The 57,671-nt window shown below is 55.4% G+C and carries 52 protein-coding genes, 1 other RNA gene, 2 pseudogenes, 1 CRISPR repeat array and 1 riboswitch (1 of these 57 running past the window's edge); of the genes and pseudogenes, 39 read left to right on the plus strand and 16 right to left on the minus strand.

The features are described 5' to 3' along the window. The 7 genes from I6E42_RS02280 to I6E42_RS02310 all read left to right on the plus strand — a co-directional run. A partial coding sequence (locus tag I6E42_RS02280) for a hypothetical protein (RefSeq protein WP_412761278.1) occupies positions 1-196 on the plus strand: 196 nt, incomplete at its 5' end. Between the two features lie 15 nt (positions 197-211). Continuing rightward, complete coding sequence (locus tag I6E42_RS02285; protein WP_235370221.1) at positions 212-628, plus strand: hypothetical protein; 417 nt, start codon at positions 212-214, stop codon at positions 626-628. Continuing rightward, a complete protein-coding gene (locus I6E42_RS02290; RefSeq protein WP_235370222.1) occupies positions 625-1,257 on the plus strand; it encodes a hypothetical protein in 633 nt (210 codons plus the stop codon). Before I6E42_RS02285 ends, I6E42_RS02290 begins: the two co-directional genes overlap by 4 nt. A 14-nt stretch (positions 1,258-1,271) precedes the next feature. Continuing rightward, entirely contained in the window at positions 1,272-2,258 is a 987-nt protein-coding gene (locus tag I6E42_RS02295; RefSeq protein ID WP_235370223.1) for a hypothetical protein, read from the plus strand. 18 nt (positions 2,259-2,276) lie between these two features. Next, on the plus strand, positions 2,277-3,245 hold the full coding sequence (locus I6E42_RS02300) for a tetratricopeptide repeat protein (protein ID WP_235370224.1): 969 nt from the start codon (positions 2,277-2,279) through the stop codon (positions 3,243-3,245). 12 nt (positions 3,246-3,257) lie between these two features. Next, complete coding sequence (locus I6E42_RS02305) at positions 3,258-5,867, plus strand: ATP-binding protein (RefSeq protein ID WP_235370225.1); 2,610 nt, start codon at positions 3,258-3,260, stop codon at positions 5,865-5,867. 3 nt (positions 5,868-5,870) lie between these two features. Beyond that, positions 5,871-6,344: a hypothetical protein gene (locus tag I6E42_RS02310; protein WP_235370226.1), complete on the plus strand. Its 474-nt coding sequence runs from the start codon at positions 5,871-5,873 to the stop codon at positions 6,342-6,344. A 67-nt stretch (positions 6,345-6,411) separates the two neighbouring features. Here I6E42_RS02310 and I6E42_RS02315 read toward each other — a convergent pair. Continuing rightward, positions 6,412-6,582: pseudogene (locus I6E42_RS02315) on the minus strand (manganese catalase family protein); the annotation flags it as partial. Between the two features lie 325 nt (positions 6,583-6,907). Here I6E42_RS02315 and I6E42_RS02320 point away from each other — a divergent pair. The 5 genes from I6E42_RS02320 to I6E42_RS12795 all read left to right on the plus strand — a co-directional run bounded on the left by I6E42_RS02320 (position 6,908) and on the right by I6E42_RS12795 (position 10,794). Continuing rightward, a complete protein-coding gene (locus I6E42_RS02320) occupies positions 6,908-7,603 on the plus strand; it encodes a hypothetical protein (protein ID WP_235370227.1) in 696 nt (231 codons plus the stop codon). A gap of 74 nt (positions 7,604-7,677) precedes the next feature. Continuing rightward, positions 7,678-8,010, plus strand: coding sequence for a hypothetical protein (locus I6E42_RS02325; protein ID WP_235370228.1), 333 nt, complete (start codon positions 7,678-7,680; stop codon positions 8,008-8,010). Further along, the gene (locus I6E42_RS02330) at positions 8,007-8,615 is read left to right on the plus strand and encodes a winged helix-turn-helix transcriptional regulator (RefSeq protein WP_235370229.1); all 609 of its coding nucleotides are present in this window, start codon (positions 8,007-8,009) and stop codon (positions 8,613-8,615) included. The genes I6E42_RS02325 and I6E42_RS02330 overlap by 4 nt, the downstream gene beginning before the upstream one ends. After that, positions 8,606-9,796, plus strand: a complete 1,191-nt coding sequence (locus I6E42_RS02335) for an MBL fold metallo-hydrolase (RefSeq protein WP_235370230.1) — start codon at positions 8,606-8,608, stop codon at positions 9,794-9,796. Before I6E42_RS02330 ends, I6E42_RS02335 begins: the two co-directional genes overlap by 10 nt. Beyond that, entirely contained in the window at positions 9,793-10,794 is a 1,002-nt protein-coding gene (locus tag I6E42_RS12795; RefSeq protein WP_235370231.1) for an exonuclease domain-containing protein, read from the plus strand. Before I6E42_RS02335 ends, I6E42_RS12795 begins: the two co-directional genes overlap by 4 nt. A 54-nt stretch (positions 10,795-10,848) precedes the next feature. Here the strand turns inward: I6E42_RS12795 and I6E42_RS02345 are convergent, their stop codons facing one another. The 3 genes from I6E42_RS02345 to I6E42_RS02355 all read right to left on the minus strand — a co-directional run bounded on the left by I6E42_RS02345 (position 10,849) and on the right by I6E42_RS02355 (position 13,774). After that, positions 10,849-12,405 carry a recombinase family protein gene (locus I6E42_RS02345; RefSeq protein WP_235370232.1) on the minus strand — a complete coding sequence of 519 codons (1,557 nt, stop codon included), beginning with the start codon at positions 12,403-12,405 and terminating at the stop codon, positions 10,849-10,851. Between the two features lie 88 nt (positions 12,406-12,493). Further along, positions 12,494-12,631, minus strand: a complete 138-nt coding sequence (locus I6E42_RS02350; protein WP_235229234.1) for a hypothetical protein — start codon at positions 12,629-12,631, stop codon at positions 12,494-12,496. Positions 12,632-12,727: 96 nt separating this feature from the next. After that, entirely contained in the window at positions 12,728-13,774 is a 1,047-nt protein-coding gene (locus tag I6E42_RS02355; RefSeq protein WP_235370233.1) for a hypothetical protein, read from the minus strand. A 570-nt stretch (positions 13,775-14,344) separates the two neighbouring features. Here I6E42_RS02355 and I6E42_RS02360 point away from each other — a divergent pair. Next, positions 14,345-16,720 (plus strand): hypothetical protein, encoded by a 2,376-nt coding sequence (locus tag I6E42_RS02360; protein WP_235370234.1) that lies wholly within the window; start codon positions 14,345-14,347, stop codon positions 16,718-16,720. 1 nt (position 16,721) lies between these two features. Here I6E42_RS02360 and I6E42_RS02365 read toward each other — a convergent pair whose 3' ends face one another. After that, a complete protein-coding gene (locus I6E42_RS02365) occupies positions 16,722-16,940 on the minus strand; it encodes a helix-turn-helix domain-containing protein (protein WP_235370235.1) in 219 nt (72 codons plus the stop codon). Positions 16,941-17,409: 469 nt separating this feature from the next. Between I6E42_RS02365 and I6E42_RS02370 the strand changes: the two genes are divergently transcribed. The 6 genes from I6E42_RS02370 (at position 17,410) to I6E42_RS02395 (ending at position 22,291) form a co-directional block, all read left to right on the plus strand. Beyond that, a complete protein-coding gene (locus I6E42_RS02370) occupies positions 17,410-18,522 on the plus strand; it encodes an amidoligase family protein (protein WP_235370236.1) in 1,113 nt (370 codons plus the stop codon). Continuing rightward, on the plus strand, positions 18,522-19,454 hold the full coding sequence (locus I6E42_RS02375) for a class II glutamine amidotransferase (protein ID WP_235370237.1): 933 nt from the start codon (positions 18,522-18,524) through the stop codon (positions 19,452-19,454). The genes I6E42_RS02370 and I6E42_RS02375 overlap by 1 nt, the downstream gene beginning before the upstream one ends. Then, positions 19,454-19,729, plus strand: coding sequence for a hypothetical protein (locus I6E42_RS02380; protein WP_235370021.1), 276 nt, complete (start codon positions 19,454-19,456; stop codon positions 19,727-19,729). Before I6E42_RS02375 ends, I6E42_RS02380 begins: the two co-directional genes overlap by 1 nt. Positions 19,730-19,741: 12 nt before the next feature. Beyond that, complete coding sequence (locus tag I6E42_RS02385; RefSeq protein ID WP_235370238.1) at positions 19,742-20,110, plus strand: DUF3846 domain-containing protein; 369 nt, start codon at positions 19,742-19,744, stop codon at positions 20,108-20,110. A gap of 132 nt (positions 20,111-20,242) precedes the next feature. Beyond that, positions 20,243-20,791, plus strand: coding sequence for a recombinase family protein (locus I6E42_RS02390; protein WP_235370239.1), 549 nt, complete (start codon positions 20,243-20,245; stop codon positions 20,789-20,791). A 63-nt stretch (positions 20,792-20,854) separates the two neighbouring features. After that, positions 20,855-22,291: a serine/threonine protein kinase gene (locus I6E42_RS02395; protein ID WP_235370240.1), complete on the plus strand. Its 1,437-nt coding sequence runs from the start codon at positions 20,855-20,857 to the stop codon at positions 22,289-22,291. 41 nt (positions 22,292-22,332) lie between these two features. On the opposite strand, the gene I6E42_RS02400 is transcribed toward I6E42_RS02395, so the two are convergent. Beyond that, complete coding sequence (locus tag I6E42_RS02400; protein ID WP_235370241.1) at positions 22,333-22,752, minus strand: XRE family transcriptional regulator; 420 nt, start codon at positions 22,750-22,752, stop codon at positions 22,333-22,335. A 134-nt stretch (positions 22,753-22,886) separates the two neighbouring features. Between I6E42_RS02400 and I6E42_RS02405 the strand changes: the two genes are divergently transcribed. Further along, a complete protein-coding gene (locus tag I6E42_RS02405) occupies positions 22,887-23,042 on the plus strand; it encodes a hypothetical protein (protein ID WP_235370242.1) in 156 nt (51 codons plus the stop codon). Positions 23,043-23,077: 35 nt separating this feature from the next. On the opposite strand, the gene I6E42_RS02410 is transcribed toward I6E42_RS02405, so the two are convergent. Beyond that, a complete protein-coding gene (locus I6E42_RS02410) occupies positions 23,078-23,368 on the minus strand; it encodes a helix-turn-helix domain-containing protein (RefSeq protein ID WP_268841855.1) in 291 nt (96 codons plus the stop codon). Positions 23,369-23,464: 96 nt separating this feature from the next. Here I6E42_RS02410 and I6E42_RS02415 point away from each other — a divergent pair, with 96 nt between their 5' ends. Further along, complete coding sequence (locus I6E42_RS02415; protein ID WP_235370244.1) at positions 23,465-25,486, plus strand: DUF5067 domain-containing protein; 2,022 nt, start codon at positions 23,465-23,467, stop codon at positions 25,484-25,486. A 399-nt stretch (positions 25,487-25,885) separates the two neighbouring features. Here the strand turns inward: I6E42_RS02415 and I6E42_RS02420 are convergent, their stop codons facing one another. Next, the gene (locus tag I6E42_RS02420) at positions 25,886-29,095 is read right to left on the minus strand and encodes a UvrD-helicase domain-containing protein (RefSeq protein ID WP_235370245.1); all 3,210 of its coding nucleotides are present in this window, start codon (positions 29,093-29,095) and stop codon (positions 25,886-25,888) included. Between the two features lie 667 nt (positions 29,096-29,762). Here I6E42_RS02420 and cas9 point away from each other — a divergent pair. From cas9 to cas2, 3 genes are read left to right on the plus strand one after another with little or no spacing between them, the layout of a single operon-like run. Beyond that, positions 29,763-33,068, plus strand: coding sequence for a type II CRISPR RNA-guided endonuclease Cas9 (cas9, locus tag I6E42_RS02425; RefSeq protein ID WP_235370246.1), 3,306 nt, complete (start codon positions 29,763-29,765; stop codon positions 33,066-33,068). Between the two features lies 1 nt (position 33,069). After that, the gene (gene cas1, locus I6E42_RS02430) at positions 33,070-33,969 is read left to right on the plus strand and encodes a type II CRISPR-associated endonuclease Cas1 (RefSeq protein WP_235370247.1); all 900 of its coding nucleotides are present in this window, start codon (positions 33,070-33,072) and stop codon (positions 33,967-33,969) included. 16 nt (positions 33,970-33,985) lie between these two features. Further along, positions 33,986-34,282 (plus strand): CRISPR-associated endonuclease Cas2, encoded by a 297-nt coding sequence (gene cas2, locus I6E42_RS02435; RefSeq protein WP_328284071.1) that lies wholly within the window; start codon positions 33,986-33,988, stop codon positions 34,280-34,282. Between the two features lie 111 nt (positions 34,283-34,393). Further along, a CRISPR array of direct repeats spans positions 34,394-34,894; the repeat unit is 36 nt; unit sequence ATTATACCACTACAAGAGAAAAAGGGGAACTACGAC. Between the two features lie 138 nt (positions 34,895-35,032). Here the strand turns inward: cas2 and I6E42_RS02440 are convergent. Next, positions 35,033-35,443, minus strand: a pseudogene (locus I6E42_RS02440) (manganese catalase family protein); the annotation flags it as partial. Position 35,444: 1 nt separating this feature from the next. Next, positions 35,445-35,909, minus strand: a complete 465-nt coding sequence (locus I6E42_RS02445; RefSeq protein WP_235370248.1) for a spore coat protein CotJB — start codon at positions 35,907-35,909, stop codon at positions 35,445-35,447. A gap of 134 nt (positions 35,910-36,043) precedes the next feature. On the opposite strand from I6E42_RS02445, the gene I6E42_RS02450 reads away from it, so the two are divergent. From I6E42_RS02450 to I6E42_RS02485, 8 genes are all read left to right on the plus strand, one after another. Next, positions 36,044-36,760 carry an N-acetylmuramoyl-L-alanine amidase gene (locus tag I6E42_RS02450; protein ID WP_235370249.1) on the plus strand — a complete coding sequence of 239 codons (717 nt, stop codon included), beginning with the start codon at positions 36,044-36,046 and terminating at the stop codon, positions 36,758-36,760. 181 nt (positions 36,761-36,941) lie between these two features. Next, entirely contained in the window at positions 36,942-38,780 is a 1,839-nt protein-coding gene (locus I6E42_RS02455; protein ID WP_235370250.1) for a TIGR03960 family B12-binding radical SAM protein, read from the plus strand. Continuing rightward, positions 38,773-39,438 carry a TIGR03936 family radical SAM-associated protein gene (locus I6E42_RS02460; protein ID WP_235370251.1) on the plus strand — a complete coding sequence of 222 codons (666 nt, stop codon included), beginning with the start codon at positions 38,773-38,775 and terminating at the stop codon, positions 39,436-39,438. The genes I6E42_RS02455 and I6E42_RS02460 overlap by 8 nt, the downstream gene beginning before the upstream one ends. Before the next feature lie 45 nt (positions 39,439-39,483). Continuing rightward, a complete protein-coding gene (locus tag I6E42_RS02465; RefSeq protein ID WP_235370252.1) occupies positions 39,484-39,855 on the plus strand; it encodes a thioesterase family protein in 372 nt (123 codons plus the stop codon). Between the two features lie 122 nt (positions 39,856-39,977). Then, a complete protein-coding gene (locus I6E42_RS02470; protein ID WP_235370253.1) occupies positions 39,978-40,706 on the plus strand; it encodes a YebC/PmpR family DNA-binding transcriptional regulator in 729 nt (242 codons plus the stop codon). A gap of 233 nt (positions 40,707-40,939) precedes the next feature. Further along, complete coding sequence (locus tag I6E42_RS02475) at positions 40,940-42,358, plus strand: MBOAT family O-acyltransferase (protein WP_235370254.1); 1,419 nt, start codon at positions 40,940-40,942, stop codon at positions 42,356-42,358. Positions 42,359-42,370: 12 nt separating this feature from the next. Beyond that, positions 42,371-43,549 carry an alginate O-acetyltransferase AlgX-related protein gene (locus I6E42_RS02480; RefSeq protein ID WP_235370255.1) on the plus strand — a complete coding sequence of 393 codons (1,179 nt, stop codon included), beginning with the start codon at positions 42,371-42,373 and terminating at the stop codon, positions 43,547-43,549. A gap of 223 nt (positions 43,550-43,772) precedes the next feature. Beyond that, a complete protein-coding gene (locus I6E42_RS02485; protein WP_235370256.1) occupies positions 43,773-44,183 on the plus strand; it encodes a DUF6291 domain-containing protein in 411 nt (136 codons plus the stop codon). A gap of 46 nt (positions 44,184-44,229) precedes the next feature. On the opposite strand, the gene rnpB is transcribed toward I6E42_RS02485, so the two are convergent. Beyond that, positions 44,230-44,586, minus strand: an RNA gene (rnpB, locus tag I6E42_RS02490) — RNase P RNA component class A. Between the two features lie 32 nt (positions 44,587-44,618). Further along, entirely contained in the window at positions 44,619-45,278 is a 660-nt protein-coding gene (locus I6E42_RS02495; protein WP_235370258.1) for a trimeric intracellular cation channel family protein, read from the minus strand. A 504-nt stretch (positions 45,279-45,782) separates the two neighbouring features. On the opposite strand from I6E42_RS02495, the gene I6E42_RS02500 reads away from it, so the two are divergent. From I6E42_RS02500 to I6E42_RS02510, 3 genes are read left to right on the plus strand one after another with little or no spacing between them, the layout of a single operon-like run. Then, positions 45,783-46,631, plus strand: a complete 849-nt coding sequence (locus tag I6E42_RS02500) for a DMT family transporter (protein WP_235370259.1) — start codon at positions 45,783-45,785, stop codon at positions 46,629-46,631. Positions 46,632-46,676: 45 nt separating this feature from the next. Next, positions 46,677-47,900: a tyrosine--tRNA ligase gene (tyrS, locus tag I6E42_RS02505; protein ID WP_235370260.1), complete on the plus strand. Its 1,224-nt coding sequence runs from the start codon at positions 46,677-46,679 to the stop codon at positions 47,898-47,900. Between the two features lie 60 nt (positions 47,901-47,960). Next, entirely contained in the window at positions 47,961-49,121 is a 1,161-nt protein-coding gene (locus I6E42_RS02510; RefSeq protein ID WP_235370266.1) for a pyridoxal phosphate-dependent aminotransferase, read from the plus strand. Between the two features lie 46 nt (positions 49,122-49,167). Here the strand turns inward: I6E42_RS02510 and I6E42_RS02515 are convergent, their stop codons facing one another. From I6E42_RS02515 to asd, 4 genes are all read right to left on the minus strand, one after another. Beyond that, the gene (locus tag I6E42_RS02515; RefSeq protein WP_235370267.1) at positions 49,168-49,911 is read right to left on the minus strand and encodes a tRNA threonylcarbamoyladenosine dehydratase; all 744 of its coding nucleotides are present in this window, start codon (positions 49,909-49,911) and stop codon (positions 49,168-49,170) included. 132 nt (positions 49,912-50,043) lie between these two features. Beyond that, complete coding sequence (gene dapB, locus I6E42_RS02520; RefSeq protein ID WP_235370268.1) at positions 50,044-50,799, minus strand: 4-hydroxy-tetrahydrodipicolinate reductase; 756 nt, start codon at positions 50,797-50,799, stop codon at positions 50,044-50,046. A gap of 49 nt (positions 50,800-50,848) precedes the next feature. Further along, complete coding sequence (gene dapA, locus I6E42_RS02525; protein ID WP_235370269.1) at positions 50,849-51,739, minus strand: 4-hydroxy-tetrahydrodipicolinate synthase; 891 nt, start codon at positions 51,737-51,739, stop codon at positions 50,849-50,851. A gap of 38 nt (positions 51,740-51,777) precedes the next feature. Then, complete coding sequence (asd, locus tag I6E42_RS02530) at positions 51,778-52,866, minus strand: aspartate-semialdehyde dehydrogenase (protein ID WP_235370271.1); 1,089 nt, start codon at positions 52,864-52,866, stop codon at positions 51,778-51,780. 240 nt (positions 52,867-53,106) lie between these two features. Further along, positions 53,107-53,288: riboswitch (Lysine riboswitch) on the minus strand. Positions 53,289-53,368: 80 nt separating this feature from the next. Here asd and I6E42_RS02535 point away from each other — a divergent pair. The 4 genes in view from I6E42_RS02535 to tgt are tightly spaced (at most 30 nt apart) and all read left to right on the plus strand, a layout consistent with a single transcriptional unit that may run on beyond the window. Beyond that, positions 53,369-55,168 (plus strand): SpoIID/LytB domain-containing protein, encoded by a 1,800-nt coding sequence (locus I6E42_RS02535; RefSeq protein WP_235370273.1) that lies wholly within the window; start codon positions 53,369-53,371, stop codon positions 55,166-55,168. Between the two features lie 30 nt (positions 55,169-55,198). After that, positions 55,199-56,248, plus strand: a complete 1,050-nt coding sequence (gene queA, locus I6E42_RS02540; protein ID WP_235370274.1) for a tRNA preQ1(34) S-adenosylmethionine ribosyltransferase-isomerase QueA — start codon at positions 55,199-55,201, stop codon at positions 56,246-56,248. Continuing rightward, the gene (locus tag I6E42_RS02545; protein WP_235370276.1) at positions 56,245-56,517 is read left to right on the plus strand and encodes a TfoX/Sxy family protein; all 273 of its coding nucleotides are present in this window, start codon (positions 56,245-56,247) and stop codon (positions 56,515-56,517) included. The genes queA and I6E42_RS02545 overlap by 4 nt, the downstream gene beginning before the upstream one ends. A 12-nt stretch (positions 56,518-56,529) precedes the next feature. Then, a protein-coding gene (tgt, locus tag I6E42_RS02550; protein ID WP_235370279.1) for a tRNA guanosine(34) transglycosylase Tgt crosses the window boundary here: on the plus strand, positions 56,530-57,671 show its 5' portion. 1 nt of this gene lie beyond the right edge of the window; the window shows 1,142 of its 1,143 coding nt (coding positions 1-1,142); it begins with the start codon at positions 56,530-56,532; only part of the stop codon is in view: it crosses the right edge, with 2 bases visible at positions 57,670-57,671.

A 57,671-nucleotide genomic window follows, 5' to 3' on the forward strand; every position in this document is an offset into this window, starting at 1 on the left:
CCCTCCCTTCGGTGCGGCCCCCAGCCCGCTGAAAGCCAAGGCGGCGGAGCCTGCTCCCGCGCCTGCGGCGGCCGCAGCCCCTGCCCAGGAGGACCCGGTGGCCGTGCTGCAAAAGCTGAAGACCATGCTGGACGCGGGACTGATCCCTCAGGAGGTCTACGACAAGAAAATGCAGGAAGTGCTCAGCCGGATGTGAGGAAAGGAGCGGGATATGGGATATAAGATTGGATTTTCCATCGGGTATGGGATCGTATTTCTGGCCTGCGAGGCCATTCTGTTTTTGCTGACAGGCTTCGCTCAGCCGGGGGCGTGGCTGGGACTGATTTGCACGGTTCTGGTGCTGGGACTGTGTCTCGCCGCTGTGTGGAAGGACGCCTTCCGGGCCGGGATCGCCCATCTGCCAATGGCCCTGGGTACGGTATTGACCATCTTTTTTGTGCTCCAGCTGGCGGCGGGTGTCATCGTCACCTTCCTGCCGCTCAAATGGGGCGCTATTGTGGAGATCGTGCTGGTGGCGGCCTGTCTGCTCTGCGGCGGCGGGACGGTGCTGGGCGGCAGAATGATCGCGGAACGGGAGCGGGAAAACCGTGACAAGCGGGCCGCGCGAAATGAGGAGGAAGAAGCATGAAGTGTAAAGCTTGCGGATACGAGGGAGAGACCTTTCCCCGTACCCCCATGGGAAAATACTGCTGCCCCCAATGCGGGGCAGGAAAAGAGGAGGCGGTCGGCCAGCCGGTGGACCAAAGCGTGGCGGATTACGCCGCCATGCTGGAAAAGCTGGCGACAGCGCCGGTGGAGGTCACAAGATATGAGGACACCCAAGAGTTTGCCCGTCTGGATGCCTGGGGAAGGAAAAACGCGGCCTTTTTGAACCAGTTTAACGTGGAGGAGATCTCCGAAGCCCTTTGGGCTGACAAAAAATACTACCGCCCGGAGGGATGGTCCGACCAGCTGTGGCGGCAGGACATCCTGCGCTGTATGCAAACACGGTACCAATACAGCGGTCCATACAACCTATACAGCCGCCAGGTGGACGAGAACGATCGGGGCTTTGAGGTTCTCTACGCCGCAGGGGGCGTGATGGAATTTCGCCTGAGAATGAAAAATACGGGGTTTGGTTTAAACGATGGGCGCTGGCACACCTATTATGTGCCCTGCCGCTTTATCGACGGGGATGTGCGCCCCCTGATGGATGGCTGCAGGATGAAGCCCTCGGGCCTGCTGAAGACAGAGAAAATCTATCGGTTTAAGGGTTAAAGGAGAGAGTGTAAATGGAAAAATTACAGTGCAGTGTGTGCGGCGGCGCCCTGGTGATGAGCGATGACGGTGAAAAAGCCATCTGCGAAAGCTGCGGCATGAGCTTCAAAAAGGAAACTGTCAAGAAAATGATCATGGAGCTGTCCGGCCCGGTAAAGGTGGAGGGCATACAGAACAGCGACTCTCTGGCCGACCGGGCGGAGACCTTCCTGCGCATGGGAGAGACGGGAAAGGCCCAGGCCGCTTTCCGGCAGATGGCTGACGAGTATCCCGCCGATTACCGGGGCTGGTGGGGCCTGACCCGTACCATGGACTGGGAGAAACACTTCTACGATGGCGGACTGGACGAAGCGGCTATGCCGCAGGCGTGCCAGCGGGCGCTGGACTTCGCGCCGGAGGAAACAAAAGGGGAGATCCGGGCCTATTTCGAGGAGCGTGTGCGCACCGTCAAGCCGGGGACGGATGAGAAACTGCGGCAGGAAGCCGCAGAGCGGGCGGAACAGGAGGCCGCAAAACGGGCAGAACAGGCACAGCAGGAGGCCAGGCAGCAGAAGATTGCCCTCTACCAGCAGGCAGTGAAGCAGGCCACCGCCCGGGAGGAAGAAGCCCGGCAGCGGGTGAATGATCTTTCCCACAGTATTTCGTATCTGCCAGGTCTGATCAAGGACGAGAAAAAACTGTTTGCCAACAATAAGCGAGACGGCGACCGCCGCCCTGTTACCATGGGCAACATCATCGCGCTGGTTTTCGGCGGTTGGCTCACCTTTGCCGCATGGATAGAGTTTCATCCCATCGGAACGCCTGTTGTTACGCTGTTGGGGCTTGGTCTGCCTCTGCTGTTCCTGTTTCGCCGTTTGAACCGGACAAAGAGCCATTTCGACCGCGCCGGGGAACTGGAGCGGCAGTTGAAGCAGGCGCAGCAGGAGCTGCCCGAAGCCCGGAAAGCGCTGGAAGAAGCCACAGCGGCCCGGCGGGCCGTTCAGGATGCCAGACCTGAGTGATAATGGAGGAAGATACATATGAAAAAATTACAATGTGAGATCTGCGGCGGAGCGCTGGTCATGCAGGACGGAATGGCCGTGTGCGAGAGCTGCGGCATGAAGTTTTCTAAAGAAGAAGTTAAGAAAATGGTGGTGGAGCTGTCCGGCCCCATCCAGATCGACGGCGAGGTCAAGGTCACCGGCATAGAGGACGCCGACGCTCTCTACCGGCGGGCCAAAGACTTCGAGCGCATTGGAGAATTAGAAGATGCGTATGATACCTACGAGGATGCCGCAGATAAATATCCCGGAGATGGCAGAATGTGGCTTGGTAAGGCAACTGTCCAGGTGAAGATCAACCTGGGAAAATGCGAAAAGGAACTTAAAGAAACTGATGATAATCATTATGATGATTATCGGCTCCGGTGGTCTTTTGAGAAATTGGAGTGGTGCGATGAAATAGAAAAATACTATGAGCGGGCACAATCTCTCGGGGGCGTTGACGATGAAGCGCAGCAGGGTCTGCTGTGGTTCCGGAATCAAAAGGAAACGATCATCCAGAAGTACAAGGACAAGAAAAGGAAGCGTGACATATATCGTGACACATTTGACTATTGGAAAAAAGCCAATGCAGAATTTCTGAATACCTTTCCCGGTTCTAAGGTTAAGGAGGAAATATTAGCCTTTCTCCTGAAGCAGGATGTGAGTGAGGTCTGCAAAGCGCTCAAGAAAACCTATTTGCATTACAGCAGTTACCATATTAAATCTTTTATAGATGCTCAGGGTCGTAGTATCTCGTTTAGATATTGGTATTATAATGACGTTTATAAATCTTACCCTACTATAGTTGGAAAGATTGATCTTCCGGAAGGCATGACCATTGAAGGCGATATCCGTCCCATGATGGACGGCTTCACCTATAAGGAAAAGGGCCTGTTCGGTGGTAAGAAGACATATTCTTACGCCAACGACCCTGACAAGGACAAAGGCCCCACATTTGACGAGTAAGGAGGCGGCGGTATGCCCCTGTTTCAAGGAACCGAGCTGGAGGACGGCCGCTATCTGGGGCTGACCGTCCGGGAGGTGACGGCCCTGCCCCATGTGGATGTGTTCGGCCCGGACACCGGGCGGATGGGGGAGATCTTTGAAGGTCTGCTGGGGGATCTGGCCCGGCTGTGCGGGGAGTCCGCGGCGCTGGAACTTCTCTGGCTGTCCCAGCCGGTGAGCGGCCAGAAGTTCCCCGCCCGGGCGCGGCTGTTCCTGCTGCTGCGGAAGCTGTCCGCCACGGCACAGCAGGCAGAGCGGGAGATGGACGCCTTCCTGTCCGCCATGGAGGCGGTGCTCACCCAGAAGGGCTGCTCCCTGTCCGGGGGAGAGCCGTTGACGGGTCTTCTGGAACAGGCGGAGGGACAGCTCCGCGCTCTTGTGCGGCAGGAGAAGGTGCCCATGAGCTTCTTCGCCCAGTTTCCCTATTACCACTATGACACCTGGCAGGGCTGCGCGGTGGACTTCGCATCCCTTCTGACGGCCCTGTGCGGCGCGCCGGGTGGGGCGCTGTCCGTGCAGGTCATCCCTGCGGCCCTGTCCCCGGAGGAACAGTTCGCCGCCGAGCAGATGCGCCAGATGCTTGCCCAGGCGGTCAGCGGAATGCCCGGGCAAACCCCCGCCATGGGGGACGACACCGCCCGCAGGCCGCTGGAAACCTACACCTATTACGCCCAGGACAGCGGCCCCCGGTTGCTGCTGAACCTGCTGGTGGGCGGGCCGCCCGCCGCCTGTGCCGCCCTGCTGGCCCGGGTCCAGAGCGCCCTGCGGGGGGTGTCCTTGACAGATACCGACCTGACGGGAGCCTTTTCCCTGGGGCGGGACCTGCTGTTCTCCCCCTGGAACATCAGCAGCGCTCTCATCTACCAGTACCGGGACGGGGCGCTGTGGCAGAATTTGCAGGGCATGGAGGCTCTCATGCGGCTGCCGTACCTCTACACGGAGGGGGAGACGGCGAAGCTGCTGCAGATCCCCGTGGATGACGGCAGCCTGCCCGGCATCGTCAGTAACCGTGTGGACCTGTCCGGGGCACTGTTTGACAAGGCGGTTCTGGCAGAGGACAATATCGTCTTCGGCCACCTGGCGGGAGATGAGCGGGTGCGCATCGGCGCGCCGTTGAAAGCCTTCACCCGCCACGGCCTCATCGTGGGCACCCCCGGCACCGGCAAGACCACCTTCTCCGTGGATATGCTTTTGCAGTTCTATGAGAAGGGCATCCCCTTCCTGGCCATCGAGCCGACGAAAACCGAGTACCGGGCCATGATCGACGCCATCCCGGATCTGCAGATCTTCACCCCCGGCAACAGCGGCGTGTCGCCCTTCCTCTGCAATCCCTTCCTGCCGCCCCGGAACATCACGGTGGAGAAGTACATCCCCAGTCTGGTCAGTGCTTTCCAGGCGGCGTTTTCCATGCCCTCGCCCCTGGATATGATCTTCCTGTCCGCCGTCCGGGCGGCCTATACGAAATACGGCTGGAAGAACAGCAGCAGGGCAGGGGACCCGGATGTACAGCCCTTCGGCCTATATGAGTTCATCCTCTGCTTCAAGGAGCTGGTGGCCAACTCCGGGTACAGCGGCGAGGTGCGGAGCAACCTCCAGTCCGGCGGCACCCTGCGGCTGATGAACCTGCTGGAGCAGAACGCCAGTATCTACGATACCATCCACACCATCCCGCTGGATGACCTGCTGTCCAAGCCCACGGTGCTGGAGCTGAACGCCATCGAGAATCAGGAGCAGAAAGCGCTGCTCATGGCCCTGCTGCTGATCTCCGTCTGCACCCACACCAAGCAGAACCAAAAGGGCGACGGAGAGCTGAAAAACATCATCCTCATCGACGAGGCCCATGTGCTGCTGGGGGGCAAGTCCCGCGCCGATGGGGCGGGCGGGCAGGACACCACGGTGCGGGCTCTGCAGAATATGATCGCGGAGATCCGCTCCTACGGCACCGGCATCCTCATCGCCGACCAGTCTCCCACGGCGGTCAGCCGTCCCATTGTGGCCAATACGGACATCAAGGTGTCCTTCCGTCTGGTGCAGGGGGAGGAGAAGGCGGCTCTGGCGGACAGTACCGGCATGGAGGAGACCCAGCGGCAGCATCTGGGCCGTCTGGGCGTGGGCGAGGCCTTCGTCTACTACAGCCGCCTGGACGCGCCCCAGTTGGTGAAGACCACCGACAGCCGGGCGGCCAAGGGTATCCGCCTGTCTGTCCCCGACGGGGAGATCGCCGGACGCATGACCTATTGGACGAATCATGGGGATCTGCTCAAGCCCTGCCGGGAATGCGGCCTCTGCCCCCAGTGCGCCGGCGGCTGCGATCTTGTGCTCCGGGACCGGGCGGACTACTACGCCGCCCGGGTGCTGCAGGAAAACGGCGTCAAAATGAAGGACCGCAGCACCGCGGCACAGTATGCGATCCTGCTGCACAAGCCCCTGGCCCTCTGGGAGGGGACGCCGGGAGCGGACTTTGAAAGGCTGTGCTTCTGCGCCCGTCTGCGGCTGCTGCGAAAGATTGCATTGGAAAAAGCCTTTGTATTTACCCCGCGGGAGATGGAGACCATTCTGCTCCCTCGGGAGAAGGGAGAATAACATATGTGTGACGAATTCGGAAGCAGCATGGATGTCTCCGGCGATGTGAGCACAGACAATGATGTTTCCTGCGAGGAGAGCGGCATCGATTTTGAATCGGAGGGCATCTTCGACGCGCCCCAGGACGATATTCAGGCGGATATCTCCGACGGAGCTGAGGATGACGTGTATGAAGCCAGCAGTCTGGATAAGATCGAGATCTTAGAGGAGAACGGCGACACCCACACCGTTGCGGAGCGGATGGAGGAGCTGTACGGAGAGAACCCTGTGGAGGAGCTGACCCCCGCCCAGGAGGGCCTGCGGGAGTTTGAGGAGAGTACATCCGAACGGCTGGATGAGATCCAGGAGCATAAAGAGGCTCTGGAGGATCTGAAGACAGCCTTGCTGGCGGGCGACGCAAACGCTCTGGAGATGTTCGGCCTGGAAACACCGGATACCTCCGAAGAGGAGGGGCACCAGAAGGTGCTGACCCGGTAAGCAGAGATATTCACTAAAAAAGAGTTCTGGCCTTTGCAACACGCAAAGTTCAGAACTCTTTTCAATGTCAGCAGCTCTTGCTTGTCCCATTCCATCTTGTACGCTTTGTTTCGCCGAAGCGCTGGAAGTGGACGATCTCCCGCTCCCGCAGGAAGCGGATGACGTTGTTCACGTCCGGGTCGTCGGACAGGCGGAGGATATTGTCGTAGGTCTTTCGTGCCTTCTGTTCTGCTGCGACCTTGTAAGGACAACATCTGATTTCTGGGCCGTATCTTTTCGATATGCTTGATTTTGTGCTATAATAATCCCAAAGCAAGAAGTTTGTCAATGAAGAACGACAGTTTGATCAATCTATCATAAAGGAGGGTCTTATTATGGGAGCTGCAGCGTACACAATCTGTCCGATAAGCTGCGGTGTGGCTCTCTGCGATATACCGAGGCTGTGAAGTCGCCTATGTGCTGGATATGACATCGTGTGGCAGAAAAGGCGAGATTTACGTTGAGATTTTTGCAGCTGAATCGTATAATAGAAGAAACCAGAAATATAAAAGGAGGATACAGCAATGCCCATACAATACGATAAAAATACGGTTCTTGAAATGTGCGATGAAGCGATGAAAAATCCAGCTTTGTTCTATGCGCAGAATCTTGTCAATTATCAGGGCATCTGTCCGGACGCGCAGGTTCCCTACACAGAGATCATCGCGAAGTATTTGATCGAGCATCTTGCGGAATTTACGGATGGGATTCCTAAAATCCGGCGAAGCGCTTCCTATCGCACATCTACACACAAGGGAGAGTTCGATCCGAACTCTAATCGTATTGAGGAACTCACGGCAATGAAGATGTTTAACCTTTGCCAAACGGGTGAGCGATATGCGAAGGTTGGAAAAATTCTTGATTACCAAGTTCCACTGAAAAACAAGCAGAGCGATCAGGCTGGAAAGATCGATCTTCTTGCCTACGACGGCAGCATCCTGCGCGTTCTTGAATTGAAGAAGCCGGACACGCAGGAAACGATGCTCCGCTGCGTTTTGGAGGGTTATACCTATTTGCGCACAGTAGACACGGTGAAATTGACTGAGGATTTCAATATTCCGGCAAATACTCCCGTAAAGGCAAGCCCGTTTGTGTTTGAAAATAGCTTGCCCCATCAAGAATATCTGGATCAACGTCCGAACTTAAAAAAGCTGATGGGTCTGCTGGACAGCGAGCCGTTCTTTATCCGTGAAGTTTCGGGAGGATACGAAGTTTTTTAATTTTCAAAATCAAACAACCACCCTGCTGTCGCGGCGGTTTGCTATACTGTCCTCAAAAACAGGAGGATGGTTTTATGGCAGAAGAACAATTCACACAGGGCAAAACCGTTCTGACGGGGGACGATGTGACCTGTCCGAACTGTGGCAGTCACAATGTGTACTGCGTTCCGTATCCAAAAGTAGAGTTTGGTATCTGGTTTTTTCTGTGGCTGATCGTTGTGTTCGGCGGTTATATGCTCTCAGTGCTTGTTGCGATAGTGGGTGTTGTTTTCTGGAGCGTTGCACTGGTGATCCGGCTGAAGCAGAACAAGCTGGCAAAGCAGTATCTCCGGATGCGGTGTGTCACCTGCGGGACAAACTTTGACGTGGCAAGAAGCGAACTCACAAAGGGAGACGGCAACAAATGAGTCGGGACTATCGTATCAATACCTTCGGTCTGACCGAAGAACAGAATGCACTCGTGGAAGATAATATCCCGACACGGGACTATGAGGTTTTTGACACCGATGCGCCGACCGACCTGATCGCAATCAACTGTGAGGTACTGATCATCTATGCCCCGGAGATGGACCAGGATTCCATCGGCATGATCTTCGATTACTATTCGCAGGTCAACGGCTGCACTGACGAAACCGTTATCTGGCTTGGAGAGCCCAAACCTCCAAAAGAGCTGCAAAAGTTTTTCAAATGCTACGATTCCTTTGATGCGATCACGGACAAGCTCAAATATCTGCTGCTCACGGCACACAGCAAGAGTAAAAAGGCGCACGAATACAGTGAAAAGCTGGTAAACGGGCTGAAAATCCTCGCCTTGATCCGGAGTCATCCTGGCATCTCTACGCAGAAACTGGCTGAGCTGACCGAACTGCCGATGCGCAGTGTGCAGCGCTATATCGCGGCTTTGCAGGCAGCGGGGGAGTGGATCGAATATGACCGGATAATCAAAGGATGGAAGCTGTTTCACGGCATTTCTGCTCTGTTCGGAGAGGTTTGGGACGGTGAATGGGATTGAAAATCTGCATTTACAGAGGTACGCATCAGATCGGTGGCATCGCCGCAGAAATTTCCACGGAGAAAACGCGTATCCTTATTGACATGGGCGATGAGTTGTCAGTTGATCCTGATTTTGTTCCTGCACCGTTGAATATCCCTGGTGTCACGGATACAAACGGGCACTGCGATGCGGTGCTGTTCACACACTATCACGGCGACCATATCGGGCAGATGGCGCGCATCCGGCCAGAGATCCCGCTTTATGCCGGAGCGTTGGCAAGGGACATCATGCTCCTGTCTGCACAGCACAGCAACCGGACAGACGAACCGCTTTTTCGCCGTATGGATAGCATCCGCACCTTTTCGCCCGGTGAAGCTTTCTCTGTCGGCGATATTCGAATCACGCCCTATTCTATCGACCATTCCGCCTGCGACAGCTATATGTTCCTGCTGGAGGCAGATGGAAAGCGCATCCTCTATACCGGCGATTTCCGGCTGCATGGTGTTCGCGGCAAGGCAATGCCCAGGATACTGGATAAGCTGGTGGGCAAGGTAGATGCCATCATTACGGAGGGAACATCGGTTTCCCGGCCCAGCGGTGCAGTTCCACGGGAGTGGGACTTACAGGCGCAGATCAAGGACTATCTGAAAAAATATAAATACGTCTTCGTCTTATGTGCAAGTACCAATCTTGACCGGATTTTTGCCTTTGCAAGGGTTGTACCAAGGGGGAAATATTGCATCTGTGACAAATATCAGTATACCCTTGCAGAGACTGTTTCCCGTCATTGGAAGCGTTATTCTTCTTTTTATGAAATACCGAAGCTGACTTGGTTTCAATACAAGCCCGCTGCTGGTTTTCAGGAACGCGGCGGTCTGATGTTCGTCCGGGCAAACCGGCAGTTTGAAACCATCATCCGGCAGTTTGATCCGACGCAAAGTATTCTGCTCTACTCCATGTGGGACGGCTACCGTACCAAACCCGGCAGTAATCTCCCGGCGTTTCTTGCACTGACCGGCACATGGGAAGCGCTGCATACCAGCGGCCATGCGTTGCCGGAAGATATTCGGCTTATAATCGACAAGGCAGACCCGGAACTGGTGATTCCAATGCACACGGACGCCCCGCAGCAGATGCAGAATATTTGCCCAAATCGTAAGGTTGTGCTTTTAAACGACGGAGAGGAGCTGAGACTGTGACGAACGATGTATATACCATAGGCCTCACACGTACAGAGCATCAGACATTGAAAGTTCTGCTTCCGATCACATTTCCCGTTATCCCATATGACACAGAGCAGCTCAACGAAACTGAGATCAAAAGAATCACTGGACAGGCACGCTGCATCGTGCTGAATCCCAAGCATCTTGATGCGGCGATTCTTGCGGAGTTTTTTTACGATCAGGACTACCTGTGCAATCACGGCCAACCGGTTCCGGTGATACTGCTGTCTGACCATCTGACCCGCGAGCAGCAGCACACAGTCCCCGCTCCAGAGTATCTTTCGGTAATCGACCTCCATAAACGAATTGACCGTAACAGAAGTTTTGCAGTCAAAACATTGCGCGAAGCGTCACTTCCGTGCTGGCAGAACCGGGTGGCAATGCGCAGTAATATGTTCAATGACGGATGGTATCTCATCGACATTGAAACCACTGGTGTTGAAGTCTGGGAGGACAGCATCATCTGTATCCGCCTTGCATATATGGCAAATTATAAAATTGTAGGCCAGCCGCAAACAATTTATATTCGCCAATCAAAGCCGCTGCCGGACGGAATTTCAAGAATAACCGGCATCATCGATGAAATGCTGGCGCAGGGCATATCGCTGGAAGAGGCAGTGGGACAGCTTGAAGGGCTTTCGCACAGCAATACACCTTTTGTCTTTACATCAGAGGAGTTCACAGCAGGTTTCCTGAAAGCGGCTTTCCTGCGCTGCGGCAAATCTTTCATACGCCCATATATCGCCATTGATAAGCTGGCGGCCATTCCATTCGGCTACCTGATGCAGCGTCGTGCGCTGAATATTCCATCGCTGATAGATCCCAGCCCATCCAGCAATCTGTTTTTTGACGATCAGCTTCAGGAACTTTATGAATTGACAAAGTGTGTCTTTGAAAACCTTGGTATCCGGTATGACGTTCGTTGTCCCGGGCAGTTTGATAAGCTGTATGCGGCAGAACTCTGCGAAGTCTGACACGTGAAAGCAAAGAAGGAAGCAAGCTTTTTCGCTTGCTTCCTTCTTTCTGTATCAGAAGTTCCAGTGAATCTCAATAGGTACCTCATGGGTTCCAGGAATTCGTTTCCCGACACTTATGTAGTCGATCAGGATTTCCACCATCTCACGGGTCAGATGCTCCACGTTGGTGTAGCGCTGAATCAGTTCCTTGCGCTGATCACCGGCCAGCATCTGCGCCTCTAACTCTTCCAGCCGGTGGTCCGCCTCTTTGATCTGCTGTTCCATGCGCTCACGGTCTGCTGCAAAGCTATCTGCCATAGAGATATAATCCTCTTCGCTGACGATGCCTTTGACCTTATCCATATACAGGGTGCGCAGGTAAGCCCGGTTATCTTCAAGCTGCTTCTGTAGCTTAGCCTTGGATTCTATCCAATTTGCTTTTTGCTGCTCCAGGTTCTGACTGAATTGGACATTGCGCTCCAGCTCATCCTGATCCAAATAGGTGCGGGAGAGGGCGTTCAACTCCTGAATCACCATTTTCTCCAGTTTCTCCACGGGGATGAAGGCACCGATGCAGGCGTCCTTTGACACATGACGGTTCGAACAGATCAAGTAGTGTCTTCCATGATTTTTCGAAGACCTCATCGTATATCCGCAGTTTGCGCAACGCGCCTTCCGGGCAAAAAGCCCAATGCTGCCCACATCAAACGGTTTGGCGCGGGATGCCACCATTGCCTGTACCCGATCCCATAGGTCACGTTCAATGATCGGCTCATGGGTTCCCTCAACACGATACCACGTTTCCTTGGGGCGGGGCTTATTCTGCTTGGTTTTATAAGAAATGCTGCCGTATTTGCCCTGGACCATGTTGCCGATATAAATCTCATTGACCAGCATATCCGAGATGGCAGAATACTTCCAGAGAGTACTGTTTTTTCGTTTCGGCTGCTGATAGCGCAGACCGTGTAATCGCTTGTACTCGGTCGGATTCGGAACGCCTCGGTCGTTGAGCGTCCGGGCAATGGCGGTTTTTCCATAGCCCTGAGAGAAGAGCGTAAATACCTCCCGGACAACGGCGGCGGCCTCTTCGTCAATAATCAGGTGGCCCTTTTGCTCCGGGTCCTTCTTGTATCCGTATAGGGCGAAGGCACCGATGTGAAATCCATTTTTCCGCCGGTTGGTCAGGACGCTGCGGATGTTTTCCGACATGTCCTCCAGATACCACTCATTGACCAGGCCGTTGATCTGCCGGGACTTTTTGTTGCCCTTGTTGGCCGTATCCGCATTATCAACCAAGCTGACAAAGCGGATGCCCCAGATAGGGAAGAGGCCGTTGATGTATCGTTCCACCAGTTCCAGCTCACGGGTGAAGCGGGACTGGCTCTTGCATAGAATGATGTCAAACTTGCGGGCTTCGGCATCCTGCAAAAGGCGTACAAACTCAGGACGGTTTCGGTCAGAACCCGTGTAATTATCATCGCTGTAAATGTTATATACTTCCCAGCCATGCTCTATGGAATATTCCAAAAGCATGGCCTTTTGATTCTGGATGCTGTTGCTGTCATCCGTTTCGAATTTCTTATTGCGGTCCTCTTCAGACAGACGGCAATAGATCGCAACTTTTTCCATTCGGATTGCCTCCTATCTATAAAAACACCCGCTTTCATCACAGCTTGAGCGTGATGAAAGCGGGTCATGTATTGCACCGATATTCAGTTTATCGAGCGCCGGACAGGATCGCCTTGGAGCGTTCCAATTGATTGATCAGCTGGATCCAGACGCTTGTATAAGCCTGTACGGTTGTGCAGGTCTCACCGCTTTTAAAATAGCTCTTGCAGAGAACAGAGTCATTCATAAATCAATTCCTCCTTACTCAAATTTATGCTGGTATCCGGCAGGGCAGAAGTAAAATGAAGCGCCCTTTATCGGGTGATTCTGCCGGTACGAAAATTTACTCAGCGGGATCATCCGCAGGCGGAACAAATCCAATTGAAACCAACTGGGGAAGAGAGGGGAGGTAGGAAATGCCCGCTCTGGCCTCGATGGTCACAGGGTTGATACCGATGCTGCGCAGCTGCTTGAGCCGCTTCTTGCCGTTTTTGAATTGGAGAATACTGTTCGTATCCACTTTGGCGTGCCGGTTGATTTTTTCGAGGAACTCAATGAGCTTCCATTTTTTCGATGAAGAGAAGTCGGTATCCCTAAGGATCCGCTCCTTTGCCTTGGCCAGCGTATAGTACGGTGCATCAGGTACCAACCGCTGAAAAAGCCGCAGCATAATTTCTTCGCCGTGGCAGCACAAAGCATCCATCAGGAGATACCAGGGGCGGTACCGATCCAGAGAAAACTGCTGCAGCTGCTGGTCGATTCCCTGGGAAAACAAGGATGCCTCCAGCCGCAGAAGCGAAAAGGGATTATCCCAGGATGTAGACAGGAGCTGATCGGTGATCTGATAGAGCTTGTCATAGACCGTCACCTGATACCGGTCATTCGCTCGCCGGAACGAATGGCTGGCGCGATGATCGGGGTAAGTCTCCGGCTTCCAACCTGTACAAGAGGCTCCTTTTTCCAGCAATCGGATGTACTCCAGGAGCACGGCATTATCCACAGGCGTATTTTTACATAAATCCAAGCGGTTCAATTTGAAATCGTGGATCGTCTGGCTGATCGGCATTTCCTGGACAATCGCATCCAGGGCCTGTACAAGAGCTTCCATATTGCTGCTTGTCGGGGCGAATATCGCGATTGCTTCCATATTCCCCAGCAGCCTCGAGGGGTTCACGCGCAGGAGCATTTTTCTGCAATAACCGTTCGTGTGCTTCTGGATCGAGACCTGGACCCCATGCTCAGACCAGCGGTTATAGTAAAGAATACCGGTCGTTTTATTTTTGTAGCAATAATGATTTTGCCCGGCGGCAGAAAGGTAGAATGCATTTCTGCATGCGCGGGTCTCTTCGGGAGAAATGTTCACATAGATCTCAAAAGTATGCACGTTCATAAAAACACCTCATTATTCAGAATGTTGGTCAGTGTATTTTTTTAGAATTCCGTACTGACCTTTCATGAAATTACCATCATGTTGGGGTGTAAATTTTTTTAAAACGGTTTTATATATGGTAATTTATGTAAGTGCTATTTTTTCTGTATCATGTCTGTATTCATGATAAATCCATCCAATCATCTTGAAATAATTGGAACCTTATGCATATACTTAAATAGATGCTGCTGCCGCAATATCACACTAAAATAATATTACGTAGAAATTTCGGACGATCCGGAAAATGATCTTCGCACAGCGGAGCAGCTGAGGCTGACAGCCTGCAAGCATTTCTTTTCTATAGAGCTGTTGGCAGCGATATAAAAATAAAAACAGTGTTCGGCCAGGGGAACATACAGGCGGAAACCGACGGAAAAGAGCGGTTCAGGTGCCTGTCCCGGAGTCAGAAAGACGCCTCCAGAAGGATCTTCTGGAGGCTGTTTTTTTTAATCCCGGAAACAAAAGTTTAGCGTTTGCATATTGATTTATTTTAATTAAAGTGGTATTTAGTGTATAAGGGGGTGCGGCTGTATGAGGACTTTTCTGGATCGGGAGCAGGTCGTCGATCTGATCTGTGAGCAGCAGGAACGGCTGTATTCGGTGATGGATGCGCGTCTGGATGACCGCGCACAGGAGACGCTTTTTCAGCAGAGCTTCCGGTGTTCGCTGGCGCCGGTTGAGAAGGGACGGATCGAAATTCATCTGCTTTTTCTGCGCTGTGTATTCGTTCCGGATGAATTGCCTGATCCGAAGCGGTTCCGGTTCTCGGTCCTTGATGTATCCTGGATGGCCAGCCAGAACATTCGTTTCCTAAAGAAAATCGAGCAGCAAGGGGAGATGCAAACGAGTCCTGAAGCTGACGCGATCTCCTTCCGGACGATCATCAAACGCGATGCACAGGCAAAGAAAAATTTCAAGAAATGGAGCGGCAGCATCCGCAAAATGATTCAGAAAGTGGTTCGGAGCAAACTGATAGAAAACCCGCAACGGATTGCGGAAATCATCACAAGAGATGCTTTCTGGGACTGCATCATCTCCCAAACCGGCCTTCATCCGGCCTACAATGATCAGGGCTATATGGACCAGGAGCTTGTTGCCCAGGAGCTTTTGGTGGATTGGCAGGGGAAAGTGGTGGGCAGAGATGTGCCGCGCCATCCGTTGGGGTGGGATCTGCGAAAACTCTGCCAGGGCTTTTCCAGATATCTGGTGCTTCCCCAGCTGCGGGAACGGTTTATGTGGCAGTTCATTCCCGAGGGAGAACGGCAAAAGCTGAACCACATGGCGACCGCTCCCTGGCATATTGGCTGGTATGAGCTGAACGGGATTCCGGTCATGTCCGGTATCCGCTCCGCGGAGACACGGCCTTCCGGCTACGGAAGCGCATTGCTGCGGGATTTATCCCAGCCCAACCGGTTGGAAGACTTATTGTCGGTGGCTCCCTATGAGATCACGGTCCCTCTTTTGTGCTATGGGATATTCTCCGTCATCAAACCGTTTCTGCCGGATTACCCAGCCAGAATTTCGGTGAATGATTCTTTTTCCAGCGTCATGAAACGACAGAAGGAAATGATATTCCTGTCACTCACCGGCCCTCATTCCCAAGCCCTCGCTAATTTGTTTTATGGTGCTTTTGTGGACTACGGAGAAGGGGAGAGAGCGGGCGAAAAGGAAGCGAAGAAAAGACTTCGCCAGCTCCAGAGCAGGGTACATGATGGCGTTGTCATCCTGGATGAGGAGTTTAAAAATTTACAGACATTCCGGAACCGGGCAATGCTCCGGGACGCCTGTATCGTGCTGACCAATTCCGCCTTTGAAGAAAACCAGTTTGAGATCCGTCTCAGTTCCGATGCATTTGACCCGCAGTGTTGCTCACCGGCCATGCAGCAGGTATTCCCAAGGGTTCTGATCGCGTTCGTTGATTGGTTCTGGGAGGAATATGTATGGCGACGGGAAGAAAAGGTTCAGGAAGCCCTGGGTTGTATCGCGGGCCAGGCCCATAAGCTCTATCAACGCTGGCGGCAATTATTTGCCGGAGAGAAAGAGTCCCAGATACCGAATAAACTGCGCAGACTTTCTGACAGTCCGGCAGGGAACTGGAGCGAATTAAACGATGTAATCAAGCTTTACACCGATCAACTGGAAGAAATTATTGAAAAAGATGCAGGTGATCAGCGTTGTAATACACGCAAAAAAGAAGCGGCATTGAAGTGGGTCTCCGATTTTTCCAAACAGGCAAGGGAGGAGGCAAAGGAGTACCGGCTGACAGCCGATACGTCCTTTGCAAATGATTTTTTCCACTTTAGCAGCATCCGAAAGCAATATTCCCGAAAATGGGCCAACCTGCAAATCGCCCTCTGCGTGTTCCTGAAATTCAGGGAAACCCATTCGGAATACGCCCGGATCTCGCTTCCGGAACCGTGGGAGGCGTATTTGCAGGAAGGATCAAAAGTATCGGAGAAGACGTATGAACAACTCTTTTTTGGTTATTTATCTCAGGAATTGGAAGCGGGACGGGTAATCTCATTCCGCACATACCGTACTGCTGACTGCTCGGGCTGGTATGACGGAGCAAAAGAGTTGTTCTATCTACCATATCCCGATTACTACAGTGACTTCCGGAACTGGGCCACGGAGCAGGGCTGGATGGACTTGCCCAGTCAGCGCGTTTTTCAGAAACAATTGGCAGAGAAAGGATTTCTGCTGCTTGCGGACAACCACAGCAAAAGCGGCTACAAGCGGGCCGATCACCGAATGGTCGTAGATCCTTATTCGGATACCAAACCGAAGGTCAGTGTGATCAAAGTCCGGCCCGATCTTACGGAGCTAAGTGTAGCGGCGCAGTCGATCATACAGAAATTAGGAGCTCAAAAGGTTCCGCGCCGCCGGGATGCTCTGAAGGAGAAATAGCTCAGAGTTCTTCCAGACGATCCCGCCGGACCCGCCACTGCCGCCCGATTCGGAACGCTGGCAGCTGCCCGGACTGGACCATCTTGTAGAACGTGTTTTTCCCAATGGCCAGCAGCTCCATGACCTCCCGGGGCGTCAGGAATTCATTGATCTGTTCCTCATAGTCATCGTCATCCCGCTCATAGCCAAATTCATCATATCGTTCATCAAATCTCATCATAAAATCTCCCTTCAATTTTTTGGCGTTGTGCCTTACATAGTTGTTATCCCTTCTGATCCCATTTTGCGTTATTCCGTCCCGGTCAACCGTATATTATTAACATGATAAAGAGTCAGAACCCGTAATTTTTCGACGATTGCGGACTCTGGCTCTTTTCCTGTTTTGCAGAGAAAACGGCGGTATTTTGACTCTGTAAACTGCAAATTTGGACGGAAATGATAAAAATCAGGAAGGGAGAGAAACCATATGCTGATCCATTTGCTGCGTCTTATCCGCACTGTTTTAGCAGAAGTCGTAGGCCTTCTGCTACGCAAAACTGTTCTCGCGTAACTGCCGCGAGGGAAAAGAAGGGACGAGATAACCAATGACAAATTGAACCTGGATTCCAAGGACATCTTTGGAATCCTGCTGGCTGCTGCCGCCGCGCTGGTATGTGCGGCAATTGACTATTTTATCAAGGAGAATGACGATGATGACTGAAACTTTTACCTGCTGTCACTGTGGACAGGATCACCCACTGGAGAACCGCATCATGGTGGGTGACGATGCGCTTTGCGAACGCTGTGCCAATGAGGAGACTGTGATCTGCTCCCGCTGTGGAGAGCGTGTTTACCAGGATGATAATGCCGGGGATGAAAACACTCCCCTCTGCCAGCCTTGCTATGATCGGCACTATACCAGCTGTGCGCGCTGCGGGCGTATCATCCATCTTGATGATGCCTACTATGAGGATGACGATGAAGATTGCCCGCTCTGCTATAACTGCCATACCCACGCACGTCGGAATAAAATGATTGAGGACTATTATTACAAGCCGGAGCCTCTGTTCCGTGGCGATGGCCCCCGCTATTTCGGTGTGGAGCTGGAAATCGATGAGGCCGGCGAGAATGACAAAAATGCACGGGAAGTCATGGAAATCGCCAACGGAAACGGCGTGGAGAACCTGTACTGCAAGCATGACGGTTCCCTGGATGACGGCTTCGAGATGGTGACGCATCCCATGACACTGGAGTATCACATGAAAGAAATGCCATGGGCTAAAATCCTCCAGGAAGCGATCCGCTTGGGCTATACCAGCCATCAGGCCAGAACATGTGGCCTCCACGTCCATGTGAACCGGAATACCTTTGGCGACACGGAGGAAGATCAGGATGCGGTGATTGCCCGTATCCTCTATTTCTTTGAAAAGAACTGGGAGGAGCTTCTGAAATTCAGCCGCAGAACACCCCGGCAGCTGGAACGCTGGGCCGCCCGGTACGGCTATAAGGAGCAGCCCAGGGACATTCTGGACCACGCCAAGAAAGGGTATGGGGCTGGTCGGTACACCTGCGTCAACCTGACCAACACGGACACCATCGAATTCCGCATCTTCCGGGGAACTCTCAAATACAACACCCTCATCGCCACGTTGCAGCTTCTTGACCGAATCTGTGATGTGGCGACTTGTTTGACCGATGACCAGATCAAGGCCATGTCCTGGACCACCTTTGCCTCTGGTTGCACACAGCCGGAGCTGGTGCGGTACTTAAAGGAACGGCGGCTGTATGTCAATGAGCCGGTGGAAAGCGAGGAGGAAGTCTGATGTGCTGTCTATTTGGGATGATCGACTGCCATGGACGATTCAGCGCCAGAGAAAAGGCTCATATTCTCTCTGTACTGGCAACAGAATGCGAAGAGAGGGGAACCGATGCCACCGGGATCGCTTACTATACCCATAACCACCTGAGCATCTATAAACGCCCTCTGGAGGCCCACAGGCTGCGTTTTCGCATTCCGGAGGATAGCAGGACTATCATGGGCCATACACGAATGACCACCCAGGGAAAGGCCAGCAGAAACCGAAACAACCATCCGTTTCTGGGAAATGCGGCTGGAGAGATATTTGCGCTGGCTCACAACGGTATACTATACAATGATCAGCTTCTGCGCCGAACCAACCGCCTGCCGAAAACCAAAATTGAAACCGACAGCTATATCGCGGTACAGCTGATCGAGCAGAAAAAAGCCCTCGACTTCTCCAGCCTGAAATACATGGCGGAGCAAGTCGAGGGCACTTTCACATTCACGGTGCTGGATCAGCAGGAAAACCTCTATTTCGTGAAGGGGGACAATCCGCTCTGTCTTTACCACTATCCCCGCTATGGTGTGTATCTGTATGCTTCTACAGAGGCCATTCTGACAAGAGCGTTGAATCTCCTGAGACTGCCTCTCGGAAAGCCGGAGCGCATCGAGTTGGACTGCGGAGATATTTTGAAGATCACTGCATCCGGCCAGCAGGCAACAGCATCTTTTAACACCTCACATCTTGTACAGCATTGGGGATATTGGCCCATGTGGACACCGGAGGTGAGGCGGACTGGCAAGGCCCGAACAGTAGAGCAGGAGTATCTGGACGAACTGAAATCCGTGGCCTGCTGCTATGGGTTTTCTCCGGAATCGGTGGACAGGCTGCTGGAATCCGGGTTTTCCACGGATGATATTGAAGAATTCTTATACGAAGGAGCAATGTACTGATGGGTATTTACGAAATTGATGCCAAGGTAAAGGAACTGCGGGAACTACGCAACATGGAGGCTGAGGTGAAATCGGCCATTACCGCCATTGAGGATTCCCTAAAGGCAGAGATGTTGGCCAAAAATACAGATGTGCTGTCTGGGAAGGACTACACCATCACCTGGAAGACCGTTATCACCAACCGCTTTGACAGTGCGGCTTTCAAACTGACCCACGCGGATTTGTTCGCCCAGTTCAGCCGGAGCAGTACTTCCCGGCGGTTTGTCATTGCGTGAGGGGGATAGGTCATGCAAGTAATTGTCGTAGAGCCAAAGAAAAAGCCGATGGTGCAGGACATCGGTTCTGACTTGGACTCCATGCAAAAAATCGTGGGTGGCCCCATTGAGGCGGTCTACCCCTTTGACGCTCCTGTGGCCCTGATTGCCAATGAGGAGGGCAAACTGCTGAATCTGCCGCTGAACCGGGCGTTGCGGGATGATGAGGGAAATGTCTATGACATCATTTCAGGCACGTTCTTTCTCTGCGCCGCACCGCCGGACAGCGAGCATTTTGAAAGCCTCACAGACCAGCAGGCGAAAACGTACATGGAGCGCTTTGCCATGCCGGAGATGTTCCTGAACGTGGGCGGCAGTTTGTTCGTCCTGCCATACCTGTAATCTGTACCGTTAGGGTGTACCCTATCGGCACAGGCAAAAAGCGTCCCATTAGGGTCGGTCTCCGCATTTTGGCATGTGCCATCTGTGGAAGCCACCCTAATGGGACATTTCGTTTGGAAAGGAGTCTTTTTCTTGAAAATCGGATACATTCGTGTCAGCACCCAGGAACAGAATACCATGCGCCAGGAAGCTCTCATGGAAGCCCTGGGTGTGGATGAGGTTTATATCGACCGTATGAGCGGAAAAAACGCCAACCGTCCGGAGCTGCAAAGGATGATGGAATATGTCCGCAGAGGCGATACCGTCATCGTGGAGTCCATCAGCCGGTTTGCCAGGAACACCCGTGACCTTCTGGAGCTGGTGGAGCAGTTGGCCGCGAAAGGCGTGGAATTTGTCAGCAAGAAGGAAGCCATCGACACCACCACACCCACCGGAAAATTCATGCTGACGGTGTTCGGAGCCGTGGCGGAGTTGGAACGGGAGTACATTCTGCAGCGCCAGCGGGAGGGCATTTCCATTGCGAAGGAGCAGGGAAAGTACAAGGGAAGAAAGCCCATCCAAACGCCAGAGTTTGAACAGATCGTAGCCAAATGGAGAAGTGGAACTATCACAGCGGCGGAGGCCATGCGGACGTTGCACATGACAAAAACAACCTTTTACCGCAAGGTCAAGCAGACTTGAAGGAAAAAGATACTCCAAAAAGTCACGAAATATGTTACAATGGCCCTGCGAGGTGAGAAAACGATGCTGATGGAAGTGACGGAACTGCACCGCTCGGAAAAGAGTATTGTCACGCTGGTTATTGACCCGGATACTGGCATCCGCTATGTGCGTAAAGAGCTGAAAAGCTCGCACCCGGTCTATGAACAGCTGCAATCCTTACATCATCCCTACCTGCCCAAAATTGTGCAGTTGGAGCAGAAGCAAGACGGCGTAACATTCCTGGAGGAGTACATTGACGGTGCGAATCTGGCGGAGATCTCCCTGCCGGAGAAGCAAGTCGTTACTCTCATGGAAGAACTGTGCGAAGTACTGATAGTTCTGCATCAACACGGAATTATCCATCGGGACATCAAGCCTTCAAACCTGCTATTAGCTCCGGACGGACACATTCGGCTCATCGATTTTGATGCGGCCCGTGAGGAAAAATCTAAAGGTGACAGCGATACTCGTTTGCTGGGGACCAAAGGCTATGCGCCGCCGGAACAGTATGGCTTTGCCCAGACCGATGCCAGAGCAGATATTTACTCTGTGGGCGTCACGATGCAACAGCTTTTAAGGAAACAAGCCGAAAAGCGCCCCTACCGACATATCATTCAAAAATGCACCGAGTTCGCTCCGAAACAGCGCTATGCCACGGCAAAGGCATTGCTGCGGGCAATAAAAACCCGAACGCTCCAGCTCTGGCTACCGTGGATCATTACCGCTGCGTTGCTCATAAGTGCAGGCAGCTTTATATGGTGGTATCATATCAATCAGGCGGAAATCACTGAGACCCGCTATCCGGATGAGCCATTGCTGTTTTATGCCGCATCCGGAGAGTATCTGATTGCCCACATCGGTGATCTGCGGTACAGCGGACAGGCATCATCTATGAGCATTGACTTGGATGGCGACAGCTTGAAGGAAAACATCGAACTATACGGAATTCCGGAAACAGGCAGCGTTTATGGCAATCTGATAGTAGGCACTGAGGACGGAAACTGGATAGATCTGGTTGCTTGGGCTATGGCGGATACCGCGGCTTGGGAACGGCTGAGTAGTGAGCCTTATACACCAGAAAACCTGCCGGACGATTTCTATGTTCAGATTACCTGTCTTGACCTGAATCCCAGTGATCGAGACGGACAAGAGATTGTAGTCTCCCTTGGAGATTTGACAAGCGAATCTATTTCCGCCGTGTACCACTATACCGGAGCTGTTTATGCAGACGAAAACAGTCCCAATCCGGCAGACTATATGGGACGGCTGTGGGGCGGTGCCAGTTTTAAGGTCGATGCCAATTGGAATATCACAAGCGACCTGTTGGAGAACCCCTATCAGACACAGAATGGTTATCGCTATACATCAATGGGCGTGGAAAGTGACTGGCAGGGTGAGGCGGATTATGATAAATACCGCTATGCCATAGAGGATCATTTAAGTTTGGAAGAATGGCACAATTCCTTTGCTACATGGTAGAAACAAGAAGCCGCTGGCCTATAAACGGTCAGCGGCTTTCCCTATTCCAGCACTTCGATATTGTGGTCATATAGAAGTTCGTTTGCATTGATGATGCTCTGATGATGGCCAATGGCGTAAAGCAGCAATGCGTCCCGGGGGTCTCTGGGATACAGCTCCCGGTATCCGGCCTGCTTCAGCAAGACCTGTACTTCCTTTTCGTCCAGCTCCAATCCAAAGGCAAGAGCAATTATTTTATCCCGTGACGGGTATTTCTTACCCAGGAAAATCTGATACACATAGGCTTTGTTCAGGTTGGATTTCCGAACTACATCTGCTTTGGAGCAGTTCTTTTGTTTCAGCCATCTGTCCAAATATTCCGGCAGACTGTCCAACTGCATTTCACTGCGATTTTCAGCAAAGTAGTCCAGAATGTTGTCTGATTGGCTGATCTCATGGGCTAGCTCGTCTGTTGTTTTCATGTGGTTTTCACCTCCAACCACGATACTACGCCCATTATAGCACAAAAAGGTTAGCTGCCAGCTAACCTTTTCTTACGTTATCTCTGCTACTATACAACAGAGCCCAAAATAAAAGAAAGAGTGAGGGAATAGAAATGATTTCTGCCGTACTTTCCATCGTCATCGTTAATATCGCCTACAAGCTCTACGCTAGGTTGATTGGTGCGGATGTGATGTTCTTCAGCGGGAAAAAGAAGTTGGCGGCATATGTTGTGCTGTGGGCGCTTCTCTTTGCTACGACTGGAATCTAAAGCACTGCGGCGGAGTTTTCTTCGCCGCAGTTATCTTAATCCGCTTTCATCAAGAACAGTTTCAACACATCCTCGGCCAGTTTCAATTCTCTGTCTGTGCAACGGGAAAGCAACTCTTGTACACCGGATGTGTCCCCCGGTTTATAACCGGAACCGTGAATAATATATTCCATTGGAAGGTGCATGGATTGAGACAGCTTAATGAGTGTGTCGATGGACATTTGCGATGTACCGACTTCAAGCTGACCGTAATACCCTGTTCCAATGTCCGCCAGCTCGGCCATCTTTTCGCGAGTCAGTCCTAATTCCTGCCTCCGCTGCCGCAAACGCTGGCCTATTTTAATCAGCTGTTACTTTTCCATTACGTCTCACCTCCTCTTTTTCGTCATTGTAATATGAGAAAAAAGGCGGTAAAATATGGTATGATATATCTCAAAATAATACTTATGCAGGTGGATAGGGTGAATAATATGAGTTACATATGTAAAAAATGCGGAAACGAACTGACGGATGATGCTTTGTTTTGCAGCAGATGTGGGGAGCGGGCCTCGAAACCTGAAACAGATAATCCTGCTGCTGATGGACAACAAGAACAGGTGTTGCAGGAAGAAGTGGAGGTGCCAGTTGAAGAATGTGTGCCACCGACAACCGATGCTGAAGAGTCAGCAGAATCCAAGGTATCTGTAAAAAAGAAAATAACGGTTGGAAAAATCCTGAAAGGACTGGCTCCATGGGTGTTTTGGATAATCGTTGTCCTACTTGCATCAAATTACCTGAAAGATCAGCAAATCAAAGAATTGAATGTCGTGATTCAGGAGGCAGCAGAGGAGGCTCTAAAACCACTGGAGCAAGTGGGCGTTTCCTATTCGACAGTTATACCGGATTATAAGCTTCCAAAAGTTGTAAAACGGTCTTGGGAGGAAGCGTTGCAGGCTGATGATATGGCGTCTCTGTACTATGGCATTGGCGGCGCTTTCGGAATAGCTGAGGACATAAAAAAGGGAAAGCCAGTGAAATACTATCTTTATCAACTGCCCGTGGAAGTCTATGCTAATCTCAATGATTCTGGCACTGAAACACTTATCGGAAAAGTTGTTATAGATGTAACTGCGGCTTTTCAGGGGTGGCAGTATTTCGCAGATGTGAGAATATGGACAGATACTCAACTGGACTCCAATTTGCAGGCATTCATAACCAACGCAGAAGCTGCAAGAGAAGCCGCCTGTGTAACAATTGATAACGTATGGTTTGATGAACACAATGGAAAAGAGACCATTGTCATTGCCTACACTTGGACAAATACAACCAATTCAGAAACCTGCGCCATCTACAATGTAGCAATTCATGCATATCAGAACAACATTGAACTTGAAAATGCCTATTTTGCGAATGCTAACAATGAACTATTGCAAAGAAATGTAAAACCTGGCATATCGGTCGAATTGGAAGAAGTGTTTTATCTGGATAATCCGAATGCTGATGTTTTGGTAGAGGCAACACCATGGATTACAATGAATGACAAGGTCTATATTAGTAAAACGTACACCAAAAGCACGGCACAGACAAGTGAAAGCGGCAATGATCGGTCATCATGGGAATATGACGATTATGTTCGTTACTACGGCGTTGATCCAGCTGACTATGGATACATGTGGTATAACGAAATCCGCAGCGGCCCTCTGGACGAGTTCTTCGATTGGGCGATTGAAGGTATTTCTACACAGACGAATGGTTCACATCTGTATGAAATCACCGATCCATGGGAAGCCGATTTGACCCCAGACGATTTTATTGGAACATGGCAAACGGAAGGGGGCATTCTGTTTACCATCAAAAATATGGATGGCCAATATGTAATCGACCTGTCAGAAAACGAAGGCCTTGGGATTCTTGGCGGCAGGTTATCCCAAAATCTCTATAATATCGAGGGGGATTTTGGCGGTATGGCAGGAGAATATGGTGTAACATCGTTCTCTGTTTTCTATGAATACGGAAGTGATTATCCGCTGAACACATGGCTTTCGCTCAGTTTGACAACCAGTGACGGCACGCAAATATGGGATGTTGTTCCGCTTATCAGTAAGTATGATGAGCCTGACTCTCCGTATTATGAAACGTCAATAGATGTGAACTTGAGCTCTGAAGGTTCTAATTATTTCGCTGGCTTTGATGGAAGGACAGACTATAACTCTTCAAATAAACGAGACTGCCCAGCAATTGTACAGGAATATATTAATAGTGGGTATGATGTTTATAAGATTAATCAGCGAGGTGCAAGTGGATACTATTATGCAGAGTACGACAGTACGCATCAATTTAAGACCTATTATTTGATAGTGCAAGCAAATAATTCCACAAATCTCCATCCTCAACAGATTCTTTACAGCAAATATGGAAGCCCCGAATACAATATGCAGAATTGTTCTTTTGATGATAATTGGTGATAATTTCAATAAGCACTTTGGTGCTACATCATAATTAACCGTAGCTAAATACACTAAACAGCACCCTAGGTTATGCTTAGAACCTAGGGTGCTGTCTTTGGTTAAACCATCAAATATAGGGAGATTCTATTTCCTTCAGTCTTTGATGGCGGACTGTGTAACGATAGATAAGGAGCAACATAAAAACTCTCTTATGGTTCCATTGGTCGGCTGCCAACATTTTTGAAAACAAGCGCAGGAACTATCTGGAAGATTCCTAAAAAGTAAAAAGCCCGCCCCGATTCGAAATGAGTCGGGGCGGGATCATTAATGCCTATATTCCAAGGGGCTTTTAATTCCTCGGATTTTTGATAGCGGCCTGAGCGGCTACCGATATTGCGAGGAAATAGAATTCTATTATCATTCTTCTGATTTAATGATAACAAGAGAAGAGAGTGCGCGAGTCATAGCGACATATTGTTCGTTTTCGGTCATGTCTTCCAAAATTACATTGACCGATTCGAACTCCAGCCCTTTTGCTTGCTGTACATGTAATACATTTATGACACCGGTTTTAATTCCGCAATCGGTTTTGTCCCAAAAATAAAAGGTAGGATGCCCGCGGAATACATTATAACGTTCAAGTAAGGACTCATTGCTGTAAATAATGGCGAGTCTATCATCTGAAGCCAGATCGTTTTGAGAAAAAGAGACCCTATCACTGAAAAATACCTGTCCGGGAATTCCGATTGCCAACATGTTCATGTCAAAAGTTTTATTTATATACTCTGTAATTTCCAGTGCATTTCGGTAGTTCTCTGAAATCCTATGGCGTTCAATGTTGTGCATACATGTTGGTAAAGCATCTTCTGCGCCAATTCCTTTTGGATTGATGCACTGCAAAAAATCGCCATAATAATTGAATACTCCGTTAGGGAATAGTTGAGAGAACAAGGACAGCTCAGTTGGGTTGTAGTCTTGGAATTCGTCAATAAAGAAGAATTTTTCAGAGTACTCCAAAGCACCTATATGAGAAAAGAGGGTATATGCTTTTGCAAAAAGTTCGAAGTGGTAGCGGTAATCGGGATCTAGCCCATATTGTTCCTTCTCCCTTTTTACTGCATATTCGAACGCTTGATTTAGGTAGAATGCCTTGTCACCACCTTTTTGGAATTTGAAAAAGGCGTTTAAATTTTGTTTTATCTCGCACAGCATTTCGAAAGAAGAAAATGTCTTTTTACTGGCACACTCTTCGATTGCTAATTGCCCAGAGGTGTTATAACTATGAAACACATCAAAAAAGGAATACAAAGCTGCGAAATCGACAGTTTTGATGCTGCCGGTCAGAAGATCCGCTTCGACAAGTTGAGTGAGCCGGTTCTTCTTTTGAGCCGCAGCACTACGCAAAGCATCTAGACTTAGTTTGAGTTGAATAGGCTTTTGCTTATGTGCATTACGCTCTCGCTCCAAACGTTCAAGTCTAGTTTTTGTTTTGTTTACGCGGCCTTGCTTCGTGAGTAGTTCTTCTTCGTAGATCGTTTCAACATCCTGAGATTTGCGTTTCTGGCTTATACTTTTCTGGCTTCTCAAGTTAGTTACAATACTACCGATATTTCCGGTTTTATTATAAACCTCCTTTTCTTGTTTGAAGTCAGCCAATTCCCCTTCTTCATTTGAAAGTCTTTTTTGTAAATCAAGTATCTCATCGGTCATTTTTTGGAGCTGCTCGGAAAATGATGAGTTGCATTCGCTTAAGTGTTCCTCTGCAACTTGAATTTCTTTATCTATGTGCCTAAGTTCATTTAGAATCGCTTCGGGCGATGCTAGCTTAAGGATTTTATTTGCATCTTGAAATAGTTTTAAAAGACGTGAAAATTGTATGTCGGTTGTAATATCTTCTAGGTTTTCCGCGTTTGCATTGACGAAAAACACCTTCAGAAGGCCAACATAGTCATCGATAGAATCTAATACGAAGCGTTCGTAAACGCTGTTGTTTCTATCCAGAATTTTAAATGTTGTATTTGCTAAACCGTCCAAGAAGCGAGAGGAATAGAATTCTTTTATCAAATCCGATGAGAAATCGTCGGGGATGGTTGAACTGGGAGAGATATCCTTTGTTAAATAATAGCAGCCTACCTTTTCTAAGTAATCTTCGATAATTTTTTTATAAAAAGACAAAGTGGAGAATCTTTTTATGCCGTCTAAGTGCAACGTTTCTGTGAGAATATCACTCTCTATATTTAAGGTTCCTGTGGGTGAGATAATGGTGATATTTTCGGGTTTGATTGAGGTGTCATTCCGCAGGATATAACGGATCCGATGATATAGAATCATTGTTTTTCCGCTTCCGGCGCAACCGACCACAAGCGTATTAGATCGGAAAGGATTTGTTATGATTCGATACTGATTGGATTGAATTGAACGAATAATATCATGAATTTTTTTGGTGTTTCGACCCAATTGCAGAACTTTTAGTAGATAAGGATCCGCAATTGTGCTACCCGTGTTGCCTTCAGAATCTGTGTCGGATGCCTTTGAAAATTCTTTGGGTGCTGACTCAACATATAAATCTGAAATGGCGGATAGTTCCTGATTGGAAATCTCGTAGTTTCTAACCAGAGATAATCCGCAAGATTCATCTTTGATATATAGCTGATAATCATAGTATAAGGCAGCACGTTCGTCAGTCCAATCAATGACATGGTTTGCAATCTCGTTTTTGCCGATGTAAACTCCGTTTTCCTGATTGTAATCCAAACGGGCAAAAAATGGCTCGTCAAGTTGATCATTGATTAACTTGCGAGTACGAAAAAAATCATTGTCGCCTCTGCTCGCAAAAAACTCTGCTTTTGCTAGAGAACCATTTCCGTGCTGATTAATTGCTTCATGCAGTGATTCCTGGAGTATTTTTTTGATCTTGGTGAAGTGTTCCTTTTCATAAGGGAGATCGGTGGGGACAGGGGTTTTCGAAAACTTTATTTTACGGCTGCTCTTGTCCCACTCGTTGAAGTATGGAATATAGCGCTCATCTTTTCTTAATAATGGTTTTTGTTTACTAATGTCATCCAGACTGAGAAAAATATCGCGACCAACCTGATAAAATTGATAAATCTCAGCAAAGCGAGTGCCGTCTACACCAGGGCGAAGGGCGACAAAAGACTTGGTTTGTTTGGAGTTAATAATATCGTGAATTTTTAATGGAGTGCCTTCTCTATTGAATAAGGTTCTTCCAACGTATAGATAGCCGCGATCTAGTGGAGGAGTGTGATCATTGAACTGTGTGGAGGAAGTGGTAGGCGCTGTGTGCTTAGCCGGTACAGGTTCCGATTTAAGGTTCTTTGAGGTTGCAGCGTTTTTCGCGAGACCAGTAGAATCGAGTTTTTTTGTTTCGACTTTATGATTTGGCTGCGAATACGAACACTTATCTTGCAGGATGTCGATAGGAACTTGTGATGTAGATTCAATATTTGACTCACAAAGAAACAATTCGATTCCAATTGCGCTTTTTCGAAAACGCCGTAGCTTTGATCCTTGTCGGACAAAGATGAATTCCTGGACGATTTTTTCTACTTTGACCTGTTCGCCTTGAGCGGTCTTTAAAATTTGACCAGAATAGATGTCATGTTTCATATATTCTCTCTCCAGCATTACTTCGTCAATTACAAGAAAAGGAGATGCTACACTTAGTACAACTATACCATATTGCAAAAATGTCCGCAATCAATTTCAAATGTTACAGTTTCAAACAGAGGAAAGCATTTGAGGGTAAATATTTGGGCAGTGTGGCAGCGTGGGAAATAGTTGATGACAGATCTGTAATCCTGCACAGGCGATGTTTGCGAGTAAATATTGAACACTTATCGAGAAATCGAAATTAGTCGAACGTAGAAAAAAGCACTCGATTCCAAATGGAATCGAGTGCTTAATTATTGTGATTCGAGTAATCAATTACGACAAGCTGTGCTTACTTGCGGGGATTTTTAATAGCAGCCTGGGCGGAAGCCAGACGGGTAATGATCAATGTTGTCCTTACACCATCGCAGCATCTGCTGCCAGGCTTAAAAAACGTGCCATTAGGGTAGACCCTATTGGCACAGATAAAAGAGTCACAATTTGCGCAAACAAAGATTCCCTATGCCGTTGCATTGACATTTTTTGTATGCTATGATATATTTTAATTACCCTTATACCACTACAAGGGAAAATCGTGTTACTACGATAAGGTAGAACACCTCGAAGCTCCACCCCGGCCCTATCGGCTGGGGTGTCTTCGTATCTGAGAAAGGAGTTCTCTCAAATGTCGGAATTTCATTACGCATTGGGGTTGGATATCGGAATTGGTTCCGTCGGTTGGGCAGTCCTCCAAAATAACTTGAATGGAGAACCAATCCGCATTCGGGATCTCGGAGTCCGTATTTTTGACAAGGCAGAACAACCAAAGACGGGTGAGAGTCTGGCTGCGCCCCGTCGGGATGCCCGCAGTACCCGAAGACGTCTGCGTCGTCATCGTCATCGTTTGGAACGGATCAGATATTTGCTCGAGCAAACAAACATCATGACGTGTCAGGAAATCAAAGAGATTTACGAAAGGGGCGGCTTTACCGTCTCTCCATATCAGCTTCGGGCAGAATCTTTGGACCGCCTGTTAACAAAAGAGGAAATCGTAAGGGTGCTGATTCATCTGGCGCAGCGCCGAGGATACAAGTCCAACAGCACGGCAGAAGCAGCAGCGAACAAAGAGAACGGCCTTGTAAAAGCAGCCATCAAAGAAAACCAGGACTGCATGGTGAAGAATGGCTACCGCACAGTGGGCGAGATGATGTATCGGGACCAAAGGTTCTGGCAGACAAATCCCGACGGGACCCGGTATCACCAGACCCGAAACAAGGCAGACGACTACCGGTTTACAGTGGATCGTATTTCGGTGGTAGATGAAATCCATCAAATTTTTGCAGCTCAACGACGCCTTGGCAGTGCATGGATGTCAGAGACGTTGGAGCAGGTGTATCTCTCTATTTTTGAGAGTCAGCGCAGTTTTGATGAAGGGCCGGGAGGAAACAGTCCTTTCCGCGGTGGCGTTGCTGAAAAAGTTGGCAGCTGTACATTTGAAACGGCAGAGCCACGGGCTGCCAAGGCAACCTATACTTTTGAATATTTTAAGCTGTTGCAGGACCTGAACCATATGAGATTGACCGGAAAAGGGCTTCCGTCCCGCCCCTTGGATCAGTCCCAGCGGGAGCTTCTGATTGCTGCGGCCATGCAGTCACCCTCTCTGAATTACGGACAGATCCGCAAAAAATTGGCGCTGGATGAAAATACCTATTTCAACGATCTCTCCTATGGTGATAGAAGTCAGGAGGAGGCAGAAAAGAAAAAGTGGCCTCAGATGCAGTCCTACCACAAACTGCGGACCGCGCTGAACAAGGTCAGCAAAAATGCCATACAGACGCTGAGTATACAGCAGCTTAATGAGATTGGGTCCATCCTGACGCTCTATAAAAGCGACGCTAACCGAATGGCTGCACTGCGGAAGGCAAATGTCCCTGAAATTTATGATCAGGAACTATTGCCGCTGTCTTTCAGTAAATTTGGGAATCTTTCTATAAAGGCCATGGAGAGATTGATTCCTCTTCTGGAATGCGGGCAGCGATATGATGAGGCATGTTCCTTCATTTACGGCGACCACCGCGGCAGACAGCCGGAAGGGCGGAAAAACCGATTGTCTCTCAATGATATCGAGGAGATTACCAACCCAGTGGTGCGTCGAGCTGTGTCGCAGACAATTAAAGTAGTCAACGCTGTGGTATGGACCTACGGGCCGCCGGATGTGATCCGCGTTGAACTTGCGCGTGAAATGAGCCGCAGCTTTGATGAACGCCGTAAAATTGAGAAGCGTCAGGAGGAGAATCGGGCTGCGAATGACCGGGCCAAGGAGCAAATCGCGGAATACAAAGGTGACCATGCCACAGGCCTGGATATTGTAAAGTTCCGCCTTTTCAAGGAGCAGGACGGCGTCTGCCTGTATTCGGGAAAAAATCTGGATATCTCCCGCCTGTTTGAACCGGGTTATGCGGATGTGGATCATATCATCCCATACAGCCGCTGTTTTGATGACAGTTATCAGAATAAAGTCTTGGTACTGGCCAGTGAAAACCGCCAGAAGGGAAACCGGATCCCATATGAATATTTCGGGCAGGACGAAGATCGCTGGCATAGCTACGAAGTCCGGACAGAAAATCTGATCCGCAGCTACCGGAAGCGGCAGAAATTGTTGAGAAAAGGACTTACCGACGAAGAAAGCCAGGGCTTTATTGAGCGAAATCTCAAAGATACCCAGTATATTACCAAGGCGGTTTACCATCTTCTGCGGGATCATATGCTCTTTGCCGAGTCCCGCTATGAAAAGAGTCCTGTGCAGCCAGTCAACGGTGCTGTCACTTCCATGCTTCGGGGACGCTGGGGCATTCAGAAGATTCGGGAGGACGGAGACCTGCATCACTGCCTGGACGCGGCGGTGGTGGCATCTACCAGCCCAGGAATGATACAGCAGCTGACCGTATACAACCGGCAGAGGGAATCTCTGGAAAAAACTCCCGGAGTATATGTAGATTTATCTACCGGGGAACTGGTGGAACGGGAAAACTGTGATACCAGGCGCTGCCCGCAGTTTCCTCAGCCCTGGCCGCATTTCCGCCAGGAACTGGAGGCGCGTCTGGACCCGGTGGATCCCCGGCACGCCATTGATCTCTTGAAGCTGAACACCTACGAGAGCAATGAGGAGATCAGACCGGTTTTTGTCTCCCGAATGCCAAATCATAAGGTTACTGGTTCGGCACACGCCGAGACCATCCGCAGCAAAAAAATGGGCGATGGATATACAGTGACAAAAACAGCACTGGCAGATCTGAAACTTAATAAATTTGGCGAAATTGAGGGCTACTACAATCCGCAGAGCGATACGCTGCTGTATGATGCGCTGCTGACACGGCTGAAAGAATTCGGTGGTGATGGAAAGAAAGCGTTTGCGGAGCCGTTTTACAAACCGAAGCGGGATGGAACGCCCGGCCCCCGCGTGAATAAGGTAAAAATTTTCGAGAAGTCCACGCTGAATCTTATGGTTCGAGAAGGCGTTGCAGCCAATGGCAACACAGTCCGTATTGATGTGTTCCAGGTACCGGATGACGGATACTACTTCATACCGGTTTATGTGGCGGATACCAAGAAAGCAATGCTGCCCAGTAAAGCCGTTGTAGCACACAAGCCCTACGACCAGTGGAAAGAGATGTCGGGTCAGCATTTTATTTTCTCCCTTTATCCCGGAGACCTGATACGCATTCGAAGCCGAAAGGGCATAAAACTGAAGCTGGCAAAGGGCGGCACGGGAGAAAGTGAAATCAGCCGGCAGGATGGACTGTATTACTATCGGGGAGGGGATATATCTACGGGGGCAATTTCCATCTCTACGCATGATCGGAGGTACGAGAGCCGAGGCATCGGCATCAAGACACTGCAATCCATTGAGAAGTATCAGGTGGATGTCCTGGGCAATTATCATAAAGTAAATCTCCCTGAAAAACGGATCCCGTTTACAAAGGAGGGCTGAAATGGAATATCGGAATATCTTTTTGGCAAATCCCGCACGAGTCAGTGTACAGCGCGAACAGTTGGTCATTGAACAGGCGGAGAAGTACATGGTCCCGCTGGAAGATATCTCCGCTATTCTCATCGAATCCCGTCAGGTAACACTGACGTCGTACGCTGTTGCATCTTTGGCGGGGCACGGTATCACAGTTTTCCTTTGCGATGACAGGCATCTGCCGAGCTGCCAGATATTACCCATCAACCAGTATTGCCGCCAGAGAAAGCTGTTGATGGCGCAGTGCGAAATTGGAAAACCTCTACAAAAACAACTCTGGCAGCAGATCGTGATCCGGAAGCTGCAAAACCAGGCAAAGTGTCTGGAACTCATGCACCACGAAGAATGTGAAAAATTATATCAGATGGCGCACAGTGTCCTTTCCAATGACCATGATAATCGTGAGGCTGCGGCTGCTGCGATTTATTTCCCGGCATTGTTTGGCCGGGGCTTTTCCAGAGGCTCTGACGATCCCCGCAATGCTGCACTGAATTATGGTTATGCCATTCTGCGGGGTGGAATCGCACGGAATCTGGTAATCCATGGGCTGGAACCTTGTATTGGCATCCATCATCGCAATGAATTGAATCAGTTTAATCTTGCGGATGACTTGATAGAACCATTCCGCCCGGTCGTTGATCTCTATGTGGCAACTAATTTCTGTGAGGACGATGATGTGCTGACAGCGGAGCAAAAAGCGGGCCTGTTCAATCTGACAAATCACATGGTTCAGCAGGCGGGAAAGCGGTACAGGATTATGACCGCCATCGGTCGCGCCTCGGTGGCATTAGCAAACTCCATCGTGGATGAAGATGCAAAACTGGAATTGCCGCACCTGATTCCGTTGGAGCTGCACCGATATGAATAGGCTTATGAGAATACTGGTGATGTTTGATCTGCCAGTCAAAACAAAAGCACAGCGCCGAAGCGCCGCGCAATTTCGTAAGTTCCTTGTAGAGGACGGGTACCACATGGTGCAGTATTCTGTTTATGCACGGGTGTGTAACGGGCGTGATTCTGTGGAAGCCCACAGAAGACGAATCCAGCTGGCTTTGCCGCCCACGGGATCTGTGCGGATGCTGGTGATCACAGAGAAGCAATACAACGCAATCGAATTGCTGGTTGGTAAGCCGACGCCATATGACAAGCCGCAGCAATTTGAGCAGCTCATGATTTTTTGAAAAAAGCAGAACGTTTTCCTTGCGAAATCGTTCTGCTTTTTCCTGTTTTCTTGGGATTTCCGGACAAATCGCAAGGAAAGAGTGGCAATTTTTTGTTTCCCATTTTCGCCTATTATACCACTACAAGAGAAAAAGGGGAACTACGACGAGAATCATCATGAGTTGTAAATCTGCTTTATTATACCACTACAAGAGAAAAAGGGGAACTACGACGCGCAGTTCAGAGGCTCGGCAACCTCCAGCATTATACCACTACAAGAGAAAAAGGGGAACTACGACATAACTGATAGTCTATGAGCTTCCCGAACTTATTATACCACTACAAGAGAAAAAGGGGAACTACGACTGCGGTGTTTGCCGCCTGTACCTACCTGGAATTATACCACTACAAGAGAAAAAGGGGAACTACGACGCTCTCCAGAATGGTGGTGCCGGTAACCGCAATTATACCACTACAAGAGAAAAAGGGGAACTACGACCTCTGTGATCTGGACGGCGGAGGCCGGGTTATTATACCACTACAAGAGAAAAAGGGGAACTACGACCACCCGGTCGGCCACATTCTCGGCGTTGAGGATTATACCACTACAAGAGAAAATGGGGAACTACGACGCAGTTGGGGCAGTAGTCATATGCCACAGTATTTACCACTACAAGAGAAAATGGGGAAGTCTTACTTGGACTCCTTGATAGCGGTCTGCGCGGAAACCAGCCAGGCAATAATCAATGTTGTTCTTACACCATTGCAGCATCCGCGGCCAGGTCCTCGGTCAGGTCGGCGATCACGTCGCCGGTGGACTGGATGGAGGCGGCAGTCCAGGGGAAGCCGGAGGCGGCGGTGGGGTAGACGCCGGTGGTGTGGTCCACAAAGTAGGCGGCGAAGCCGGGGTTGGCCCGGACCTCCTCGTCGGTCAGGTTCCGGGTCAGCTGGTGGACGATGGCGGCGACCATCTCCATGTGGCCCAGTTCCTCGGTGCCGATGTCGGTCAGCACCCCCTTGGCCTCGGGGTAGGGCATGGCATAGCGCTGGGACAGGTAGCGCATGGAGGCGCCCAGCTCGCCGTCGGGTCCGCCGTACTGGCTGATGATATAGGCGGCCAGCTTGGGGTTGGGGTTGGCGATCTTCACCGGGAACTGGAGCTTTTTTTCATAAATAAACATCTCATTTCACCTCATTCTGCTGATAGTTCCAGGGCCAGGGGTCCTGGAGCCAGCGGTATCGGTCGCCGGAGGCGGCGGAGGACTTCATCAGGGGGCCGAACCGGGACTCGTAAGCTGCCCGGGCGGCCTTCTCCATGGCCGCGTACTGCTTGAACAGGGCGAAGGCCTCGGCGTCGTCGGGATGGGTGTCCAGATAGATGCCCAGCTCCAGCACCACAAATTCCAGGGCCTGGAGCTCCACCAGGGGGGTGGAAGGCAGGTCGCTGCCCTCCACCTTCAGATGGAAGGGCAGGTTCAGGCCGGGGAACAGGGTGCCATTGCTCAGGGCCTCGGCCTGGTCGTACTTTTGGGGATCGTCCTGCTGAAAGGGGACGTAGGGAACTGCCAGGCCGGCGCAGGGCGGCAGGGTGCCGCTGTGGTCGGGGCAGCCGGGCCGCTGGCAGGAGCCGCCGTTTTCGATATTCAAGGGAAATTCCCTCCTCTGGTCAGATTGTGGGGGCAGCGCCCCCTCAGGTCATTCTATGCCGTACGCCGCCCTTTGCCCGTTCCAGGCATACCGCCCGCCGCCGCCGCCATAAGATAGGGGTGAGGTGGTGTGGATTGAAAGGATTGTACAGGTCCGCGGCGGTTCTGGCGCTGGCGGCGGTGGGGCTGACCGCGGCCCTGGGGTACTTCTGGGGCCGGAGCCTGCCGGCGGCAGCATCCTCCGGCCCCGGTGCGGCACAGATGCTGGTGCTGGACGCGGGACACGGGGGAGAGGACGGAGGCGCGGTCTCGGTGACGGGGGTGCCGGAGAGCCAGATCAACCTGGCGGTGGTCCTGAAGATGGACGATATCCTGGGGCTGTACGGAGCGCCCCACACCCTGCTGCGCCGGGAGGACGTCTCCCTCCACGATCCCGGCGCGGACACCCTGCGGCAGAAAAAGGTGTCCGACCTGAAAAACCGGGTGGCGGCCATTGAGGGGACGGAGAACGCCGTTTTGCTGAGCATCCACCAGAACTCCTACCCCAATGGCCGCTACCACGGGGCCCAGGTGTTTTACGCCCCCACAGACGGCTCCCATGAGCTGGCCCGGCACATCCAGAACGCCATCCGGGCCGTCCTCCAGCCGGACAACAGCCGGGAGTGCAAGCAGATCCCGGACACCGTCTACCTCATGAATCACGTCTCCTGTCCGGCGGTGCTGGTGGAGTGCGGCTTTCTCACCAACGGGGAGGAGGAGGCTATGCTGCGGGATGACGGGTACCAGCGGAAGCTGGCGGCGGTCCTGTCCGCCGCCTGGCTCACCGCCTCCGCCGGGGCGGACCAGGCGTGAGGGGGAAGCCGCCCTGCCGGAGGGCTGGGAACGCGGCGCGCCGGGGGACACCGAAAGCTGTGTTCCCCCGGCCCGGGGCGGCGGGAAAAAACTGGGTGGGGCAAAATCAGGGCTTGTGTTTCTGGCTGAAAGAAGGTACAATAAACAATACGCCTTATTACAAATGACCGGGAGGATCAACATGAACCGGACACTGGAACACATCCTGCCAAAGGTACAAAAACCCGCCCGCTACACCGGCGGAGAATATAACGCCGTGGTCAAGGACAAGCAGTCTGTGGACGTGCGCTTTGCCCTGTGCTTCCCCGACACCTACGAGATCGGCATGTCCAACCTGGGCTGCCGCATCCTGTACGGCCTGATGAACGAACAGGACCACATCTGGTGCGAGCGCTGTTTCGCCCCCTGGGGGGACATGGAGGAGGAGATGCGCCGGGAGGGCCTGCTCCTCTATGGGCTGGAGAGCGGCGACCCCATCGCCGACTTCGACTTTATCGGCTTCTCCCTGGGCTATGAGATGGCCTACTCCAACGTGCTGAACATGCTGGACCTGGCGGAGGTGCCCCTGCGCTCCGCCGACCGGCCCGACCTGACCCCCCTGGTGGTGGCGGGGGGGACCTGCTGCTACAACCCGGAGCCCCTGGCCCCCTTCATCGACTTTTTCTCCCTGGGCGAGGGGGAGGAGGTCACCCTGGAGTACATCGATCTCTACCGCCAGGCCAAGGAGGAGGGCTGGTCCAAGGAGGAATACCTGCGGGAGGTGGCCAAGATCCCGGGGATCTACGTGCCCTCCCTCTACGACGTGACCTACCACGAGGACGGCACCGTGGCCGCCATCACCCCCAAGGACGGCGCCCCCGCCACCGTGACCAAGCGGATCGTTCAGGACATGGACAAGTCCTATTTCCCCGTCAAGACCATCATCCCCTCCACCGAGATCGTCCACGACCGGGTGATGCTGGAGCTGTTCCGGGGCTGCATCCGGGGCTGCCGGTTCTGTCAGGCGGGGTACGCCTACCGGCCCGTCCGGAACCGGGACCCCAAGCTTCTGGCCCAGTACGGCAAGGCGGCCTGCGAGGACTCGGGCTATCAGGAGATGACCCTGTCCAGCCTGTCCTCCACCGACTACCCCTGCCTCATGGAGCTGTGTGACGACCTGCTGGACTACTGCGCTGCCCGGGACATCGGCCTGTCCCTGCCCTCCCTCCGGGCGGACACCTTCTCCATGAGCCTGATGGAGCGGCTCCAGCGGGTGCGCAAGGGGGGCCTGACCTTCGCCCCTGAGGCGGGGACCCAGCGCCTCCGGGACGCCATCAACAAGAACCTGCGGGAGGAGGACCTGCTCCAGTCGGTCCGCACCGCCTTCTCCGGGGGCTGGAGCGGCGTGAAGCTGTACTTCATGCTGGGCCTGCCCACCGAGACCGACGAGGACGTGCTGGGCATCGCGGACCTGGCCCGGAAGGTGTACTTCGCCTGGCGGGAGTGCACCCCCAACAAGGCCCGGGGCGTCCGGATCACCGTGTCCACTTCCTGGTTCGTCCCCAAGCCCCACACCGCCTTCCAGTGGGAGGCCCAGATCCCCGTGGAGGAGTACCAGCGGCGGGTGGACCTGCTGCGGGACGCCTTCAAGCGGGACAAGTCCATCACCTACAACTGGCACGATCCCCAGACCAGCTATCTGGAAGCCATCTTCTCCCGGGGGGACCGCCGTCTGGCCGACGTGCTGGAGTGGGCCTGGGCCCACGGGGCCAAAATGGACTCTTGGAGCGAGTATTTCGACTACCAGCGCTGGATGGACGCCCTGGCCGCCTGCGGCCTCAGCGGCGACTTCTACGCCCACCGGGTCCGGGAGAAGGACGAGGTCTTCCCCTGGTCCGTCCCCAGCGTGGGGGTGAGCCGGGAATTTCTCTGGCATGAGCGGGAGCTGTGTTACCAGTCCCAGACCACCCCGGACTGCCGGACCCGCTGCTCCGGCTGCGGGGCAAACAAGCTGCTGACAGGAGGTGGCCGCTGTGGCTGACCGGCTGCTCTTTTCCAAAACAGGCAGGGCCAAGTACATCTCCCACCTGGACCTGATGCGTACCTTCCAGCGTGCCTTCGCCCGGGCCAAAATCCCCATCAAGCACACCGAGGGCTTCAATCCCCACCCCTTCGTCTCCATCGCCCTGCCCCTGTCAGTGGGCTACTCCAGCCAGTGCGAGATCCTGGAGTTCACCCTGCTGGAGGGGACCGGCTATGAGGAGGTGCCGGAGCGCCTCACTGCCGCCATGCCCGAGGGCATCGTGGTCCACCAGTGCTACCCGGCCCAGCGGAAGCTGAAGGAGCTGGCCTACCTCAACTACATCATGAACTTCGAGTACCCCGAGGGCCGTCCTCAGGCGGCGGAGCCCGCCATGCGGGAGCTGCTGGGCCGGGACAGCCTGGTGGTCCAGAAGAAGTCCAACAAGTCCAAGAAGGGGTACACCGAGGTGGACCTGATCTCCCTGATCCGGAGCTGGAACCTGGAGTGCCAGAGCGACACCATGACCCTGGACGCGGTGCTGTTTGCCCAGAATCCCGGGCTGAACCCGGAGCTGATCCGGGCCGCCTTCTGCGAAGCCTACCCCCAGTTCGCCCCCGATTTCGTCACCTTCCACCGCCGGGAGGTGCTGGACGGGGAGGGGAAGCCCTTCCGGTAACCCGCGCCACAAATGGAAACAAAGATAAAAAGGAGGACACCAATTATGGATAAGCCCACCCAATACACCCTGACCTGGGAGGTCACCGACGATATGACCGCCAAGCGCATCGGCACCGCCGGCGCCAAGATCCTGTCCACCCCCAACATGCTGGCTCTGATGGAGGCCGCCGCCCTGGAGCTGGCCAAGGCCTATCTGGACGAGGGGATGACCACCGTGGGCGCCGAGGCCCACGTCCGCCACCTGGCTCCCACCCCCGTGGGCATGAAGGTGTCCGCCACTGCCACCCTCCGGTCCATCGAGCGGCGGAAGATGTGGTTCGACATCGAGGTGAACGACGAGAAGGGCAAGTGCGGCGAGGGCTCCCACCTGCGCATCATGGTGCCCAACAAGGACCGCAGCAAGGAAAACGGCTGATTTTCCTCCCACAAAGCGGGGAAAATGACCATAATTTCTCCATGACAGGCTTGTCAATGGAGAAATTCGGTGGTATAATATTTGCGCTTTTGAACTGATTACACAGAAGGGAACGATACTTCATGTCCGGACATTCCAAGTGGCACAACATACAAAAGACCAAGGGCGCGGCTGACGCCAAGCGCTCCCAGATCTTCACCAAGATCGCCCGCGAGATGATCGTGGCCGTCAAGACCGGCGGCAGCGGCGACCCCGCCAACAACTCCCGCCTGGCCGCCGTCATCGCCAAGGCCAAGGCCGCCAACATGCCCAACGACAACATCAAGCGCACCATCGACAAGGCTCTGGGCGCCGGAAACACCGACAGCTTCGAGTCCGTGGTGTACGAGGGCTACGGCCCCAACGGCGTGGCCGTCATCGTGGACGCCCTCACCGATAACCGCAACCGCACCGCCCCCGAGGTCCGCCACCTGCTGGACAAGTACGGCAAGGGCCTGGGCGCCACCGGCTGCGTGTCCTGGTCCTTCGACAAGAAGGGCGTCATCGTCATGGATGCCGAGGACCTGGACGAGGACACCGTCATGATGGACGCCCTGGAGGCCGGTGCCGACGACATGCAGGCCGACGAGGACGTGTTCGAGATCACCACCGATCCCGACGCCTTCAACGACGTGGTGGCCGGCCTGGAGGCCAAGGGCTACACCTTCCTGGAGGCGGAGGTCCGCATGGTGCCCCAGAATTATGTCACCCTGACCAATGAGGAAGACATCAAGAACATGGAAAAGCTCATTGAGATGCTGGAGGACAACGACGACGTGCAGAACGTCTACCACAACTGGGATCAGGACTGAGACCAGTCATGAAAAGCGGCGCCGCCCGGCGCCGCTTTTGTCATAGGTGACGGTTCTGCCGGAGCAATGCCGGGAAAAGAACGGATAGGAGCCGGTCTCCCTCCGCCGTGGAGCCGCGGCCCTTTCCCGTTTCCGGCCTCCGCGGGATGGATGCGGACCGCCCCCACGGAATGTCTTCCCAGCTGTTTGCTCCGGCCCTTTGAGAAAGAAAAACGATTTGGAGGGAATACCGCATGGTATTCAGCAGTCTGACCTTTCTGCTCTTTTTCCTGCCCGCCCTGCTCCTGTGCTATTTTCTGGTCCCGGCCCGCTACCGGGGCGTCAGGAACTGCGTGCTGCTGCTGTTCAGCCTGTTCTTTTACCGCTGCGGCGGGGCCGACTACCTGCCTCTGCTGCTGGTGTCCATCGGGATCAACTACCTGGGGGGCCTGCTGGCCGCGCCCGGACGCCCCCTGTGGGTCCGCCGCCTGGGGCTGTGGGGGGCGGTGGCCGGGGGATTGGGCCTGCTGGGCTGGTTCAAGTACGCCGGGTTCCTGGCCTCCAACTTGAAGGCTCTGGGCCTGCCCGTCTCCGTGCCCCAAATCGTGCTGCCCATCGGCATTTCCTTCTTCACCTTCCAGGGGCTGAGCTATGTCATCGACGTGTACCGGGGGGATGCAGACTGTCAACGAAATCCCCTTTACGTAGCTCTCTATGTGGCGCTTTTTCCCCAACTGGTGGCGGGTCCCATCGTCCGGTACACCACGGTGGAGGAGGAGATCTCCCGCCGGAGGGAGTCCCTGGAGGAGTTTTCCCAAGGGGTGGTCCGGTTCTGCTTCGGCTTGGGCAAAAAAATGCTGTTGGCCAACGCCATGGGGGAGGTGGCGGACGGCATCTTCGGCCAACCCGCGGCCTCCCTGGCCACCCTGACCGCCTGGGTGGGGGCCGCGGCCTATACCCTCCAAATCTACTTTGATTTCTCCGCCTACTCCGACATGGCCATCGGCCTGGGGCGGATGTTCGGCTTCCACTTTCTGGAGAACTTCGACTACCCCTACATCGCCGCCTCGGTGAAGGAGTTCTGGCGGCGGTGGCACATCTCCCTGTCCACCTGGTTCCGGGACTATGTGTACATCCCCCTGGGCGGCAGCCGCTGTTCCCGGGGGCGCAATCTGCTGAACCTGCTGGCGGTGTGGCTGCTGACCGGCCTATGGCACGGGGCCAACTGGACCTTTGTGCTGTGGGGGCTCTGGTTCTATGTGCTGCTGACCGGGGAGCGGTATGTGTGGGGCGGCGCCCTGGACAAGCTTCCCTGTATGGTAAAACACCTTTACACCATGCTGGCTGTCATAGTCAGCTGGGTCCTGTTCCGCGCCCCGGACCTGGGGTGTGCCGTGGGTTATTTGAAGGCCATGTGCGGGGGCGGCTGGGGACTTCCGGTCCGGCAGGGGGTCTATTACCTGCTGGAGTTCTGGCCGGAGTGGGTGCTGGGGGTGCTGGCCGTCTTTCCCTGGAAGCACTGGGCCGCCCGGCGGCTGGAGGCCAGACAGGGGAGAGGGGCCGCGCTGGTGCGGTCCTGGGGGCCTGTGTTCCTGGCCCTAGGCCTGCTGGCCCTGTCCTACGTCAAGCTGGTCTCGGGGAGCTTCAACCCCTTCATCTACTTTCAATTCTGAGGAGGGACGGAGATGAGTCGAAATGCCCAGCGGTTGGTGACAGCCGCCTTTCTGCTCTTTCTGGGGCTGGCCCTGGCCGCCACCCTGCTCCGGGAGGAGGAGACCTACTCCTTTTTTGAAAACCGGACCCTGGCCCCAAAGCCAGTTTACTCCGCCCAGGCCGACGGGGACGGCAGCTATTTCAGCGGCTGGGAGCGGTATCTCTCCGACCACGCGGCGGGGCGGAACACCCTGCTGCGGCTCAAGACCCAGCTGGACCTGGCCCTGGGCCGTCCGGTGGTCAACGACGTGGTGGTGACGGAGGAGGCCCTGCTGCCCTATCTCCCCGAACGTCCGGTGGACCGGGGAGCGGTGTCCCGGCAGGCCGGCGCCATGGCGGACCGGCTGGCGGAGATCCAGGCGGCTGTGGAGGGCTATGGGGGGTACTACTGCTATGTGGGGGTGCCCTGCCAATACGCCTGCCGGGAGGAGGACTACCCCTGGTACCTGAACAACCGGGCGGACCTGAGCGCCTGGTCGGTCCAGGAGCTGTCCCGGGCGGCGGCGGAGCGGGGGGTGAATTTCCTGGACATGGGGCCGGTGTTCCGCACCCAGCCCGACCCGGACCGCCTCACCTCGGCGGTGGACAACCACTACAGCATCCAGGGGGCCTACCTGACCTACCGGACCATTCTGGAGCGGATCAACGCCCAAGCGGAGCTGGAGGTGCCCGTCCTGGGGGAGGAGGACGTGACCATCTCCCAGGTCCCCAACCGCTATCTGGGCTCCCGGACCCGGAAACTGCTGGCCCAGGAGTGGCGTGAGGACGCCCTGTACCGCCTGGACCCGGTGGAGGCGGTGCCCTTCACCCGGTACAACTACGGCAAGGAGACCTACTCCAGCCTCTACGCCCTGCCGGAGCACCCGTGGGAGGACGTGACCTATAACCTGTACATGGGAGGGGACCTGGCCGAGACCCTCATCGATACCGGCAGGGAGGAGCTGCCCTCCGTCCTGGTCTACGGGGACAGCTTCACCAACGCCCTGGAGTGCGTCATGTACCTGAGCTTCGACAAGATGTACTCCCTGGATCTGCGGCATTACAAAGACATGTCCCTGGAGGACTATATCGCCGGGACACGCCCCCAGGTGGTGGTCTGTATCCGGGATTATGAGTCCCTGCTGGACCTGGGGGCCAACGGCGGGGGCTGAGCGGCCTTCCGCCCCGGCGTTTCTCCCGCCGCAAAATTTTTCTCTCCCCGCTCCGGGCCCCGCCGAGCCCACTCTTACTCTGACAGATAACCATTACATTTTCTCTTTCTGTCACTGTGACTGTTTCAGTTACTCTCACTATTACTATTACGTACCCTCTTTTTGTACCAAAAGATACACCAAATCCCTCCTTTTCCCCTATGGGTGTAAGGAGGGATTCTTTTTGGAAAACGAAAAGAAAAGTTTTTTATTCTACTTTGACAACTACCCCATGATCCAGGCCCTGCCCCCGGAGCAGCGGGGATGGCTGCTGTCCGCCCTGTGCGTCTACGCCGACGGGGTGTGGCGGGACGAGACCCTGACCATGGAGCAGGTCCTGGAGGGCTTTCCCCGGATGGACCGGGAGACCCGGGTGGCCTGTGCCTTCCTGGGCGGGACCATTCTCCGGGACACCAAGCGGTGGCTGAACCAGCGGCGGAACCGTCAGGCCTGGAAGGAGGAGGCGGGCCATACCCGGTCCCGGCAGGCGCCCCGGCCCCCCTCAGAGGAGGACGAGGAAAAGGCCCGGGAGGACATGGAGCGGATGCGGCGGCTGGTGGAGCGGATGAAGCTGGCGGAAGGGGAGGAGGGATGAAAAAACGGCGAAGACGGGGCGGACCCTGTCTTCACCGTATACCTTTGGTGCAAGTAAGCCTGTAAGCCGGGTTCTGTCTTTTAAGACAGCCATCTATCTCGACGCACCGTTGCCGGTACGCTCAAGCCGCCTCCCCGGGACGGCCGGGCCGGCCATATGTCCCTCCACGGCGTTGCTCCGGATAGAGTTTACAGCGTCACGATGTTCCCATGTGACGGGTGAGCTCTTACCTCGCCTTTCCACCCTTGCTGTCCCGGCAAAACCGGAACAGCGGTATCTCTCTGTTGCACTTTTCCTAGGGTCGCCCCCGGCGGGTGTTACCCGTTATCCTTGCCCTTCGGAGCCCGGACTTTCCTCACAGGCGGGCCTTTCGCCCCGTCCGCGCGGCTGTCCAGCTTGCTTGCCCGACTATCATACCGGAAAACGGGCGGGTTGTCAAATGGTTTTCTCCTCCTCCGGGACCTGGACCCGGGGCAGGTTCCAGCGGTAGTGCCAGGCCAGCAGCCGCAGGGCCACGGTGACCACCACCCCCGCCAGGGCGGCCAGGGTGCCGTCCAGCCCCGTCCGGATGAGAACGTAGAAGACCAGCCCCCCGGCGATGGCGGCCACGGCGTAGATGTGCTTGCGCAGGACGAAGGGGATGTCGCCGCACATGATGTCCCGGAGGATGCCGCCCCCCACGCCGGTGGTCATGCCCAGAAAGATGCACAGGAAGGGGTTGTCTCCATAGCCCGCGGCCAGCCCCGCCTCGGTGCCGATGACAGCGAAGATGCCCAGGCCCAGGGCGTCGCTGAACACGAACAGAGCGTCCATCAGGCTCTGGAACCGCCCGAAAATGCCCCGGGACCGCCGGGCGGCCAGGAAGGTGATCAGCGCCGCTGCCGCCGCCAGGGCCAGGTACTGGTAGCTGTAAAACATCTTGGGGGGCGTGATGCCCAGCAGCAGGTCCCGGATGGTGCCGCCCCCCAGGGCGGTGACGATGCTCAGCAGCAGGATGCCGAAGATGTCCAGCCGCTTCTCGATGGCCAGCAGGGCGCCGGAGAGGGCGAAGGCGATGGTCCCCACCAGCTCCGCGCATTGCAGCATAAATTCCATAGGTGCTCCTCCGTATACAACCGCCCGGAGGCGGAGCAGATGAACCGGTAGTATGTTCTCCGGTCCAAGTCTAGCATACCGGAAAGGCTTTTTCAACCACCGCAGGCCCTGGGGAGGATTTTCCATCGGGGAAAGCAGTAAATTTTTTCACTGACCATGCCATGTGCGCAGGTCCTTGACAAAGGGAAAAAACTGTGATAAAGTTGGCACACTGCGAGGAAAAGGACCAGTAGCAGCGCACGCCCTGCCCAGAGAGCCCCCGGTTTTGGTGGAACGGGGGAGAGGGACCTCTGCGAATACCCCTTGGAGCAGCCGCCCGAACCGCTTGGCGCAGTAGGGGACAGGCCGGGCCGCGCCCGTTACCGCGCCGGAGTCACGCACTCCATGAGGCCCCCTCCGCGAGGGGCGGGGCGAACCAGAGGTGGTACCGCATGTTTGCCCTCTGTCCGGATGGCCGGACAGGGGGCTTTTTGCCGTCCGCTTTAGGAAAACGGGAGGGATATTATGGACCAGAGCCGGCGCGGCACGCTGTTTGTAGCGGCCGCCGCGGTCTTATACAGTATCGGTGGACTGTGCATCAAGGTGATCCCCTGGAACGGCATGTCCATCAACGGCGGGCGCACCGCCATCGCCCTGCTGGTCATCGGGGGCTACATGGCCCTCTCCCGGCAGAGGCTGAAATGCAACCGCTGGGTATTTCTGGGCGCCCTGTCCGTCTTCGCCACCAACGCCCTGTTCTCTGTGGCCAACAAGCTGACCACCGCCGCCAACGCCATCGTCCTCCAGTTCACCGTCCCGATCTTCGTCATGCTGTTCTCGGCCCTGTTCTTCCGGAAAAAACCGGGGAAGCTGGACCTGGCCGCCTGCGCCGTCATCTTCGGGGGCGTGCTGTGCTTTTTCCTGGACAGCCTGTCCATGGGCGGCGGGTTGGGCAACCTGCTGGCCCTGCTGTCCGGGGTGTCCTACGCCGGGGTGTTCCTGATAAACGACACCCCCGGGGGCGACGCCATCTCCTCGGTGTTCTGGGGGGACGTGCTGTCCGCCCTGGCGGGGCTGCCGTTTCTCCTCCGGGAGACCCAGTTTACTACCGTGGCCCTGATCAGCCTGGTGGTGCTGGGGATCTTCCAGGTGGGGGCGGCCTACGTCTGCCTGTGCATCGGCCTGAAGACCACGCCCCCCGTCACCGCCAGCCTGATCTCCGGCATTGAGCCGGTGCTCAATCCCATCCTGGTGGCCCTGTTTTATGGGGAGCAGGTGGGAGGCTTCGCCCTCCTAGGCGCCGGGGTGGTCATCGTGGGCGTGGTGGGCTACAACGTGCTCAAGGGACGGCGGAGCCAGACCTCCGTCCAATAAAAACATCACATAATGGGGAATATGATAAAAAAGGAGAAAACAGAAATGACTTGCTACGAGGAACTGAAGGCCCGGGGCCTGATCGCCCAGGTCACCAACGAGGAGGAGATCTCCAAAATGATCAACGAGGGCAAGGCCGTGTTCTACATCGGCTTTGACCCCACCGCCGACTCCCTCCACGTGGGCCACTTCATGGCCCTGTGCCTGATGAAGCGGCTGCAGCAGGCTGGCAACAAGCCCATCGCACTCATCGGCGGCGGCACCGCTATGATTGGCGACCCCTCCGGCCGCACCGACATGCGCCAGATGATGACCCCCGAGACCATCCAGCATAACTGCGACTGCTTCAAAAAGCAGATGTCCCGGTTCATTGACTTCGGGGAGGGCAAGGCCCGGATGGTGAACAACGCCGACTGGCTGCTGGACCTGAACTATGTGGACGTGCTGCGGGAGGTGGGCGCCTGCTTCTCCGTCAACAACATGCTCCGGGCCGAGTGCTACAAGCAGCGCATGGAGAAGGGCCTCAGCTTCCTGGAGTTCAACTATATGATCATGCAGTCCTACGACTTCTACCACCTGTTCCAGCACTACGGCTGCAACATGCAGTTCGGCGGCGACGACCAGTGGTCCAACATGCTGGGCGGCACCGAGCTCATCCGCCGCAAGCTGGGTAAGGACGCCCACGCCATGACCATCACCCTGCTGCTCAATTCCGAGGGCAAGAAGATGGGCAAGACCCAGAAGGGCGCCGTGTGGCTGGACCCCGAGAAGACCAGCCCCTACGAGTTCTACCAGTACTGGCGCAACGTGGGCGACGCCGACGTGCTCAAGTGCCTGCGGATGCTCACCTTCCTGCCCCTGGAACAGATCGACGAGATGGACAAGTGGGAGGGCAGCCAGCTGAACACCGCCAAGGAGATCCTGGCCTTCGAGCTGACCAAGCTGGTCCATGGTGAAGAGGAGGCCCAGAAGGCCCAGGAGGCCGCCAAGGCCCTGTTTGTGGGGGGCGGCGACATGAGCAACGTGCCCGCCACCACTCTGACCGCTGACGACCTGACCGGCGGCGCCATCGGCGTGCTGGACCTGATGGTCAAGTGCAAGCTGGCCCCCTCCAAGAAGGAGGCCCGCCGCCTGGTGGAGCAGGGCGGCGTGGAGGTCAACGGCGAGAAGGTGGCCGCCGCCACCGTCAGCTACACCGCCGCCGACCTGGCCGGGGACGGCCTGATGATCAAGAAGGGCAAGAAGGTCTTCCACCGCGCCCAGATGTAATTGCAGCGGTCCGGGCAGTCTGTTGGCTGCCCGGACCAGATTTCAGAGGGAGGATTCTTTATGAAACCGCTGTCTGCCCGGACCGCCGGCTTTACCGATTCCGTCATTCGCCGCATGACCCGGATCTGCAACCAGTATGGGGCGGTCAACCTGTCCCAGGGCTTCCCGGACTTCGACCCGCCCCATGTCCTGCTGGACCGGCTGGCCCAGGTCAGCCGGGAGGGGCCCCACCAGTACGCCGTCACCTGGGGGGCGGAAAACTTCCGCCGGGCCCTGGCCGCCAAGCAGTCCAAATACATGGGCCTGCCCATCGACCCGGACAGCCAGGTGCTGGTGACCTGCGGCTCCACCGAGGCCATGATGTGCGCCATGATGACGGTGGTGGATCCGGGGGACAAGGTGGCGGTGTTCTCCCCCTTCTATGAGAACTACGGGGCGGACGCCATTTTGTCCGGGGCCCAGCCCATCTATGTGCCACTGAAGCCCCCGGCCTATCAGTTTGACCCCGAGGAGCTGGAGGACGCCTTCCGCCAGGGGGCCAAGGCATTGATTCTGTGCAACCCCTCCAATCCTTGCGGAAAGGTGTTCACCCGGGGGGAGCTGGAGACCATCGCCTGCCTGGTCCGGAAGTACGACGCCTATGTGATCACCGACGAGGTGTATGAGCACATCGTCTACGCCCCCCACGTCCACACCTACTTCGCCAGCCTGCCCGGGATGTTTCAGCGGACCATCTCTTGCAGCTCCCTGTCCAAGACCTATTCCATCACTGGGTGGCGGCTGGGCTACATCATCGCCTCGCCGGAGATCATCGACGTGGCAAAGAAGGTCCACGACTTCCTGACGGTGGGCGCGGCCGCACCTCTCCAGGAGGCGGCCATCCCGGGGCTGGAGATGGGGGAGGACTACTACCGCCAGCTCCGGCAGATCTATACCGAAAAACGGGACTTTTTCCTGAAGGGGCTGGACGACCTGGGGATCGCCCACAACGTGCCCCAGGGGGCCTACTACGTGCTGCTGGACATCTCGGAATACGGCTACGCCAGCGACCTGGAGTTCTGCGAGGCAATGGCCGCAAAAGTGGGGGTGGGGGCAGTCCCCGGCTCCAGCTTCTTCCGGGAGGATGTGAACCACCTGGTCCGGCTCCATTTCGCCAAAAAGGAGTCCACCCTCCAGGGGGCTCTGGAGCGGCTGGCCAACCTGAACAAGCTGAAAAAATAAAGGAAAGCCCGCCGTAAGGCGGGCTTGCTTTACAACTAAAATCAAACTAAAACTGACCCAGGTCCCGGACCACCGCCGAGGCCAGCACCAGGCCGGCGGCGGCGGGGACAAAGGAGATGGACCCCGGGGTGGCCCGCCGGGCAGTGGAGCCGGGGCGGGTGCCGGAACCCGCCGGGACCTCCGTCTCAATGGGCTGGGCGGGGGAGAGGGGCTCCTCCTGGGAGTAGACCACTTTCAGGTGGTGGATGCCCCGCTTGCGGAGCTCCTTACGCATGACCCGGGCCAGGGGACAGCCCTGGGTCTTGGAGATGTCGGTGACCGTGAAGGCGGTGGGGTCCAGCTTGTTGCCCGAGCCCATGGCGCTGATGATTTTTACCTGTAAAGCAGTGCACCTTGACACCAATTCCAGCTTGGCGGCCACCGTGTCGATACAGTCCACCACATAGTCGTACAGGCTCAGATCCACCTGATCCGCGTTCTGGGGCAGGTAGAACATCCGGATGGCCTCTACCTTACAGTCCGGGTTGATGTCCCTGACCCGTGCCGCCATGACCACCGCCTTGGACTGGCCGATGGTAGACCGGAGGGCGGCGATCTGCCGGTTCAGATTGCTCTCGGAGACGGTATCGTCGTCATAGAGGTGTAAAGTACCTACGCCTGCCCGTGCCAGGGCCTCCACGCAGAAACCGCCCACGCCCCCCACGCCGAAGACGGCCACCCTGGCGGCGGCCAGCCGGTCCAGGGGTTCGTCCCCAATGAGCAGGCGGGTGCGGATGAATGGATCGGACATAACAATGCAGCTCCTTCGACTCATTCTGTGACTTGTCAGGTAAGAAGTATTCTTTCTTTTATTCTACCACAGATGCGCTCCCTTGCAAAGAAAAACAGCCTCTCACTTCCGTAAGAGGCTGTTTTTAACAACTCATTTCACCAGCATGCTCATGTCGTACATGCCGGGGGCGGTGACGGCGGCCATGAACTTGGCGGCCTCCAGGGCGCCCTGGGCGAAGATTTCCCGGGAAAGGGCGGTGTGTTTGATCTCCATGACCTCGTCGTGGCCGGCGAAGATGATCTCGTGCTCGCCCACGATGGTGCCGCCCCGGACGGCGGAAATGCCGATCTCCTTCTTGTCCCGGGGGTGGCGGACGGAGTGGCGCTCAAAGACGTACTCCGTCTCGTGGCCGCAGGCGGAAGCAGCGGCGTCGGCGATCATCAGGGCGGTGCCGCTGGGGGCGTCCACCTTCCGGCGGTGGTGCCGCTCCACGATCTCGATGTCATAGCTGTCCCCCAGGATGGAGGCGGCCTTCTTCACCAATTCCAGCAGCACGTTGATGCCCAGGGACATGTTGGCGGACCGGAAAATGGGCACCTCCAGGGCGGCGGCGCCCACCTGGGCCACCTGCTCAGGGGAGTAGCCGGTGGTGGCCAGCACCAGGGGAGTCTTGGTGGCCTTGCCGAAGGCCAGCAGGCCGTCCAGGGCGGCGGGGGAGGAGAAGTCGATCACGGCGTCGGCCTGGCCCTTGAACTGGTCGGGAGAGGAGAAGACGGGGAACTCCCGGTCAGTGGAACCCATGACGTCGAAGCCCGCCACAACCTCCACCTGGGGATCGGCGGCGCACAGGTCAGCCACCACCCGGCCCATATGGCCGTTGCAGCCGGAAATGATTATCTTCAGCATAAAAAGACCTCCAGTTCAGAAAAGCCTCCAGTTCGGAGGCTTTTCTGTCTTACTTCAACAGTCCCATCCGCTCCATGGAGGCGCGCAGGACAGCCAGGTTCTTGTCGGAGATGTCGCACAGGGGCAGGCGCAGGGGGCCGGCCTCCATGCCCATCAGGTTCATGGCTGCCTTGACGGGGATGGGGTTGACCTCACAGAACAGAGCGTCGATCAGGTCCATGTACTGGATCTGGAGCTTGGAGGCCTCCTCAAAGTTGCCCTCCAGGCACAGGTGGCTCATCTTCACCATCACCTCGGGGGCGATGTTGGACACCACGGAGATGACGCCCTTGGCGCCCAGGGACATCATGGGCACCACCTGGTCGTCGTTGCCGGACCAGATGTAGAAGTCCTCGGGGCAGATGCAGCGGGTGTGGGCCAGGAGGGAGAAGTTGCCGCTGGCCTCCTTGACGCCGTTGATCTTGGGGTTCTCGGAGAGCACCTTGTAGGTGTCGGCGGTGAAGGAGACGCCGGTGCGGCTGGGCACGTTGTACAGGATGATGGGCAGCTCGGTGCGCTCGGCGATGTACTCATAGTGCTTGATAAGGCCGGTCTGGCTAGCCTTGTTGTAGTAGGGGGTGACCAGCAGGGCGGCGTCGGCGCCGGAGTCCTGGGCGTGCTGGGTCAGGTAGACGGCGGCGGAGGTGTCGTTGCTGCCGGAGCCGGCGATGACCTTCACCCGGTGGTCCACCCGCTTGACGCAGAAGTCCACGGCGGCGATGTGCTCCCGGATGGACATGGTGGCGGACTCGCCGGTGGTGCCGCAGACACAGACCGCGTCCACGCCGGCGGCGATCTGGGCGTCGATCAGGCGGCCGAAGGCGTCGTAGTTGATATTGCCGTTCTGGTCAAAGGGGGTGGCCAGAGCGGGGCAGGAGCCGGTAAATACGGGGTTTCTCATGGAACATGCACCCTTTCTTCAAATTAGATCAAAACCAATCACTTGTGGTCGATGTAGCCCTCGGCGCACAGCAGCTCGGCCAGCAGGACGGCGCCGCCGGCGGCTCCCCGGAGGGTGTTGTGGGCCAGACCCACGAACTTGTAGTCATACTGGGTGTCGGGACGCAGGCGGCCCATGGAGACGGCCATGCCGCCCTCCAGCTCCCGGTCCAGCTTGGCCTGGGGACGGTCAGGCTCCTCAAAGTAGTGGATGAACTGCTTGGGGGCGGAGGGCAGCTCTAGCTCCTGGGCGCGGCCCTTGAAGTTGGCCCACTCCTCCTTGATGGTCTCCATGGAGGGGGCCTCCCCCTTGAAGGAGACAAAGACGGCGGCGGTGTGGCCGTCGGACACGGGGACGCGGAGGCACTGGGCGGTGATGGCGGGGCCCTCGGCCTTGACGATCTTGCCGTCCTCCACATGGCCCCAGACCTTCAGGGGCTCCTGCTCGCTCTTCTCCTCCTCGCCGCCGATATAGGGGATCAGGTTGTCGATCATCTCGGGCCAGCGCTCAAAGGTCTTGCCGGCGCCGGAGATGGCCTGGTAGGTGCACACCAGCACCTTGTCCACCCCGTACTTCAGCAGGGGATGGATGGCGGGGGCGTAGGCCTGGATGGAGCAGTTGGACTTGACGGCGATGAAGCCCCGCTTGGTGCCCAGGCGCTTGCGCTGGGCGGGGATGACATCCAGGTGCTGGGGGTTCATCTCGGGCACCACCATGGGCACGTCCTCGGTCCAGCGGTGGGCGGAGTTGTTGGACACCACGGGGCACTCGGCCTTGGCGTACTTCTCCTCCAGGGCGCGGATCTCGTCCTTCTTCATGTCCACGGCGCAGAACACGAAGTCCACCAGAGAAGCGATCTTCTCCACGTCGGCCTGGGCGTCCATGACCACGATGCCCTTGGCCTCCTCAGGGATGGGCTTGGTCATGGCCCAGCGGCCGGAGACGGCCTCTTCATAGGTCTTGCCGGCGCTGCGGGGGCTGGCGGCAATGACGGTGAGCTGGAACCAGGGATGGTTCTCCATCAAGGTAACGAACCGCTGTCCCACCATGCCGGTCCCGCCGATCACGCCTACTTTATACTTTTCCATTTTTACTTACCTCCAATTGGTGTTCATAGTCAAAAGCACGCGGTCCGCGGCGGCGGACAGGGACCCGCCCCGGTAAGGGAACCAGCTCTTTTTGACTATATGACCTGACTAAAAATTTCATGTGTCCGCCTCGCGGACATGGGGCAAAGGGAAAAAATAAATCAGCGGCTTTTCAAGCGGCTGATTTTGTACTATAATGTCGACTGAGGGCTTTCCGGGGCAGCCGGCAAAATATTCACAAAAGCAGACAGCGCTCCATCAGGCGGCCCCCTGATGACAGTCGCATGGCTCTTAACCAGACGACCAGAGCCTTCTCCACCGGCGGAGGGACCCTTCGGCGGCTTTCCCTTTCCACATGGCTGACGCGGGGACCGGTCCCCTGGCCATGCTTACTGATGTAAGCCGCGACCTCTATCCTGCATAGTTTGAATTAATCCTATCATTTTTCAGATAAGGTGTCAATAGAGCAAAACTGTGCGAAACGTAAGAAATGGAGTTGACCATGAGAAAAAGATTTATGCAGCTTGCCGCTGTCCTCCTTGCGGCCACATTGTCCATCCCTACTGTCTGGGCAGGACGCACAAACGACAGGGGAGAGACCATGATCCGGGTGGGTCTGGCCTCCTCCAGCAGCCACAATTCCACGGGGGAGCTTGCCTGCGCCCAACTGCAGAACAACACGGGATACGGCGAGGGCTTCCGTTTCGGTTACTATGACAGTGATATGAATTTTGTGGAGCTGGGCCGCACCGGGCGGGAAGTCACCCAGGTGGCGGTGCTCAAGACCCAGAACATGTATTACGGATACGACTCCTCCGCGGGGAAATACACGTATTTCGATTCCGACACCGGCGGCCTTTCGGTGGGCTGCTACCACATCCAGATCCCCGGCTCTTACATGACCTATGAGGACGCGGCGGCGGACGCGGAGATCTACGGCGGCTTCGTGGCCTGGATCGGCGGGGAATACCAGGTCCGGGTGGGGGCCTACCTGAGCAAGGAGGGGGCGGAGGGCGCCCTGGCCTCCATGTCCCAGGGGACCATCGTAGGCACCAGCTCCTACGGCGTCAGCGTGGTGGAGACGGGCACCGACCGCATCCTGTTCCAGTTTGACGGGGGCAAGGACCAGGCCCTGGGCATTCTCCCCGACGTGACGGAGGCGGAGGACGCGCGCACCTGGTTCTCCGGCTTCAAATACCGGGGCGGCTTTACTTACCAGCGCCTCACCGGCGGAAACCTGACGGTGGTCAACGTGGTGGAGCTGGAGGACTATGTGAAGGGTGTGGTCTGCTATGAGATGGGCCGGGAGTGGCCCCTGGAGGCCCTGAAGGCCCAGGCCATCTGCGCCCGGACCTACGCCCTGAGGCGGCTGAACTACCACGGCAGCCTGGGCTTTGACGTGTGCAACACCGACTACTGCCAGGTGTACCGGGGGGTGGGCAGCGGCCGCACCGACTACGGCCCCAGCGACATCAGCGACCAGGCGGTGGAGGAGACGGCGGGGGAGGTCCTCTGGTATCGGGACACCCTGGCGGACACCTTCTTCTCCTCCAGCCACGGGGGCGCCAGTGAGAGCGCCTATTATATCTGGGGCACCAACATGGAAAACTATCCCTACCTCTGCGGCGTGGAGGACCCCTATGAGGAGACGGTGGCGGACAAGAACAGCTACTCCTCCTGGACGGTGAAGTACACCGCGTCGGAGCTGAGCAAACGGCTCCAGGGCTACGGCTACGGCACCAACACCTCCATCGACCGCCTGGAGCTGACCTACTCGGAGCTTGGCAATGTGATCCAGGTGAAGGTCTGCTACACCAACGGTCAGAGCAACACCTTCACTCCCCGGACCAAGGTGGGAATCCGCTCGGCCTTTGGGGTGAACTCCATCCGCTTTACCGTCAACGGCCAGACGGTCCAGGCGGGGGGCGGAAGTTCGTCCTCCTCCACCGGCGGCGGCTACGCCATCAACGGCTCCGGCTCCCTTGCCAGCCTGGAGGGGCTGTACACCATCTCCGGCAGCGGGACCACGGAACAGGCGGGGGAGGAGCTGTACGTCATCTCTGGAACGGGACAGACCTCCAAGGCGGAGGAGAGTTCCGGTTCCGGCGAAACCACCGGCGGCACCAACCAGGGGGGCGGCACCGTCACCGTCTCCGGCAGCTCTTACGTGTTCAACGGCTCCGGCTGGGGCCACCAGGTGGGCATGAGCCAGTACGGCGCCAACGCCATGGCCCGGCTGGGCTTCTCTTACGACGAGATCGTGGAGTTTTATTTCCCCGGCACCCAGGTGGGGGACTACTGATATATCACGGCAAGAAAGGCGTAATGAACATTGAAGACCTCTGATTTTGACTTTTACCTCCCCGAGGAGCTGATCGCCCAGACCCCGCTGGAGCGGCGGGACGCCTCCCGGCTGCTCACCCTGGACAAGACCACCGGCGCGGTGGGCCACCACCACTTCTACGACCTGCCCCAATTCCTGCGTCCGGGGGACTGTCTGGTGATGAACGACTCCCGGGTGCTCCCCGCACGGCTCATCGGCCACCGGCCCACCGGCGGGGCCTGCGAGGTCCTGCTCCTGGTGGACAAGGGGGAGGGCCTGTGGGAGTGCCTGGTCCGCCCGGGGCGAAAGCTGAAGCCCGGCGCCCAGGTCATCTTCGGGGAGGGCCAGCTCACCGCCACCATCGAAGCGGAGGTGGAGGACGGCAAGCGGCTGGTCCGGTTCCACTACCAGGGCATTTTCCTGGAGATCCTGGAGCAGCTGGGCAAGATGCCCCTGCCGCCCTATATCAAGGCGGAGCTCCAGGACCAGGAGCGCTACCAGACCGTCTACTCCAAGGTGGTGGGCTCCGCCGCCGCCCCCACCGCCGGACTCCATTTCACCCCGGAGCTGCTGCGTCAGATCCGGGAGATGGGTGTAAAGGAGTGTTACGTTACACTCCATGTGGGCCTTGGCACCTTCCGCCCGGTGAAGGCGGAGGACATTCAGGACCACGAGATGCACTCAGAGTTCTGCCAGATCAGCCAGGAGACGGCGGACATCATCAACGAGACGAAGCGGAACGGAGGAAGGGTCATCTGCGTGGGCACCACCTCCTGCCGCACCATCGAGTCCTTCGCCGCCGAGGACGGCACCATGACCGCCCGTTCCGGCTGGACCAACATCTTCATCTACCCGGGCTACAAATTCAAGGTGCTGGACGCCCTGGTCACCAATTTCCACCTGCCCCAGTCCACCCTGATCATGCTGGTATCTGCCCTGGCGGGGCGGGAGCATGTGCTGGCCGCCTATGAGGAGGCGGTGCGGGAGCGGTACCGCTTTTTCTCCTTCGGCGACGCCATGTTCATCGCCGACGGCCTGGAAAAGGAGGCGCGGCCATGAGCGAGCTGACCGGCCTGCCCAACATCGGCCCGGAGCTGGCCCGCCTGCTGGAGGAGGCGGACATCCACGACCCGGAGACCCTGCGGGCGGTTGGGACGGAGGGGGCCTTTCTGCGGCTGAAGGCCCGGGACCCCTCCGCCTGCTTCCACAAGCTCACCGCCCTGGAGGGGGCGGTCCAGGGGGTGCGGAAGACCCAGCTGGATCCGGAGCGCAAAGAGGAACTGCGCCGGTTTTTCCGGGACTGTTCCGGGAAAAAATCGAGGGAATAAGGAGAACTGTCTGTGTTTGAAGTGATCAAAACCGAGGGAAAGGCCCGCCGGGGCGTGTTCACCTGCCCCCATGGCACCGCCCAGACCCCGGTGTTTATGAACGTGGGCACCCAGGGGGCCATCAAGGGGGCGGTGTCCGCCCACGACCTGAAGGACATCGGCTGTCAGATCGAGCTGTCCAACACCTATCATCTCCACCTGCGCCCCGGAGACGGGGTGGTGCGCCAGATGGGCGGCCTCCACAAGTTCATGGACTGGGACGGCCCCATGCTCACCGACAGCGGCGGCTTCCAGGTGTTCTCCCTGTCCGGCCTGCGGAAGATCAAGGAGGAGGGGGTCACCTTCGCCTCCCACATCGACGGCCGCCGCATCTTCATGGGACCCGAGGAGTCCATGCAGATCCAGTCCAACCTGGGCAGCGACATCGCCATGGCCTTCGACGAGTGCGTGGAGAACCCCTCGCCCCGGGAGTACGTCCAGCAGTCCTGCGAGCGGACCGTCCGCTGGCTGGAGCGGTGCATCGCGGAGCATGAACGGCTCAACGCCCAGCCCGGCTGTGTCAATCCCGGCCAGATGCTCTTCGGCATCAACCAGGGCGGGACCTACCCGGACATCCGGGTGTGGCACATGGAGGAGATCGCCAAGCTGAACTGCGACGGCTACGCCATCGGCGGTCTGGCGGTGGGGGAGCCCACCCAGGTGATGTACGACATTATCGACGCAGTGGAGCCCCACATGCCCCAGGACAAACCCCGCTACCTCATGGGCGTGGGCACTCCGTCCAATATCATCGAGGCGGTGGCCCGGGGCGTGGACTTCTTCGACTGCGTCATGCCCGCCCGGAACGCCCGCCACGGCAAGCTGTACACTTGGGAGGGCACCATCAACCTGAAAAACGAGAAGTACAAGCTGGATCCCCGGCCCATCGACCCCACCTGCACCTGTCCCGCCTGCGCCTCTTTCTCCCGGGCCTACCTGCGCCACCTGTTCACGGCGGGGGAGATGCTGGCCATGCGCCTGGCGGTGCTCCACAACCTGCACTTTTATAACGAGCTCATGGCCCGCATCCGGGAGGCTCTGGACCAGGGCACCTTTGAAGACTTCCGCCGCCGGTATTCCGGGGTGCTGGACCGGCCCGTCCAGGAAGCAAAATG

It is taken from the genome of Pseudoflavonifractor phocaeensis (assembly GCF_021531815.1).
GTDB classification, from domain to species: domain Bacteria; phylum Bacillota; class Clostridia; order Oscillospirales; family Oscillospiraceae; genus Lawsonibacter; species Lawsonibacter phocaeensis_A.

Coding starts and splice junctions, on each gene's coding strand:
- I6E42_RS02375 (WP_235370237.1), top strand. CDS start 18,522: ATGTGCTGTCTATTTGGGATGATCGACTGCCATGGACGATTCAGCGCC.
- I6E42_RS02415 (WP_235370244.1), top strand. CDS start 23,465: ATGATATATCTCAAAATAATACTTATGCAGGTGGATAGGGTGAATAAT.
- I6E42_RS02360 (WP_235370234.1), top strand. CDS start 14,345: ATGAGGACTTTTCTGGATCGGGAGCAGGTCGTCGATCTGATCTGTGAG.
- I6E42_RS02310 (WP_235370226.1), top strand. CDS start 5,871: ATGTGTGACGAATTCGGAAGCAGCATGGATGTCTCCGGCGATGTGAGC.
- I6E42_RS02535 (WP_235370273.1), top strand. CDS start 53,369: ATGAGAAAAAGATTTATGCAGCTTGCCGCTGTCCTCCTTGCGGCCACA.
- I6E42_RS02295 (WP_235370223.1), top strand. CDS start 1,272: ATGGAAAAATTACAGTGCAGTGTGTGCGGCGGCGCCCTGGTGATGAGC.
- dapB (WP_235370268.1), bottom strand. CDS start 50,799: ATGCTGAAGATAATCATTTCCGGCTGCAACGGCCATATGGGCCGGGTG.
- I6E42_RS02370 (WP_235370236.1), top strand. CDS start 17,410: ATGATGACTGAAACTTTTACCTGCTGTCACTGTGGACAGGATCACCCA.
- I6E42_RS02405 (WP_235370242.1), top strand. CDS start 22,887: ATGATTTCTGCCGTACTTTCCATCGTCATCGTTAATATCGCCTACAAG.
- I6E42_RS02515 (WP_235370267.1), bottom strand. CDS start 49,911: ATGTCCGATCCATTCATCCGCACCCGCCTGCTCATTGGGGACGAACCC.
- I6E42_RS02465 (WP_235370252.1), top strand. CDS start 39,484: ATGGATAAGCCCACCCAATACACCCTGACCTGGGAGGTCACCGACGAT.
- I6E42_RS02545 (WP_235370276.1), top strand. CDS start 56,245: ATGAGCGAGCTGACCGGCCTGCCCAACATCGGCCCGGAGCTGGCCCGC.
- I6E42_RS02475 (WP_235370254.1), top strand. CDS start 40,940: ATGGTATTCAGCAGTCTGACCTTTCTGCTCTTTTTCCTGCCCGCCCTG.
- I6E42_RS02335 (WP_235370230.1), top strand. CDS start 8,606: ATGGGATTGAAAATCTGCATTTACAGAGGTACGCATCAGATCGGTGGC.
- I6E42_RS02345 (WP_235370232.1), bottom strand. CDS start 12,405: ATGGAAAAAGTTGCGATCTATTGCCGTCTGTCTGAAGAGGACCGCAAT.
- I6E42_RS02380 (WP_235370021.1), top strand. CDS start 19,454: ATGGGTATTTACGAAATTGATGCCAAGGTAAAGGAACTGCGGGAACTA.
- I6E42_RS02285 (WP_235370221.1), top strand. CDS start 212: ATGGGATATAAGATTGGATTTTCCATCGGGTATGGGATCGTATTTCTG.
- dapA (WP_235370269.1), bottom strand. CDS start 51,739: ATGAGAAACCCCGTATTTACCGGCTCCTGCCCCGCTCTGGCCACCCCC.
- I6E42_RS02290 (WP_235370222.1), top strand. CDS start 625: ATGAAGTGTAAAGCTTGCGGATACGAGGGAGAGACCTTTCCCCGTACC.
- I6E42_RS02320 (WP_235370227.1), top strand. CDS start 6,908: ATGCCCATACAATACGATAAAAATACGGTTCTTGAAATGTGCGATGAA.
- I6E42_RS02355 (WP_235370233.1), bottom strand. CDS start 13,774: ATGAACGTGCATACTTTTGAGATCTATGTGAACATTTCTCCCGAAGAG.
- I6E42_RS02470 (WP_235370253.1), top strand. CDS start 39,978: ATGTCCGGACATTCCAAGTGGCACAACATACAAAAGACCAAGGGCGCG.
- I6E42_RS02325 (WP_235370228.1), top strand. CDS start 7,678: ATGGCAGAAGAACAATTCACACAGGGCAAAACCGTTCTGACGGGGGAC.
- I6E42_RS02500 (WP_235370259.1), top strand. CDS start 45,783: ATGGACCAGAGCCGGCGCGGCACGCTGTTTGTAGCGGCCGCCGCGGTC.
- I6E42_RS02385 (WP_235370238.1), top strand. CDS start 19,742: ATGCAAGTAATTGTCGTAGAGCCAAAGAAAAAGCCGATGGTGCAGGAC.
- I6E42_RS02300 (WP_235370224.1), top strand. CDS start 2,277: ATGAAAAAATTACAATGTGAGATCTGCGGCGGAGCGCTGGTCATGCAG.
- tyrS (WP_235370260.1), top strand. CDS start 46,677: ATGACTTGCTACGAGGAACTGAAGGCCCGGGGCCTGATCGCCCAGGTC.
- asd (WP_235370271.1), bottom strand. CDS start 52,866: ATGGAAAAGTATAAAGTAGGCGTGATCGGCGGGACCGGCATGGTGGGA.
- cas1 (WP_235370247.1), top strand. CDS start 33,070: ATGGAATATCGGAATATCTTTTTGGCAAATCCCGCACGAGTCAGTGTA.
- cas9 (WP_235370246.1), top strand. CDS start 29,763: ATGTCGGAATTTCATTACGCATTGGGGTTGGATATCGGAATTGGTTCC.
- I6E42_RS02395 (WP_235370240.1), top strand. CDS start 20,855: ATGCTGATGGAAGTGACGGAACTGCACCGCTCGGAAAAGAGTATTGTC.
- I6E42_RS02420 (WP_235370245.1), bottom strand. CDS start 29,095: ATGAAACATGACATCTATTCTGGTCAAATTTTAAAGACCGCTCAAGGC.
- I6E42_RS02350 (WP_235229234.1), bottom strand. CDS start 12,631: ATGAATGACTCTGTTCTCTGCAAGAGCTATTTTAAAAGCGGTGAGACC.
- I6E42_RS02480 (WP_235370255.1), top strand. CDS start 42,371: ATGAGTCGAAATGCCCAGCGGTTGGTGACAGCCGCCTTTCTGCTCTTT.
- I6E42_RS02330 (WP_235370229.1), top strand. CDS start 8,007: ATGAGTCGGGACTATCGTATCAATACCTTCGGTCTGACCGAAGAACAG.
- I6E42_RS02400 (WP_235370241.1), bottom strand. CDS start 22,752: ATGAAAACAACAGACGAGCTAGCCCATGAGATCAGCCAATCAGACAAC.
- I6E42_RS02495 (WP_235370258.1), bottom strand. CDS start 45,278: ATGGAATTTATGCTGCAATGCGCGGAGCTGGTGGGGACCATCGCCTTC.
- I6E42_RS02455 (WP_235370250.1), top strand. CDS start 36,942: ATGAACCGGACACTGGAACACATCCTGCCAAAGGTACAAAAACCCGCC.
- I6E42_RS02365 (WP_235370235.1), bottom strand. CDS start 16,940: ATGATGAGATTTGATGAACGATATGATGAATTTGGCTATGAGCGGGAT.
- I6E42_RS02305 (WP_235370225.1), top strand. CDS start 3,258: ATGCCCCTGTTTCAAGGAACCGAGCTGGAGGACGGCCGCTATCTGGGG.
- I6E42_RS02510 (WP_235370266.1), top strand. CDS start 47,961: ATGAAACCGCTGTCTGCCCGGACCGCCGGCTTTACCGATTCCGTCATT.